Raw genomic sequence first — 54347 nt, forward strand, 5'->3', positions numbered from 1 at the left:
GCAGCATCCGCTCGACGGGTTTGCGAATCCAGCTGTAGCGGACGCGGCCATTCACGCTCAGCGTGACCTCGGTGCCGCCCGGCATGGCCTTGAAGGTCCAGCCCTGCGTCAGCTTTTCCAGCGGCCCCACGTTCCGCACGCTCTCCCAGCCGCCGCGCAGCGGTGCCTGGAGTTGCCCGTACTTGGCGACGAAGCTCAGGCCGAGCAGCCGCCGCGAGAACTTGAAGCGCACCAGCACGTTGTTCGCCAGCCGCCCCTCCCCGCCCTCGTACTCGGCCCGGACCAGATTGGGGTCCCACCCCACCCGCCGCTTCGGCTCCAGCGCCAGCCGGTACAGCACGTCCGGGCGCGACCGCACCACGATGCTCTGCTTGATGTGGATGTCTTCGGACATGTCGGGGGCTACTGTAGCGCGGGAAGGGCGTGTGGCTCGTGGCTTGTAGCGTGTGGACAAGCCCCAGCTTTTGCCCTGGCCCAGGCTCAAGCCTCTACAGGCCACATGCCCCAAGCTCTCAGTCCAGATATTCCCGCGCGTGCAGGTGCGCCGCCCGCAGGTTGAACCGCTCGGCGTACTTCACCCCGGCGAGGCGGCCCAGAGCGGCGCGGCCCTCGCGGAACTGTTCGGCGCTCCAGGCCCACTTGTAGAAGTCGCGGTAGTACCCGGCCACGTCCTGCGCGGCCTCGAAGGTGTCTTCGGTATCCACGAACACCTCGGGGTAGGGGCTGGCGGGGGCGTAGTACTGGTAAAAGCGCACCGGCTCACGCCACGCCTCCAGGCGGGCCACGTCCTCGCCGCTGTCCACCGCCTCGTCGCCCAGGTTGGGGGCGGGGGGCATCGCGGCGCCGCCGCCCGACTCGTTGATGATCTTGGGGATGCGGGCCAGCGTGATCGCGTCAAAGGCGATCTTGGCGGTCATGCGGTGGTCGGGGTGGGGGTGATCGTCACTCCAGGTGATCACCGCGTTGGGGCGGAAGTGGGCATAGAGGCGGGCGAGTTGCAGCGCCTCGTTCCGCCCGCCGGTCATGCGGCTGTCGCCCATGTCGAAGAAGTGATAGGTCGCGCCGATGCGGTTCGCCACCCACGCCCCGTGTTCGCGCCGCACCCGCCGGACCTCCTCGTGCGGGGCGTCCCCGAACTGCGACGCCAGTTCACCCAGCGTCGTCCAGACCAGCATCACCTCGTCGCCGCGCGCCGCGTGTTTTGCCAGTGTCCCGATGCACCCGATCTCGTCGTCGGGGTGTGCAAATACCGCCATGATTCGCATGGAGAGAGGATAGGGCTTGTGGCCTGTCGCTCGTGGCTTGTGGAGAAAAAGAAAAGCGGCTGAAGTGGAGGCCGAAGCTTCTCTACAAGCCACAGGCCACGCGCCACACGCCCCTCACCGAACAAACCGGAGGCTCAGCGGATACCGGTACGCCCGCCCCTGGCTCACCCGGATCACGGCCAGCAGCATCACCACCAGCGGAAAGGCCCACAGCACCAGGCTGGCCGGAATGAAGAAGGCGAAGAAGGCGGCCAGCGAGCCGAAGAAAGCGAAGGCACCCAGGTTGGGGGACCCCGCCGCCGCGCCGAAGGCCCCGCCGATCAACCCCAGGCTGAAGAGGGCGAGGAACAGCAGGCCCACCAGAACCGAGTACAGCCACACGCTGAGCTGGAAATTCAGCGCCTCCTTGCCCTGGTCGTCGAGCACCGGGGCGCGGTCGCGGTACGCCAGCCAGGCGGCCAGCGGCCCCAGCACGTTCCCCAGGCCAGGCAGCACCAGCCCCAGCAGCGGCGAGAGGTGAATCACCAGCGCGGGCGTCCGCTCCGGCTCGGGGATGAAGCGCGGATCGGCCATCTGGGCCGGGGGGTGGCCGGAGAAGTGGGGTTCCGGGCGGCTCATATTGACAGTACGGCTCGGCCTTGCCTACAGTTCCGGGGTTATGACGCGCTCCGGCAAGCCGCCCTTTCCACGGAAAAAACAGGACGCCGCCCGCGACCTGTTGCCGATCAAGGCGGGCATCCAGCCGGAGGTGCCGGTCGCCGGGGAACAGGTAGACCTCTACAGCGACGGCGCCTGCGACACCCAGGCCGGGCACGGCGGCTGGGCCACCATCCTGCGCTACCGGGGCAAGGAACTCGTCCTGAGCGGCAACGAGCGGGACACCACCAACAACCGGATGGAACTGCGCGGCCTGCTCGAAGGGCTGAAGGTGCTCAAGCGGCCCTGTCAGGTTCGGGTGGTGACCGACAGCCAGTACCTCCGCAAAGCCTTCACCGACGGCTGGATTCTGAAGTGGCAGCGCAACGGCTGGAAGACGGCGGGCGGCGACCCGGTCAAGAATCAGGACCTCTGGGAGGAGCTGATCGCGCAGGCCAGAACCCACGCCCTGACCTTTGTCTGGGTGCGCGGCCACAATGGTCACGGCGAGAACGAGCGGGTGGACAAGCTCGCGGTGGAGGAGCGCAAGAAACTCAGGAACGGGTAAGGGTGCAGAGGTAACGCGGACGGCCTCCCTTCGGCGGGGCGGTCGTGACCTCGAACCCGGCGCGGCGGTAGAAGCCCACCGCATTGTCGTCCGTCTCTGCGACCAGGGGCGCGGCGTTCAGGTGGGCGGCCAGGGCACGCAGCAGCGCCCGCGCGTGCCCCCGGCCCTCCTCGCCCGCCGCAGTGCCGAGGTGCAGCACCTCCACCGCCTCCCCGTGTTGCCGGAGGCCCGCCGCGCTCACGGGTTGCCCGTCCATCACCCAGGCGAAGACGTGCCGCTCCGGGTCGCTGCGGTACTCCTCCAACGTGCGGCGGATGCGCTCCGGGTGGGGGAACATCGCGCGGGCCAGCAGCGTTTCCAGCTCGGGGGTGAGCGTCTCGGCCTCGGTCAGCATGGCCGCAGGGTACGGCCCGCGCCCGCTGCCCCCGCCATCCGGCGTATGTTCCGCGCCTCCGGGGCCGCTTACGCTGACGGCAATGAACGCTGCCCCTGCTGCCGCTCCCGACGCCCCACCGAACGGCTGGCGGACCTTCCTCTGGCTGTGGGGATCGCAGGCGCTGAGCGTGCTGGGGGGCGGCCTCAGCGGGTTCGCCATGAACATCTACCTCACGCAGACGCGCTTTCCGCTCGAATCGCAGCGGGCGGAACTGGCGGCGGCGCTCTCGCTGACGGCGCTGGGGTGGACCTTCGCGGCGATCTTCGGGGCGCCGCTGGCGGGGGCGCTGGCCGACCGCTGGGACCGCCGCCGCATCATGCTGACCTGCGACCTGCTGGGGGCGCTGCTGCTGGCGGGCGGCGTGGCGCTGGTGACGCTGACCACCCCCCCGGTCTGGGCACTGGTGGCCTACACGGCGGCGCTGGGCCTGGTCGGCACCTTTCACGGGTCGGCCTTCGACACGAGCTACGGGCTGCTGGTGCCCCGAGCGCAACTGCCGCGCGCCAACGGGATGATGCAGACCATCTGGAGCCTCTCGGGCCTGCTGAGTCCCGCGCTGGCCGCGCTGCTGATCGGCCTCCCGGCGCTCGCGCGTTCCGGCGGGGGTCCGGCCTGGCTGGCGGGCATCCGGGACGGCGTACCGCTGGCCTTTGCCATCGACGGGGCAACGTTCCTGCTGGCGGCGCTGGTGATCTGGCGGCTGCGGATTCCCTCGCCGCCGCGCCGGGAAGCTGGCCCGCGGCCCAGTCTGGGGCAGGACATGCGCTTCGGGTGGAAGTTCATCTTCTCGCGCCCGCCGCTGCTGCATCTGTTGCTGACCTTTGCCGCCGTCAATCTCCTCACGAGTGGCGTGGGTGTGCTGCATCCCCTGCTGGTGCGGTTCGCGCTGGTGCCGAACGAGGGGGCCGGTGGCCTCTCGCAGGAAGCGGCGCTGGCGACCCTCTGGACGGCGATGAGCGCGGGGGGTCTGGCGGGCGGCCTGCTGGTCAGCGCGTGGGGCGGCCTGAAGCGGCGACGGGTGCTGGGCGTGCTGGTGCCGATGGTGCTGGCGGGGACGGCACAGGCGGCCAGCGGCGCGCTGGGGCATCTGGGCCTGCTGGTGCCCGTCTGTATCGCTGTCGCCTGTTTCGGGGTGATGACGCCGATCATGAACGCGCACTCGCAGGCGATCTGGCAGTCGCAGGTGCCGCCCGACATGCAGGGGCGGGTCTTCAGCGTGCGCCGCCTGATCGCGCAGTTCACCGCGCCGGTCAGTACCGCGCTGGCGGGCCTGCTCGCCGCCCGGTATGCGCCGGGCAGCATCCTGCTGTGGGCGGGGCTGCTGATGGGGCTGGTCGCGGGGGCGCAACTGCTGAACCCGGTCATCCGCCGCGTGGAAACGCCGCTGACCCCCGCCCCAGTCGCGCAGGCCGGGATGGGGGACTGAGCAGCTTTCCGGTCCGGGACGGAGAGTTCCCGTGATCAAGCTCGGGATGAGGAGGACGTTTCGGTGCTCTTCGCCAAGGGCGGAACCCGGAGGCCCGGCCTTGCTGATTTGCGTCCGCACGATCACACCACCCGTTTTAGACTGCCCTGTCTATGGCCTCCACCCACCTTCCCGGCGCTCCGGCCAGCGGCTGGCGCACCTTTCTGGCTCTCTGGGGTTCGCAGTCGGTCAGCCAGGTCGGCAGTTTCGTGTCGTGGTTTGCGCTGAACGTGTATGTCGCGCAGACGCTCTATCCCCACCCCGATCAGAAGGCCCCGCTGGCGCTGGCGCTGGGGGCCTTCGCCATCGCCGCGACGCTGCTGGCGGTGGTGCTGGCGCCCATTGCCGGTTCGGTGGCCGACCGCACCCACCGCAAGCGCGTCATGCTGGTCTGCGACGTGCTGAGCGGCGTGCTGACGCTCGGCATGGCGGCGCTGATGTTCGCGGCGGTCGTGCCCTTCTGGCTGCTGCTGGCCTTCGTGATCGCGACGCAGTCGCTGAGCCTCTTCCACGAGGCCGCGCTGGAGAGCAGCTACGCGATGATCGTGCCCGAAGAGCAGCTCACCCGCGCCAACGGCATGATGCAGACCACCCGGCAGTTCAGCGGCCTGATCGCGCCGACGATTGCCACCCTGCTCATCGGCGTGCCCACCCTGCTGCACGGCAGCGGCTGGCTGGCCTCGCTGCGGGACGGCGTGCCCTTCGCGCTGCTGGTGGACGGCGTGAGTTTCCTGCTGGCCGCGCTGGTTCTCGGATTGCTCGCCATTCCCAGCCCGCCCCCCGCCGAGGACCACGGGGGCGCCGCCGCGAACCTCAAGGCCGACACCCGCCTGGGCTGGACGTACCTGCTGCGCCGCCCGCCCCTGCTGTACCTCCTGATCGGGTCCGCCGTCGTGAACTTCGCCACCGCCGCGATTCCGGTCTACCAGACGCTGATCACCACCTTCACGTTGCAGGCAGACCGCGCGGCACGCGGCCTGAGCTTCCCGGCCACCCTCGCCATCATCGACACGATGACCGGCCTGGGCATGTTCCTGGGCGGCCTCACCATCAGCACTTGGGGCGGACTGAAGCGGCGGCGGGTGCTGGGTATCCTGATCCCCACCCTGGTGTCGGGCGCGGGCCTGGTGCTGATGGGCCTCTCCGGTGACGTGTACCTGACCGCCGCCGCCTTCACCCTGACCGTCTTCGTGATGCCGATCTCGCAGGCGCACAGCGCGGGCATCTGGCAGGCGCAGGTGCCGCGCGAACTTCAGGGCCGCGTCTTCGCCGTGCGCCGGATGGTCGCCCGCTTTACCGTGCCCCTCGGCATGGCCTTTGTCAGCGGCGTCTCCACCACCCTGCCCCCTGGTCCCGTCATCGCCGTCCTGGGCGTGCTGGTGATGATCGTCGGCACCCTGCAACTGCTGAACCCCACCGTGCAGCGCGTGGACGACAAGGCCTACGTGGACGGGCTGGCAGCGGCGCGGGGTGGGGATTGAGTGGAGGAGTTGTGAGGTCCGTATGGCTTACGCGATGTTAAATACGGCGAGAATCCATGACTGGTCGAGCTTCCACAACGTATGTGCCGAGGTCTTTGGCTTTCCCGACTTCTATGGTCGGAACATGGATGCCTGGATTGATTGCCTCACCTATCTGGATGAGGACGACGGGATGTCCCGGTTTGTACTCGGAGAGGGAGAACACCTTTTTATTCTCGTGCCGGATTTTAAGGAGTTTTCGGCGCGAGTACCGGAAATCGCCTATGCTTTCTTGGATTGCTCATCCTTTGTGAACAAGCGTTATCTTGAGGCAAAGCGGATGCCGCGCCTCGCTCTCGTCTTGCAGTGAAGGAGAGCATTTCACAGGAACGGGACAACAAGAAGTGGTCAGTGGGGCGTCCCTCCACTGACCACTTCCCACTCACCCCTTACTGCTTTTGCAGCCACCCCGCCAGCCACGGCAGCTTCTTCTGCACCTGCTCGCGCATTCCGCCCCAGTAGCGGCGCGACCAGCCTTCCAGGGTACGCTGCTTGCCGCGCGCGACCGCCAGCGCGCCTTCCGGCACGTCCTCGTGGACGGCGCTGCCCGCGGCGATAAAGGCGGCGTCCCCGATTACGCGCGGGGCGATCAGGGTGGAGTTGCTGCCGATGAAGACGCCCGCGCCGACGGTACTCTGGTGTTTGTTCACGCCGTCGAAGTTGGCGACAATCGTGCCCGCCCCGACGTTCGTTTCCGCGCCGATGGTCACGTCGCCCAGGTAGGCGAGGTGCCCGGCCTTCACGCCCGCGTCCAGCCGGGCATTCTTCGTCTCCACGAAGTTGCCGATGTGGACGCCCTGCCCCAGCACCGTGCCGGGGCGCAGGCGGGCGAACGGCCCCACGTCGCTGTCCGTGCCGACCTGCGCGCCTTCCAGGACGCTGTGGGGCTTCACGACCACGCCTTCCTCCAGCACGCTGTCGGTCACCACGCTGTAGGCGCCGACCGTCACGCCGTCCGCCACGCGCGTCTGACCGCGCAGGATCACGCCCGGCTCGATGGTCACGTCGCGGCCCAGCGTCACCGTGTCCTCGATGTAGGTGGTATCGGGGGCCTGCAAGGTGGCCCCGGCCTTCATATGCGCCATGTTGATGCGTTGGCGCACGATCCCCTCGGCCTGGGCGAGCTGGGTGCGGTCGTTCGCGCCCATCACCTCGTCGGGATCGGCCAGCTTGAAGGCGCGGACCTTCGCCCCTTCACCCCGGTACAGTTCCAGCAGGTCGGTCAGGTAATACTCGCCCGCCGCGTTGTCGTTGGTGATCCGCCGCGCGAGTTCGGGCGCGCGTCCGTCCATCACGTAGACGCCGGAGTTGAATTCCCGGACGGCCTTTTCCTCCGGCGTCGCGGCCTTTTCCTCCACGATGCGCTCCACGTTCCCCTCCGCGTCGCGGAGGATGCGGCCATAGCCGGTCGCGTCGGGCAGCTCGCCCGTCAGGATCGTGAAGGCGCTCCCCTGCGCGTGGTGGTCGGCGATCAGGGCGCGCAGCGTCTCGGGCCGCAGCAGCGGCGTGTCGCCGTACAGCACCAGCACGTCGGCGTCCCCCTGACCTTTCAGGGCATCCGCACCGACCAGGAAGGCATTCCCGGTCCCCGACTGCTGCTCCTGCCGCGCGAAGCGGACGCCTGCGCCTTGCAGCGCCGTTTCCACCTGCTCGGCCCCGTGTCCGGTCACCACCACGATGTTCCGCGCGCCCAGCTCCCGGGCCGCCTTGACCGCCCAGGCGACCATCGGCCGCCCCGCCACTGGATGCAGCACCTTCGGCAGTGCCGATTTCATGCGGGTGCCCTGCCCCGCCGCGAGAATGACCACGTCCAGCGGACGTTCTGTGTGTGTCATGCAAATCACCTGTCCGGGGCCAGTGTAAGGGAAGCCGGACAGGTGGGGACGGCGGGCCGGTGATCCCGCATTGAACAGCCGGTGTCCCGGTTTAGAGCCTTTGTCGTCAAGATGAGTTTGTTTTTGACCCTCTTCCACCAGGGGAGAGGGCCTTGCGAAGCAAGGGGTGAGGGGTCTTACAGACGAGCGGGGCGGCGCACACGCTTCCCCGTGTCTGCCGCCCCGCCTTGATCTGGTGCCCGGTCTACCGGCCCGCCGTCTCTCCCGGCCGCCCGTCCCGCACCTCTGAGCGCGTGTCGGGCTGATTGCGGATTCGGACGAGCATCCAGATGCTGATCAGAATCAGCGGGATGCTGATCAGGTGGGTTTCGGTCCACAGGCCGATGCCGGGCTCGTGGAGGCCCTGGCTGAGATAGGTCTTGAGCGGCAGGGGATTGAGGCGGAAGGTTTCTTCCCACCCGGCGCGCAGGATGGAGTACCACAGCCAGAACTGCCAGAAGGCCCAGCCCGCCTTGCGCGAGCGCAGCCAGAAGTAGGAGGCGACCGCGAGGATGATGCCGATGATCACGCCGTAGAGCTGCGTGAAGTGGACGGGCGCCGTCATCACGAGCTGCCCGCCGATCTCCTGGCAGTACTTGGAGAGGTCCATATCCGGGTTGGGATTGGGAATGCACATGCCTTCGTGAAAGGCGCGGGCGGAGGCGGGCCAGTGGTAGCCGATGGGCCAGCCCGTCACCCGGCCCACCGTATCGGTGCCGTTCATGATGTTGCCGATCCGCCCGCCGATGATCCCAAAGGCCACGCCGGGCACGCACAGATCGGCGTATTGGTAGAAATTGAGCTTGTAGCGCCGGGTGTAGTAGATCAGCACCAGAATCCCGCCGATCAGCCCGCCGTGAATGGAGATGCCGCCCGCCCGCAGGTTGATGATGTCCAGCAGCACGCGCGGAAAGGGGATGCCCGCGAACTGGTGCCAGGAGGTCACCACGAACAGCAGCCGCGCCCCGACCAGCCCCCAGATGATCATCCAGAGGATCATGTCGTTGAAGAGGCCCACGTTCAGGCCACGCTCGCGGGCCAGCCGGGTGCCCACCCACACGCCTGCCACGATGCCCAGCGTGATCAGCACGCCGTACCAGGCAATCGTGAAATTGCCGATCTGAAGGAAAACGGGGTCCATAAGTCCTGCGTAGTCTAGCCGGGTTGCGGCCCAAGGACCCCTCACCCCCTGGCTACGCCAGGCCCCTCTGCTTCGCAGCTTTGCAAGTCTCCCCAGGGAGAGGGGTCAAAAAAAAGCCCTCTCCTGGGGAGAGGGTTGGGTGAGGAGTCTTTCCCTCAGGCGCCGATGGCCGGGGCCTCTTCTGCCGGAACCACCCGGAACACGCGCGAGAGCAGCACGCCCAGTTCGTACAGCGCGTACAGCGGCACGGCCACCAGCATCATGTTGCCGGGGTCGGGCGTGGGCGTGATGACGGCGGCGGCCACGGCCACGCCCACCAGCGCGAAGCGCCAGCCCTTCCTGAGCATCACGTGGTTCACGATCCCGATGCGCGTGAGGATCACCGCCAGGATCGGCAGCTCGAAGGCCAGACCAAAGGCCACCAGGAAGGTGGTCACCGTCCCGATATAGTCCCGGAGATTCAGCAGCGGCGTGACCGCCCCGGCCAGAAAGTCCAGCAGAAAGCCGACCATCGCGGGCAGGACCAGTTCATATCCGAAGACGGCCCCCGCCAGGAAAGACAACCCGGCGCCGATGATGAAGGGCAGCCCCCACTTGCGCTCGTGGGGGTACAGCCCCGGCGCGATAAAGGCCCAGACCTGCCACAGGATAAAGGGCAGCGCCAGCGCGAGGCCCGCCCAGAACGACAGGTTGAGGGCCAGGAAGAACTGGTCCGTCAGGCCCTGGGTCACGACCGTCACGTGGCCCAGCCGGTACTGCTCCGAGGCGTGCAGCGGGACTTTCACCAGCTCGATCAGTTGCAGGCGGTACTGGAAGGCGATGACCAGCCCAACCGCCAGGAAGACCAGGCTGATGATGATGCGCTTGCGGAGTTCTTCCAGGTGGTCGAGCAGCGGCGCGCTCTTGAGGTCCTGTCCCTGCGTCATGCTGGCGCCGCCTTTACGCGCGGTGGTCGCGCTCGGTGACGGTTTCCACCACGCGCCCGTCCGCCGTCCGGGTGACTTCGGTGGTCACGGGCGTGCCCGTCACCGGGTCGAGGGGGCGGGCCTGCACGTCCGTCACGGGCGGGACGACCGGCTCACGCATTTCCTTCTTGTATTCCTTGATGCCCTGCCCCAGCCCCTTGCCGAGTTCGGGCAGCTTGCGTGCCCCGAAGACCAGGGCGATGACGACGATGATCAGGATGATTTCGAGCGGTCCGAGCGACATAGGGTTCCTCCTTGGGGGGTCCGTCCGGTGGGGGCACCGTGGCGGGTCTGCGGTCTTCAGCGTAGCGCCGAAGGATGAAGAGGACAGGTGCCTCCTCACACCCCGGGTGGCTACCTTGCTTCTATGCGGGCGCCGTCCCTTCGGATCAGCCGTTCCCCCCACCGTTTCTTAATCAGATCCCCCAGCCGCCGTCCACCAGCACCTCCTGTCCGGTGATGTACCCGGCCTCGTTCGTCGCCAGAAAGGCGACCGCCGCGCCCACCTCGTTCGGCTGCCCGAAGCGGCGGGCGGGAATGCGGTTCTGGAGCTTCTCGGCCTCGGCGGGGTCGGCGTGCAGGGCGCGCAGGCGGTCGGTGGCCGTGTAGCCGGGCGCGACGGTGTTGCAGGTCACGCCGTCGGCGGCGACCTCCAGCGCCAGGGTGCGGAGGTAGTTCGTGACCCCGGCCCGCAGCGCGTTGCTGACCGGCAGCGTCAGCGCGGGCCGCTCCACCGTCAGGCTGGTGATCGCGATGATGCGGCCCCACCCGCGCTCCCGCATCCCGGGCAGGACGGCGTCGGCCAGCCGCACCGTCGAGAGAAAGGTCACGTCGAAGCCCCGCCGCCAGGCCTCCTCCGTCACTTGGCTGGGCAGGCTGGGGGGTGGGCCGCCCGCATTGCTCACCAGGATGTCCACCGGACCCGCCGCCCCCGCCGCCTCCACCGCCGCGCGGACCCCCTCCGGCGTGCCCACATCGGCCACCACGCAGCGTGCCCCCAGGGCATCGGCCGCCGTCCGCAGGGCCGCCTCCCCCCGCGCCGCAATCGTCACGTGGGCGCCCAGCCGCACCAGCGCGTGCGCCGCCGCCAGACCGATGCCCTTGCTGCCGCCCGTGACGAGCGCGTGTTTGCCGTCCAGTCTGAAGAGGGTCATGGCGTAGGGTAACAGGCAGAGGGCCGCGGGCAGGAACGGGCAGGCGCAACTCTCCCGCCAGGGATGACCGTGACTGGAAGCGCCGACAGCCTGCGCCCGGGCCGTTACCATGCCCGTATGAACGTGCCGCGTGTCGCCGTCACCCTGATCGCGGGCCTGAGTGCTGGCCTGATCGCCTACAGCGCGTTTTATGTGCGTGGGGACACCGGAGGGGTGATGCAGTACCTGCGCGAGCGGGGCGACGTGCGTGACCTGGCGGCCAGCGGGGCGGGTGCGGCGCAGGTGGAGGCGGCGCGCCGCAACCTTGCGGCCCTGGGGGCGCAGATTGCCGACCCCGACTTCGCGCTGCGGATGTTGCCCGCCGCGCTGCTGGTCGGGCTGCTGGTGGCGGGGCTGGTGTGGTGGGCGTTCGGGTCGCGGGCCGGGCGCGCGGGGCGGGGGGACGTGCAGGAACGGATGGTGTTGCGCCTGGCCTACCGCAAGGGCGGACGCTTCACGCTGGGGGACCTGCAAACCGCCTCGCCGCTCTCGGAGGAGCAGGCCCGGACGGTGACGCGCCGGATGCTGGACGCGGGCCGCCTCGCCCGGGAGGGTGACACCTTCCGGCTGGTGCGGTGAGTGGCCGTGGCCTGGTCGCCGCAGGATCTCGCCCGGCTGCTCACGGACGCGCAGAACGGGCCGCATTACAGCCTCCGTGCCGCCCTGGCCCTGGCCGATGGGCAGCCGCCGCCGCGTATCGCGGGCCTGGTGGCGAGGCTGACGGGCAGCAAGCGTGCCCTCTGGACGGGCATCGCGCACGTGACGGGGACGGCTGGGCCGCCGGACGACGCGGGGCTGACGCGGCTGGCGGAGTGGGAGGGGCAGGCGGTGCGGGTGTTGACCCGGGAGCAACTGGCGCTGCGGCTGAACGGGCGGGCCGTGGGGGAGCTGCTGCTGGAGCATGTCCGGGAGATTCTGTGGACGGCGGGGCAGATCGCGGCGCAGGCGGACCGGGTCAGGATGGCTTGAGGGGGGTGGGCAGGGCATCTTGTAGCGAGTTGCCCCCAGCCCCCCTACCCCCGCCGGGGGCAGGGGGGAGCGGCGCTGCGCTGGGCAAGAGAGGTTCCTTGAGGCGGCGGGGCTGTGTTGGCCGTTGACGTGTCCGGCCTCGACGCCATGTCCGTTGACCTGGAAGGCCTCGGGCCTGCGGCCCGAACGGCTCGGCTGCCTGGAATGTGGAGCGGGAAGGCAGGTGTGGGCCGTCTGCTCCAGAGTTTGAAAAGAAAAAAGAAGGAAGGTTCTGCTTTTGCGGGAGGGCTGAAGGTGTTGGTTCAGGACTTCATCTCGCTCAGCCAGGGCCAGCGTTGGCGGTAATCGGCTACCTTGGCGGCGTAGAGGGTGGGGGTGTGGTTGCGGGGGTTGGGGCGGAGGCGGCCTGCGGCGAGGTCGGCCAGGCCGGAGGGGGCGTACAGCTCGCCTCGCTCGTCCACGCCGACGCAGGTGCATTCCACCAGAAATTGCTCGATGCCCTCGCGGGTGCTGTGCAGGGGGGGGCGGGTCAGGCCGTGTTTCTGTGGGAACCACAGGTGGACGCGCGCCTGGTTGCGGACCTCAATGCGGGCCTCAAGGTCGGCAAAGAGGGTGTCGGCGCGGCGGATCACGGCGTCTTCGGCCTCGTAGCTGGTGTCGGCGTCCCAGTAGAACAGGTCGTAGTCACGGATGTGCGCTTCCGGCGATTGTCCGCTCCGCACGTTCCACACGGTCCCGAACAGTGCCCCGGCGACCAGATACGCCTGCGGGGCCTCCAGTTCCGCGAGGCGGTCGAGAATCGCGGCGTTCACGGGGTTCAGGCGGATGATGTGCAGGAACTCGGCCTCGGTCATGTGGCCCCACCCTATCCCGTGCCCGCTGCTGGCCGAAGTCGTTTTCCATCACGGCGTCCGTCCCGTTTCTGGGAGCGGTCCCGGCCCCTATGCTGGACCCATGACCCCGGCCACCCTCGACCATCTGGTGATCGCCGCCCGCACGCTCGCAGAGGGCCGCAGGTGGCTGGAAGGCCGCCTGGGCGTCACGATGCAGCCCGGGGGGGAACATACCCGCTTCGGCACCCATAACGCGCTGCTCTCGCTCGGCCCCGGCGCGTATCTGGAAGTGATCGCGGTGAATCCGCAGGCTCCCGCTCCCGACCGCCCGCGCTGGTTCGGCCTCGATACACCCGAGTTGCGCGAGCGGCTGGAGGATGGGCCACGGCTGATCCACTGGGTCGCGCGGGTGCCTGGGCTGGCTGGCCTCGACCTCGCGCCCTTTGGTGAGGCCCTGGACCTGTCGCGCGGCGAGAACCGCTGGACGCTGACCGTTCCGGTGGACGGCGCCCTGCCGGGGGGCGGCGTCTGGCCCAGCCTGATCACCTGGCACACGCCGCCCCCGCCCGCACGCCTGCCCGACGCCGGAGTGCGCCTCGACAGCCTGACGCTGGGCACCCCCGACCCGGACGCCCTGCGCGCCCTGCTGAACACCCTGCATTTCGAGGGCGAGGTGGAGGTCCGCGAGGCCCCGCAGGCGGAACTGTCGGCGCTGCTGGAGACGCCAGACGGGCTGGTGACTCTGTGATGCAGAAGGCGGACGGCCCCAGGCAGAGGGCGTGGGGATGACCCGGCCACCACCTGATGAAACCTTTTACGCCAGCCCTGACGGACTGCCGGAGCGGGCGAGTGTGGGTGCGGTGGTGCTGCGCCGTGATGTAGAGGGCTGGCGAGTTGCCGTGGTCGTGGAGCCGGGCGAGGAGCGCCAGCTTCCGAAGGGGGGGCTGGAACCCGGCGAGACGCACGAGGCCGCGCTGCACCGCGAACTGCGCGAGGAGGCAGGGTTGAAGGCCGTGCGGTTGGTGGCCGACCTCGGTGTGCTGGAACGGCAGAACTACGCGCGCACCCGCTGGCAGGTCACGCGCTACTTTCTCGGCTTGACAGATGAGGTGGGGGAGACGCCGCTGGAACCGGGCTTCCGGCTGGAGTGGTGGCCTCTGGACGCCGTGCCGCCGCTGTTCTGGCCCGAGCAGTCGCGGCTGGTGGGGCGGGTCCGTCAGAATCTCGAACGGGGGGCATACGGGCTGACCTGACCCGCACGCGGCGGGCGCTTTCGGTGCAGCAGCGCCGCCGCGACGAGGCCCGCCACGAAGCCGAACAGGTGCGATTCCCAGGAGATGATGGGGTTGGTCGGCAGCACGCCCCACAGTGCCCCGCCATACAGGAAGAGGGCCAGGACTGCCACGGCGATGGCGGCAGGCGTCCTTTCCCACCACCCCACGCCGAGCAGGTAGGCCAGGTACCCGAACACCAGTTCGCTGGCCCCCAGATGCACGCTGTTCCCGCGCCCCAGCAGCCACACCAGCAGGCCGCCCACCACCACGATCACCAGCGTCGCCACCAGAAAGCGCCCCACGCCGCGCAGGGCGCTCATAAAGGCCAGCACCGCCAGCGGCACCGTGTTGGCGATCAGGTGCCCGAACCCCACGTGCAGAAAGGGGGCGGTCAGCACGTGGGACAGGCTGCCCGGGTCACGCGGCACGATGCCGTACTGATCCAGCGCCCCGCCGAACGCGAACTGATCGGTCAACTCCTGCACCCACTCCCCGCCCACCAGCAGCAGCGCCAGCAATGCCGCCAGCCCCACGGGCGAACGCCTGCGCGGGGGCCGGGGCGGAAGGGGAGGAGGCGACCTCATCCCCCCAGTGTGCCCCAAAAGTGAGAAGGCGACCGGGGAAATGTTCCGGTCGCCCCCGGCTCTCTGCCCCCCTTACCCGCTGACCCGCCCCCGCAGCGCCCCCTTCGCCTGAAGGTACTCCGCGATCTGCACGGCATTCAGCGCGGCCCCCTTGAGCAGTTGGTCGCCCGCCACAAACAGCTCCAGGCCGCCGTCGAACACCAGCGAGGCGCGGATGCGGCCCACCTCCACGTCGTACTTGCGGGTGGCGGTGAGGGGCATCGGGTAGAGCCTGGCGGCGGGGTCGTCGCGGACCTCGACGCCGGGGGCCTGGCGCAGCAGTTCGCGCGCCTCGTCGGGCGTGGCGGGGCGTTCCAGTTCCAGCGTGATCGCCTCGCTGTGGGTCCGCAGGGTGGGAATGCGGACGGCGGTGCATTCGATCTTCAGCGAGTCGTCGCCCAGAATCTTGCGCGTCTCCCAGACAACCTTCATTTCCTCTTTGGTGTAGCCGTTGTCCTGGAAGGCGTCGATGTGCGGGATCACGTTGAAGGGAATCGGGTAGGCGAAGACCTGCGCCTGCGGTTGCCCGCCCGCCAGCTCCACGCGCGTGCCCTCCAGCAGTTCCTCGATGCCCTTCTGGCCCGCGCCGCTGGTCGCCTGGTAGGTGCTGACGATCATGCGCTTCACGCCGTAGGCGCGGTGCAGGGGCGCGACCGCCACGACCGCAATCGCCGTCGTGCAGTTGGGGTTGGCGATGATGCCCTTGTGCTTCAGCGCGGCCTCGCCGTTCACCTCGGGCACGACCAGCGGCACGTCCGGCTCGTAGCGGAAGGCGCTGGAGTTGTCGATCACGACCGCACCGCCCGCGACCCAGGCCGGGGCGAGGGCCTTGCTGATGGACCCGCCCGCCGAGGCCAGGATCACGTCGGCGTCAATCGCGCCTTCCGGGGTGGCCCGTACCGTCAGTTCCTGCCCGGCAAAGGGCAGTTTCAGGCCCGCCGAACGTGGGCTGGCGTAGAGTTGCAGCTCGTCGAATTTCAGCGTGCTGCTCTCCAGCACCCGCAAGAGTTCGTGTCCGACCGCACCGGTGGCTCCCACAATCGCTACGCGCATCTTCTGTGCCTCCTCAAGAAAAATCCGCCACGCGGGACTTCGCGGGCGGCTGCTGACGCAAAGCCGCCCTACGGAGTGATGGTCGTGTGGCGGCGCATGGGGGCAAGGTATCCCCCCGGCGCCGGGGGGTCAAGGGGGCGGGCTAGGGAAGCGTTTACCGCCTCTTCCGCAAAAAGGACAGCCACCCCGCCCGCTCGGGCTGTTGCGCCGGGGCGAAGTCCGCCATATGGATCTCGGCCTCGGGGTGCGGGGCGACTTCCCAGCCCTGCTCGGTGGCGACCAGGCCGCCGAAGCGACCGGCGGCGTACCAGGCGTGGGCGAGTTCCTGTTCGGCACTGAGGGCGCGGGGGTCGGCGAGGGCTTCCAGCATCGCCTGGAGGCTGTCGTCGGCACAGGTCCAGCAGCCCTGCGAGAAGGTGGCTTCCTGACCATAAATCCGAATCCTGACCGGCATGGACACTCCCGGGCCGGACGGGCTGACCACCGTCCGGGCTTGTCAGTTGTCTTGACCGGTTCAGCATAGCGCGCGCTGGCTGGGGCGTGTGGAGGGCGGCTGGGCCTTTCCCGAAGTTAGCGGGGCCAGGCTGGCTCTGACGCCTGCGGCGCCTTCGGATCGGCCCGCCCGAGGAGGAGGACGCACAGGGCCACCACCAGGGCCGCCGCCAGAAAGGCCAGACGGACCGCCTGCACCGTCCCGCTGCTGCCTGGCCAGGCCAGCAGGCCCGCCGTCCCTGCCGTCCCCAGGGCGATTCCCAGGTTCTGTACCAGGCGCTGCACCGCGCCGATGGTGCCCTGCATATTGGGTCCGACCGCGGCGGTGATCCCGGAGACGGCGGCGGGTAACATCAGCCCCGCACCGACGCCATAGACGAACAGCCAGCCCGCCACCAGGAAGGGTGACCAGGCGGCCCCGACCGCGCTGAGGCACAGCAGCCCGAACAGCATCACGGCCAGGCCGAGCAGGGCGAGGCGCCGGGGGCCAGAGCGCGGCAACCAGGCGCCCGACACACGCGCGAAGATCGCCAGGCCCAGCGGCGCGGACAGGGCGAAGAAGCCCACCTGCCACGGGGGAAGGTGCCGCACGCCTTCCCACAAGAAGGGCGGGGCCACAAAAGCGACTGCGGTCGCGGTCCCGAGGCCCGCCGTGGCGAGCAGGAGCGCGGTGAGGCGCGGGTTGCGCCAGGCCGCGAGCGGCAGCAGCGGCGCCGGAATACGTCCCTCCCGCCGGACAAAGGCCGCGGCCAGCAGCGCCCCCAGGACCAGCCAGGCGGGGGCCAGCCAGATTCTGTGGCCGGACGCCAGGCTTGTCAAAGCCAGCAGCAGGCCCAGCACGCTCCCGCCCAGCAAGGCGTTGCCTCCCCAGTCGAGCGCGGGTGACGCCGGGTTCGGGTGGTCAGGGGCCAGCCGCCGGGTGCCCCACCATCCCAGGGCGCACAGGGGCAGATTGAGCCAGAAGACCCACGGCCAGCCCAGGGTGGAGAGCAGCAGGCCGCCCACACTCGGCCCCAGCACCGGCCCCAGGCCCTGGATCATGCCCAGCGTCCCCAGGGCGGCCGGACGGTGTGCCGCCCCGATCCGCGTGGTGATCAGCGCGGTGGAGGTCGCTTGCAGCAGGGCCGCCCCCACCCCCTGAAGGCCGCGTGCCCCGATCAGCAGGGAGATGGTTGGTGCCAGCGCGCACAGGGCGGAGGCCAGGCCGAACACCGCCAGCCCCCAGGCATACACCCGCAGGCGGCCCACCCGGTCGGCCAGCCGTCCGAACGGCGCGAGGGTCACGGCCAGGGTGAGCAGGTAGAGCGTGGCTGTCCAGGCTGCGGTCTGCACGCTGGTGTGCAGCGAGGCCACCAGCGACGGCAGGGCGACGGTCACGATGCCGCTGTCGAGGGTCGAGAGAAAGAGGCCCAGGCTGGCGGTCAGAATGAGCCTCCGCTCGGTGGGCGTGAGCCGAAGCTCCGTGGGGGGCAGGGCGGGAGAACGCATGCCCCCGACTATCGGCCCCCAGGGGTGGCGGACGTTGCGGTGCTGACCGAAGTGAGAGGCCGCCTTGTCCGCCTATAGTCGGGCTATGGAGCCAGCAGTCCCGCCAGGAGTTGAAGCGCGCGGCATCGCGCGGATCGCTGCCCTGATCGGCGACCCCACGCGCGCGGCCATCCTCCTCGCGCTGGCGGACGGGCAGGGGCGGCCTGCCGGTGAACTGGCCTGGCAGGCCGGGGTGCAACCCCAGACGGCGAGCGAGCATCTGGGCAAACTCCGCGAGGCGGGGCTGGTCACGGTGGAGCGCGTGGGGCGCCACCGCTACTATTTGCTGAGTGGGACGGAGGCGGCGAGCCTGCTGGAGGACCTGGCGGCTTTTGCCCCGCCCCCACCCAGGGCACGCTGTCCGGTGAGCGCCGAAGGGGTGGAGTTCGGTGAGGCGCGGACCTGTTACGACCATCTGGCGGGGCAACTCGGGGTCAAGCTCACGGCGGCCCTGGTCGAGCGGGGTTGGCTCGTGCCGCTCGGGCGCGAGTTCGAGGTGACGGCGCGGGGTGAGCGAGGCCTGGCCGAGTTGGGGGTGGACGCCCTGGCATGCGGGACCGGGCGCCGTCTGTTTGCCCGCCGCTGTCTGGACCGGACAGAACGGCGCCCGCATGTCGGAGGGGCCCTGGGCGCGGCTCTGCTGGAGCAGTTGCTGGCGCTCGGCTGGCTGGTCCGGGTTCCCGAACGCCGGGTGGTGCGCCTGACCGTCGCGGGGCGTCAGGAACTCTCGCGCCGGTTCGGTGTGGAACTGGCAGGCGTGGGGGTGCGGACAGCGGCGGGAACAGCAGGATAAGCGGTCCGACCGGGAAGCCCAGCCGCCCTCCCCTCACTTCTTCTCGCCCAGCCGCCGCTCGTTCCCGGCCTGGAGCCGCCGGATGTTGTCGCGGTGCTGCCAGATCAGGAGGGCGGCGAGAAAGGCCACGGTCAGGATCAGCCAGCCGGGGCGCGGCAGGGCCAGCGCCAGGACCACGGCGGTCAGCGCGCCCAGGATGCTGCCCGCCGAGACGAGGCGCGTGAGCCAGATGCACGCCGCGCCGACCACGAAGGCGCCCCCGCCGACCAGCGGGTCGAGGGCCAGCATGGTGCCGAAGCTGGTCGCCACGCCCTTGCCCCCCCGGAAGCCCAGAAAGGGGCTGAAGTTGTGCCCGATGACGGCGGCCACGCCGCACAGCGCCGCCCAGGCCGGGTCAAGCCCCAGCGCATGGGCCAGCCACACGGCGATGGCCCCCTTGAGGATGTCGAACACGGCCACGGCCAGCGCCGGTCCCGTGCCGAGCGAGCGCAGCACGTTGGTCGCGCCGCTGTTGCCGCTGCCGACCTTGCGGATGTCCACGCCCCTCAGGCGGGCCACCCAGGCGGCAGCGGGAATCGAGCCGATCAGGTACGCGACCAGCACGGCGGGAAGGGCAAGCAGGCTCACGGGTCCGATTCTACGCATTGAGCCTTCCCATTGAGACTTCCTTCAGGGACCGGGGGAATGAACCCGGCGTCAGGTCCCGTCATCCGGACGTGAGGGGGCGTCCGCTAGCCTGTCCGGGCCGTGCCTGCCGCTCCCCTGCCCCCCGATGAACCCGCCCGCCTCGCCGCCCTGGCGCGGTACGGGGTCCTGGACACGCCGCCCGAGGAGGCGTTTGACCGCCTCGCGCGCCTGGCCGCGCATGTGCTGGAGGTGCCGGTGGCGGGTGTGGCCTTGGTGGACGGGTCGCGGCAGTGGGAGAAGGCGAGCTTCGGGAGGCCACGCGGCGAGGTGCCCCGCGCCGAGGCCCCGGGCGCCTGGGCGGTTCTGGGAACGGAGGTGCTGGTGGTGCCCGACGCCCGGCAGGACCCGCGCCTGGCTGGCCACCCGGGGGTCCGGTCGGGACAGGTCGTGCTATACGCGGCCGCGCCGCTGCTCACGCCGGACGGGCACGCCATCGGCGCCCTGTCCGTGACCGACGACCGGATGCGGCCCTTCGGCCCCGGGCAGGCCGAGACGCTGCGGTTGCTGGCGGCGGTGGTGATGGACGAGCTGGAACTGCGGCGGCGGACGCGGGAACTCGTCCGGGCGCGCGATCACGCCCGCACCCTGCGCGAGCTGGCCGAGCTGCTGAACGAGCCGCTGGGACCGCAGGAGCTGGCGCGGCGTGCCCTGACGCTGCTGCACGCGCGGATGCCCCTGGACTGGTCGGCCCTGCTGCACCTCACGCCGGGCGGTCCGGCGGTGCTGAGCGACCACGCGGGGGAGCGCGGCGCGGCGTTCGGCCTGATCCTGCGGGAGCGTCTCGCGCTGGAGGACGGCCCCCTCTGGGCGGCGCTGGTGGGGCAGGACCGCGTGTTTCTCGACGACTACACGGCGGCGGCGGAACGCTGCCCGTACCTGCTGGCGGCGGGGTTGCGGAGCGCCACCTGGCTGCACCTGGGCGGCACGCGGGAGGGGCAGGCGGTCCTGCTCCTCGCCCGCCTGGGCCGCGCGGCCGCCTGGACCCCCGAGGAGCGCGCCCTTCTGGAAGCTGCGGCCCGCAGCGTGGGCACCGCGCTGGAGCGTGTGGGGTACGTCTGGAGCCTGGAACGCGCGGCCCAGACCGACCCGCTGACCGGCCTGGGCAACCGCCGCGCGCTGGACGAGGCGCTCGATGAGGCCGAACGGCGGCGGGCCGGGACGGGGCTGGGGTACGCGCTGGGCGTCGTGGACCTCGACGGCATGAAGCACGTGAACGACGAGCGGGGGCACGCGAGCGGGGACGACCTGCTGCGCGAGTTCGCCGGGCAGCTCGCCGCTCCCGGCGTGGCCGCCTACCGCCTGGGCGGGGACGAGTACGCCCTGCTGCACCTGCGGCCCGCTTCCCCGGAGGCCGCCGTGCGGGTCCTGGTCGACCTGGTGGCGGCAGCCGAGCGGCACGTGCGGGCCAGGGGTTATCCCGCCGGGGCCTCGCTGGGGGTGGCGACGGTCCCCGGCGACGCGCCGGACGCCACCACCGCCCTGCGCGCGGCCGACGCGCGGATGTACGCCCGCAAACGCGAACGCCGGGCGGCCCGGATGCACCCGTGACGCCCGCCCGCTACCCTGAAGCCTATGAAGGCCATGCTGCTCGACCACGTCGCCATCGCCACGCCCGACCTCGACCTGGGGGCCGCGCCCTACACCGCGCTGGGTCTGACGCCCGAGGGGCCGGATGAGGAGGTCGCCGGGCAGGGCGTGCGCGTCCGCGCCTTCGTGGCAGGCGACACCCTGATCGAACTGCTCGCGCCCACCCACCCGGACAGCCCCATCGCGGCCTTTCTGGAGCGGCGCGGCCCCGGTCTGCACCACACCGCCTACCGCGTGGCCGACCTGGACGCCGAGATGGCGCGGCTGCGCGGGCAGGGCGCGCGCTTCCTGTCGGACACCCCCGCGCCGGGCCGGGCGGGGACCCGGGTGGCCTTCCTGCATCCCAAGTGGGGCGCGGGCACGCTGATCGAACTGGTGGAGCATCCCGCCGGGGCGCACGGGCAGGGCGGCCATTGACGCGCCGGAGCGCGCTCTGGGGCCGGGGTCAGCCGTTCTGGTGGCTCCCCGCCCTGGCCGTCATGGCGGCGATCTGGTGGCTGAGTTCCGAGTCGGACACGCCCGGCCCGCCCCTGGTGCATCCGCTGGACTGGGCGGCGCACTTCACGGCGTACCTGGCGCTGGGCTACAGCCTGGGGCGCGCGACCGGGCAGCGCGGGCTGGCGCTGGTGCTGGCCGTGTGGTTCGGCGCGTCCGACGAGGTGCACCAGGCCTTCGTGCCGGGGCGGGAGGCGGGACTGACCGACTGGCTGTTCGATCTGGCGGGCGCCTGGCTGGGGGCCTTTCTCGCCACGCGCGGCCAGCCGAACCGGGAGCATGTGGCAGTTCTGTCAGACCGGCCCCGCTAGGCTGACCCCATGACCCGCGCGGCCTCCTCCGACCCGTTCCAGCCTGCGGGCAGCGCCGCGCTGGTGGGCCGCGCACTGGAACAACTTGGCCGCGTGATTCTCGGCAAGCCCGGGCCGCTGCGGCTGGCGGTCGCCTGCCTGCTGGCGCGCGGGCACCTGCTGATCGAGGACCAGCCGGGCGTCGGCAAGACCACGCTGGCGCACGCGCTGGCCCGCACGCTGGGCCTCTCGTTCCGGCGGGTGCAGTTCACCTCCGACCTGCTGCCCGCCGACCTGCTGGGCGTGAGCATCTGGGACGCGGCGGCCGGGGCCTTCCGCTACCATCCCGGCCCGATCTTCGCGGAGGTGCTGCTGGCCGACGAGATCAACCGCGCGCCCCCCCGCACGCAATCCGCGCTGCTGGAGGCGATGGAGGAACGCCAGGTCAGCGAGGGCGGCGTCACCCGGCCCCTGCCCGACCCCTTCTTCGTGATCGCCACCCAGAATCCCGCCGCGTTCGTGGGCACGTCGCCCCTGCCCGAAGCGCAGCTCGACCGCTTTCTGCTGACCGTCACGCTGGGCTACCCCGATCCCCGGGCCGAGCGGACCCTGCTGGAAACGGGCGGCCGGGGAGAGGTGGTGCGCGACCTCCCCGCCGTGCTGGACGCGGCGGCCCTGCGCGCGGCCCAGCGCGACGTGGACGCCGTTCACGCCGCGCCCGCGCTGCTGGACTACCTGCAACGGCTGGCCCGGGCGACCCGCGAGCATCCCGCGCTCGCCGTGGGCCTGAGTCCCCGCGCGCTGCTGGCGCTGCTGGCCGCCTCGCGCGCCTGGGCCTTCCTGGCGGGCCGCCGAATGGCGCTGCCGGAGGACGTGCAGGCCGTGTTTCCCGCGCTGACCGCGCACCGCCTGCCCCCCCGCGACCCCGCCCTTCGCGTGGCGGACATCACGGCGCGGATTCTGGCGGAAACGCCGATTCCCTAGCGTCATGGACCAACCGCCAGAAGAGGACAGCTTCCCGCGCCCGGCCTCCACGGCTCACAAGCCACGTTCTACCCCCTTCGTGCTGCGCCCCACCCGTCTGGGCCTCGCCTTTCTGGGCCTGATCCTGGTCACGCTGGTGGGCTGCATCAACTACGCGCTGGGCCTGGGGTACGCGGTGACGTTCCTGCTGGGGGGCGTCTGGGTCGCGGCGGCCGCCCACGCCACCCGCGCCGGAAGGGCGGTGACGGCCACGCTGGACGCCCCCGCCGAGGCGGTCGCCGGGACGGACGCGGCCTTGGTTGCCCGGCTCACCAGCGCGGGAGCGGCCCTCACGGTACGGGTGCGGGTCCGGGCGGGCCGGAAGCGGCTGGAGGTGGCGGCGCGCGTTCCGGCGGGGGAGACGGTGAGCGTCCCCTTTCCGGTCCCGGTCCCGCTGCGCGGCACGCTGGTCCTGTCCCGCCCGCAGGTGACGGCGCTGGACCCGCTGGGGTTCTGGGAGGCGCGGCACGCCCTGCCCCTCCCGGGGCCTCTGACCGTCTTTCCCGCGGCCGAGGTGGACGCCCCCCCACCTCCTCCCCACCCGTCGCCGGGAGCGGGGGAGGGGAGCGCCCGCACGCGCGGCGACGAGGACTTTGTCGGCCTGCGGCCCTCCCTGCCCGGCGATTCGCCCCGGCAGGTGTCGTGGCGGCACGCGGCCCGCCTGGGCACCCTCCTGACGCGCGAGACGGACGCGCCCGCCGGGACGCTGTGGTCCCTGAACTGGGCCGACACCGCCCGCCTCACCGACCCGGAGGCCCGGCTGTCCCGGCTGGCGGCCTGGGTGCAGGTGGCCCGGCGCACGGGGGTGGCCTTTCGCCTGACGCTGCCGGGCGTGACGCTGCCTGCCGGGACGGGCGAGGCCCACGCGCGGGCCGCTCTGGCGCTGCTCGCCCGGCAGGCGCCGCTGCCCGTTCCGCCCCCACCCGCCAGGAAGGCCGTCCGGCCCAGTCCAGCCGTCCCGTTGCCGGGGGCGCCGCTGCGCTTCACGCTGTTCGCGCTGGCGGTGGCGCTGGCCCCTGCGGCGCTGCGGCAGCCGGTCTGGGTCACGCTGCTCGCGGCGGGGGTGCTGGGCTACCGCGCGGCGCGCACGGTGCGCCCCCTGCCCGCCCCACCCACCCTGCTGCTGGGCCTGGCGGCGGGGGTTGCCGCCGCGCTGCTGTCCGCCCGGTACGGGACGCTGCTGGGCCGCGAGGCGGGAACCGCGTTGCTCGTGCTGCTGGTGGCCCTCAAGGCCGCCGAGACGCGCACCCCGCGTGACGCCCGCCTGCTCGCGCTGCTGGGCCTGTTCGTCACCCTCACGCACTTCCTGTTCGGACAGGGGCCGCTGGTCGCGGCGCACGCCCTCTTCAGCGTCCTGCTGCTGCTGGCCGCGCTCGCCGTCTGGACGGCGCCCGGCGTGCTGGAGGAGCGGCCCCTGCGCGCCTCCGCCACGCTGGCTCTTCAGGCCGCCCCGCTCGCCGCGCTGCTGTTCCTGCTGTTCCCGCGCCCGGACGGTCCCCTGTGGCAACTGCCCGTGCAGGACGTGGCCCGCACCGGCCTCGCCGATCAGGTCAGCGCCGGGGACTTCGCCCACCTCGCCCAGAGCCGGGCGGTGGCTTTCCGGGCCGACTTCGCGGGCGCGCTTCCGGCCCCGGCGGACCGGTACTGGCGCGGCCCGGTCTACGAGGCGTATGACGGCGTGCGCTGGACGCAGGTGCGGGTGCGCGGCCCGGCCCCCAGCGTCGAGGTGTCCGGCCCGGCCGCCACGTACACCCTCACGCTGGAACCCAGCGACAGGCCCTGGCTGCTCGCGCTGGACACGCCCACCGCCCTGCCCCCCGGGGCCTTCCTGACCTCGGCCTTTCAGGCGGTGACCCTCCACCCCGCCCCAAGTCGCACCCGCCTGGCCTTCCAGAGCCGCCCGGCCCGGCTGGGCCTGCGGGAGAACGGCGTGCGTCTGGCCTTTGACCGGGAACTCCCACCGGGGGACAGTCCGCGTGCCCACGCGCTCGGCGCCTCCTGGCGGGGACTGGCACCGCAGGCACGGGTGGAGGCGGCGCTGGAGTTTCTGCGGACCGGGGGCTTCACCTACACCCTCTCGCCGCCCACGCTGCCGGAACGGGACCGGGTGGACGTGTTCCTGTTCGGCACGCGCCGGGGCTTTTGCGAGCATTACGCCTCGGCCTTTGCCTTCCTGATGCGCGCGGCGGGGCTGCCTGCCCGGATCGTCGGCGGCTACCTAGGCGGTGAGGTGAACCCCACAGGCGGCTCCCTCACCGTGCGCCAGCAGGACGCGCACACCTGGACGGAAGTGTGGTTGCCCGGCCGGGGCTGGGTGCGGGTGGACCCCACCGCCAGCATCGCGCCCGCCCGCGTGAACGCCGGGCTGATGACCGCCCTCCTTCACCCCACCGCTGCGGCGGCCCCCGCGCCCACCCTCTTTCACCGGGCCGTCCTGCGCCTGGACGCTCTCCAGAGCCGCTGGAACACCTGGGTCGCGGGGTATGACGGCCCTCAGCAACGCGACCTGCTCCACCGGGTGGGGGCGGGGCGAATGGGCGCCTTTCTCTCGCTGGCTGCCAGCGGCGTGCTGCTGGGGCTGGCCCTGTTGCCCGCGCTCCTCGCGGCGCGGCAGCGTGCCCAGCCCACCGACCCCGCCGCCCGCGCCCTGCACGCCCTCACCCGCCGCCTGCGGTTGCCCCGTGCGCCCGGCGAGACGGCCACTGCCTACACCCAGCGCGCGGCCCGGCACTTTCCCGAGCAGGCGAGCATCCTCGACGACGCGCTGCGGGCCTACCAGCTCGCGCGCTACGCTCCGGGTGAACGGGCAGGGGCGCTGCGGGACCTGCGGGCCGCCGTGCGGCGGGTGAGGCGGGGCCGGAAGAGGTGAGGCGAAGGCGCCGTTCCCCTGCGGCTACTCCCCGCGCTCCACTTCCCGCTCGCCCAGCAGGGCGGCGCGTTCGCCGGGCGTGAGGGCGGCCATCACCCGGCGCAGCACCACGTCCACCGCCTGATCGGCGCTCTCGTCGAGGGTCAGGCCGTCGAGGAGCGGCACGTCCTCGCGCGCGGCCAGTTCCTCCAGATAGTCCTGCATGATGCGGATCTCGCGGAAGTAGCGCATGTAGCGGTGGAGGGGGCGGCTGGCGGCGGTTTCCGCGTCGCGGGCCTCGAAGTGGCGGCGGTGCTCGGCCTCGTCGGGCAGCGTGACCAGCAGCGGCACCACCAGCGCGCCCGCGTAGTCGGCGGCCCGCAGGTAACCCGGCACCAGATGGACGCCTTCCAGCACCAGACTGGTCCCTTCCTCGATGGAGCGGCGCACGACCGCCCCCACCCCCACATTCACCTGCTGGACCTGATCGCGGAAGCCCGCCAGCAGTTCGGCCCGCGTGGGGTTCTCGGGGTGGGGTTCGCCGGGCGGCAGCAGCGCCTCCCAGGCGTTGAAGGTGCTGGCATGCAGGCCCGGCACCAGTTCGGGCGACACCATCGCGCGCATCACCTGCCGGATGGCGTCGGTGCCGATCACCCGGGTGATCCCCAGCCGGTAGGCGACCTCGGCGGCCAGGTAACTCTTGCCGGTGCCGCTCACGCCGCCCAGCAGCACGACCAGCGGCCGGGGCGGGCGGCGGATCACGCGCAGCAGGCGGTAGCGCGCGCTCACGTCGGGGCCGACCTCGCCCAGCAGCAGGGTTTCCACCTTCTCGCGGACCGCCTGCCGGGTCACCAGCCGGTCCTCGCTGCCGCGCAGGTCGCGCTGGGTCACGCGGGCCACCTTGCGCGCCACGTCCGGCGCGACGCCCGCCGCCAGCAGCGACTGCACCAGCAGGCCCTTGCTGAAGGGCACGGGGGCGCCGCCGTCCGCGCTGACCACCCCCAGCTTGCCCCGGTTGCGTTGCAGAAAACGGTAGGTGAGGCGCAGGTGTTCCCCGTAGCGCTCGGCCAGCGTCTGCTCGGTCAGCGCGTCGAGGTCGCGCACGCTGATCTCCCGCCGTCCCGCCTGCCGCATCTGCACGTCCACGGCGCTGGCCGTCCCGTAGGCGTCGCGTGGTGAGAGGCCGGTGTCTTCCAGCGTGCGGGCCAGCACCCCCCGGCTGAAGGGCAAGGTCCCCTTCTTTGCCGTCACCAGGATGTCGAAAAAGGCGGGCGTCTGCCGGGCTGCCGCTTCCGCCACCTCACCCCCCGCCACGTCCCGCGCCACTTCGACCATCAGGGCCTGAAGCTCGGCCGGACTGACCGGGGAGCGCCGCGTGTTCCTGAGCTGCTGCTCCACCCGCCGCGCCGCCGCCGACGCCACCGCGCCACTCGCCCCGGCGTTCACCAGTGACTCCACCACCAGCCCCCGGCTGAAGGGCCAGTGGTGGCGCGGCGTGCCGACGGTAAGTTCAGGCTGTGTCATGAGGACCCGGGCGCACTCAGGACGTGCGGGGCGGCCCCTCGCGGCGCAGCGCCCCCTCCAGCAGCAGGTTCAGTGCCAGGCGCGTTTCTTCCTGAAGGGTGCGGTCGGTCCCGTAGGCGCTCCAGCGCAGCGCCACCATCAGGTAGGTGTCCGCGATCAGGTTGCTGATGCGTTGCAGGCTCAGGTCGCCGCGAATCTGGCCCGCCTGGTGCAGCGGCTTCAGGATCAGCTCGATCACCTTGCTGAGGGGCAGCGCCTGGTACGCGGTGCGTGCGCGCTCGGGGTTGGGGTTCAGCACCTCGTAGGCCAGCGGCGGGAACAGGTCGCGCTCACGGCCATTTTCCTCGGCCAGCTCGTCCCAGATCTCATACAGCACGGTCAGGGGCGGGACGCCTTCTTTCAGGCGGGCCTCGGCCTTGTCGCGCAGGCGGTCCATCACCTCGCTGCCGTAGTCGAGCAGCACCGCTTCCTTGTAGGGGTAATAGTTGAAAAAGGTGCCGCGCGAGACGTTGCTGGCCCGCGCGATATCGGTCGCGGTGGTCGCCTGGAAGCCGCCCCGCTTGAACAGGTCGAGCGCCACGCTGTAGATCCGCGCGCGGCGGCGTTCCTTCTGGCGCTCCCGGAGCGACGACGAGTCCATGGTCCTTCACATATAGCGCGTGGAGTCTAAAATTGCACCCCGTCAAACCTAGGGCGCGGGGGCAGAGGGCGGGTCAGCGGGCGAAAGCCCAATTAGCCCCAGCCCACGTTCGGCTTGGTCGGTGCTCCTGGCGGCGTGAAGCGTCGCTGCACCCTTGGAAAGGTGGCTCGGGTGGAGCGGTTGAGGTGGAAGGTGTTCCCCCCACCCCCCCGCCGGGGGCAGGGGGAGCTTTCCGCTGCGCTCGGCAAAGGGAGACTCGTTGCGCGGCGGAGATGTTTGGGGCGTGGACGGTTCCTGCGTGGAACGTATTGATCTCCGCCGGGCGGCTGCGGGCCTGCGGCCCGAAAGCTCCTCTGCTCGGCCTGCGCAGTTGCAAGGTGGAACCTGGCCGTCGCCTCCAGAGTTTTGAAAAGACAAAAGATAGGGGGCTGCGGCTTAGGACTGACGCGACTGGGAAGAAGAAAGCGTGCAGGACGCTGTTTTTGCTCCTCCCCCTTGAGGGGGGAGGTTGGGAGGGGGTGAACAGGCAAAGCATCCCAACACCACGTTTTCTCAATTCCCCCGCCCTTCCCCGCCAGAGGTTCGCGTAAGCTCTGAGTTTTGGGCGAGATGAGGGTATGGGGGCGTCACGAAGGGCGCTGTCCCGCTGTTCAAACAGGTTCTCAACGCCGGGTTAGGCCAAAGGACATCCTTTTGCGCCGGGCTTCCCCGAAGCTGGCTCCATGAAGCCCATCACCCCCCGCGTCCATGGCGTGATCGACTACGCCGCCTGCGCCGCAATGCTGGCCGCCCCGGCCCTGCTGCACCTGAAGGGCGGCGCCCGGACGACCTCGGCTGTCTTTGCAGCCTCATATCTGGGCGTGAGTGCCCTGACCGACTACCCGCTGGGCCTGCGCCACCTGATCCCCTTTCCAGTGCACGGGAAAATCGAACTCGCCAGTGTCCCCGCGCTCCTGCTGGTGGCCGCACTCCAGAAAGGCGCACGCAAGCGGGTCTACTTCCTGGCGCTGGCGGGGACGGTGCTGACTGTCTACAGCCTGACCGACTGGCAGGCCGACCCCGAGGCCTGAACCTGTCCTCTCCGGCCGCTTCCAGCAGCAGGGACAAGAGCAGCGGTCGAGGCGGGCCTGGCCCATCAGCCGGATTCCGGCTCACCCGCCGTTTTGACGTGCGCCGTGAGGCGGCGGAGCGTCTGTTGCAGCCCTTGCAGCTCGCCTGCGCTCAGGCCGTACGAGCAGGTGATCTGCGCCGAGACTTCCGCGATCTTCGCCTGGAGGGCCAGCCCGGCGGGCGTGAGCGACACGCGCAGCTCGCGGGCATCGTCCAGGAGGCGTTCGCGCCGAATGTACCCGCTCACCTCCAGCCGCTTGAGCAGGGGCGAAAGCGTCCCGGCGTCGAGCACCAGCCGCTCGCCCAAGAGCTTCACGCTCTGGGGGCCGTGCTGCCACAGCGCCAGGATGACGAGGTACTGCGGATAGGTGAGGTGCAGGGGGGCCAGCAGCGCCCGGTACGCGGCGATGACGGTCCGCGAGGCGACGTACAGATCCAGGCAGAGCTGATCTTCCAGTTCGGGGAAAGGACCGGGGGAGGGGGGGGCAGTCTCCGTCATGGTGGTGCGCTCGCCCCCAGTATGCACGTTGCCCCACATGCCGCCTGCCGGGAACCTTGGCATTTCATGAAGAGAACGGCGGGCGGGACCGTGACAATTACTTTGTGCACAAAGTAATAATGTGACGGTCTGCTGTATGGCCTGAGCAGGCGACCTGCTGGACGATCCCAGGGACAGCCCGCAGGCACGAGGAGGAAGAACACATGAGCGACCAGAACAACACTCCTGAACAGCACACCCACGGCACTGCCGGAACCGCCGCCCTAGGCGTGGGCAGCGCCACCGATACCCGCTTTGCCGAAGGTGAGCAGGTCCAGACCCTGACCACCCGCCAGGGCCACCCGGTCACCAACAACCAGAACCTGCGGACCGTGGGGAACCGCGGCCCGACCACCCTGGAGAACTACCACTTCATCGAGAAGATCAGCCACTTTGACCGCGAGCGCATCCCCGAGCGGGTGGTGCATGCGCGCGGGGCGGGGGCACACGGCGTCTTCGAGGCCTACGGCACGGTGGGAGACGAGCCGGTCAGCAAGTACACCCGCGCCAAGCTCTTTCAGGAGAAGGGCAAGCAAACGCCGGTCTTCGTGCGCTTCTCGACAGTGGGCCACGGCGGGCACTCGCCCGAGACGCTGCGTGACCCCCGCGGCTTCGCGGTGAAGTTCTACACCGAGGACGGCAACTGGGACCTGGTCGGCAACAACCTCAAGGTGTTCTTCATTCGCGACGCGATCAAGTTCCCCGACCTGATCCACTCGCAGAAGCCCGATCCGGTCACCAACCGCCAGAGCGGCGAGCGCATCTTCGACTTCATCTGCAACTCGCCCGAGGCGATGCACATGGTCACGCTGCTGTTCTCGCCCTGGGGCATCCCGGCCAACTACCGGCAGATGCAGGGGTCGGGCGTGAACACCTACAAGTGGGTGAACGACCGGGGCGAGGCCGTGCTGGTCAAGTACCACTGGGAGCCCGTGCAGGGCATCCGCAACCTCACGCAGCCCGAGGCGGAAGCGATCCAGGCCAAGAACTTCAACCACGCCACCCAGGACCTCTACGAGGCCATCGAGCGCGGCGACTATCCGCAGTGGGAGCTGTTCGTGCAGATCATGCCCGACGGCGAGAACCCCGAACTGGACTTCGATCCGCTGGACGACACCAAGATCTGGCCGCGCGAGCAGTTCCCCTGGCTGCCCGTCGGCAGGATGACCCTCAACCGCAACCCCGAGAACTACTTCGCGGAGGTGGAGCAGGCGGCCTTCGGGACGGGCGTGCTGGTGGACGGGCTGGACTTCAGTGACGACAAGATGCTCCAGGGCCGCACCTTCGCCTACTCCGACACCCAGCGCTACCGCGTCGGCCCCAACTACCTGCAACTGCCGATCAACGCGCCGAAAAAGCACGTGGCGACCAACCAGCGGGACGGCCAGATGACCTACGAGGTCGACACCGCGCCCGGCCAGAACCCCCACGTCAACTACGAGCCGTCCAGCCTGAACGGCCTGCGCGAAGCGCCGCGCACTTACCCCGACTATACCCCCTGGGTGGAGGGCAAGCTGGTGCGCGAGAGCATCGACCGCACCAACAACTTCGGGCAGGCGGGCGAGCAGTACCGCGCCTTCGAGGACTGGGAGCGCGACGACCTGATCAACAATCTGGTGGCGAACCTCAAGGACGCCGCCCAGGTCATCCAGGACAAGATGATCGACCTCTTTACCCAGTGCGACGCCGACTATGGCCGCCGGGTCAGGGAGGGGCTGGCCCAGGCCCGCCAGAGCGCCGGGGCCGGGAAGGAAGAGGCCGTGAAGCAGGCCGAGGAGCGCAGCCGCGAGGCGCAGCCCTACTGATCCACCGGGCGGGACTCCAACAGAGCAGCGTGGGGCGGTGTTCTTCCGCCCCACGCTCACGTTGTCCTGTCCCTGGGCCTCACGGCTCGAAGCTGTCCTGAAAGGCGTAGCGGTCGCCGCGCACCCAGTAGTTCACGTAGGACACCCGCCGGGTGCCGCTGTAGGTGGTGCGGCGCAGCAGGAAGGACGCGGTGCCCAGGGGCACACGCAGCAGGTCGGCTTCCTCCTGGCGCAGATTGACCGCTTCCAGATTCTGCTCCACGCGCGACAGCGGCACGCCCAGACCGACCATCACCTCGTGGATGCTCTCCAGGCCGAGGTTGTGTTCGAGCAGGGTCGGCACCAGCGCCGCGTTGATGTAGCGTTTCTCGATCACCAGTGCCTCGTCGCCCGCCGTCCGCAGGCGGTGGATGAAGATCACCGGGTCGCCCGGCTGAAGCTGCAAGACGTGCGCGATCTCGGGGGTCGCCTCGATCTGCATGGCGCGCAGCACCGCCGTGCGGTGATCGGGGTGCCGCGCCCATTCCCGGAAGGGCCGCACCCGGAACACGCCCTGCCGGAAGCGCTTGCCGGTGGGAAAGGTGCCCGCGCCCTGCACGCGGTAGACGTAGCCCTCGCGTTCCAGTTCGTCGATGGCCCGCCGGGCGGTCATGCGCGAGACCTCGAATTCGCGCGCCAGTTGCGGTTCGCTGGGGAGGGGCAGCCCCTCCGGGTAGTGTCCGCCCAGCAGACGGTCTTTCAGCGTGGTTTTGATGAGCGGGTACTTCGCCATGCGTCCCTCCAGACCCGCCGCAGGCGCGGGGGCCTTTGGACGCTCATCTTAGAGTTTGTGTCTGGGGTACACAAGTGAAAGGGGCAAACCGTCGAACGGTCTGACCGTCTGACCACTGAGGAGGCCGGATCGGGTTGAGGGGCCGCGCGGTTCGGCGGCTCGACCTTTTGACCGTTAGACCGTCATCCCCCAATGTGCGACATCTCCACCTTGCGCTCCCGCGTGACCTCGCCGCGCTCCTCGCTGTAACGGTCACGGCGGCCTTGCCAGACGCCCGAGATCAGCTCACGCAAGGCCGCGTCGTCGGCTCCGGCCCGCAGCGGGGCGCGCAGGTCGGTGCCCTGGTCCGCGAAGAGACAGGTGTACAGCACGCCGACCGCCGAGAGCCGGGCGCGGGAGCAGTCGCCGCAGAAGGGGGCGGTCACGCTGCTGATCAGGCCGAGCTCGTGGCCTGCCCCGTCCTGGTGACGGGCGGCGACCTCGCCCCGGTAGTGGGGGTTCACGGGCTGGAACTCCGCACCCGTGCCGTCCGCGCTGAGCCGGGTCAGCACCTCGCGCGAGGGCACCACCGAATCCAGATTCCAGCCGTTGTGGTTGCCCACGTCCATGAACTCAATGAAGCGCACGACCGCCTGCTCGCGCAGCGCCAGCCACAGCTCGCGCAGGCCCGCGTCGTTCACGCCGCGCTGCACCACCGTATTCACCTTCACGCCCAGCCCGGCCTTCAGCGCCGCCTCGATCCCGTCCAGCACCCGCTGCGGATGAACGTTCAGCCCGTTCATCTGCCCGAACACCTCCGGATCGAGGCTGTCCAGGCTGACCGTCACGCGCTTCAGCCCCGCCGCCTTCAGGTCCGCCGCCAGGCGCGGCAGCAGCAGGCCATTGGTGGTGAGGGCGATGTCATCCACACCTTCAATGCGGCTGAGGCGCGCGATCAGGTCGGGGAGGTCGCGCCGCAACAGCGGTTCGCCCCCCGTGAGCCGCAATTTCCGCACGCCCAGGTCCACGAACGCAAGGCTCAGCCGCTCGATCTCCTCGAAGGTCAGCAGCTCGGCGCGGGGCAGGAAGGCGTAGTCGGGGCCGAAGACTGAAGCAGGCATGCAGTACGTGCAGCGCAGGTTGCAGCGGTCGGTCACGCTGATCCGCAGGTCACGCAGGGGACGGCCCAGCCGGTCGAGAAGCACGCCCCCACCATACCCGTGCCGGGCCGTGCCGTTGGCGAACTGGGGCACTCTAGGCCCGGTGAAGGCTGCGCCGAGGCCCTGTTCCAGCGTCAGGAACGCTGAAGTTGTACCCGGTCCATTGATTTTACGTTAAAGGACTTCTACTCTATGAAAAACACCCCACAGCACAACCGCCCGGCAGCCGTCATCGCCCTATCGCGCACCTGTAGCAGGAGGCCCGTATGACCGTATCCCGTATGCAGTCCGGCTCCCCGCCCGTTCGCAACGCGGCCTATCAACGGCTGGTGGCCGAACGGAACCGCTTTACCGTGATCATGACGGTCACGTTCCTGGTGTTGTACTTCCTGCTGCCCATCCTGGCCGGATACAACAAGCCGCTGATGGCGACGAAGGTGTTCGGCAACGTCACCTTCGGCTACGTGTTCGCCTTCGCGGAATTCGCGATGGGCTGGATCATGGCCGCGATCTATGTGGCCCGCGCCCGGCAGTTTGACCGCCTGGCGCAGGAGGCGCAGCAATGACTTTCCTGCTCGCCGCCCTCATCGTGGCCGTCACGCTCGTCATCACCTTCTGGGCCGGGAGGCGCAACACCAGCGCCAGCGACTTCTACGTGGCGGGCGGGCGGATCAGCGCCCCCCAGAACGGGATCGCCATCGCCGGGGACTACATGAGCGCGGCCTCCTTCCTGGGGATCACCGGCCTGATCGCGCTGAACGGCTACGACGGGTTCATGTACTCGGTGGGCTGGTTCATCGCCTACCTGACGGTGCTCTTTATCGTGGCCGAGCCACTGCGGAACCTGGGCAAGTACACGCTGGCGGACATGCTGGTCTACCGCTTGAAAGACCAGCGGGTGCGGACCTACGCGGCGATCAGCACCATCGTGATCAGCGCCTTTTACATGATCGCGCAGGTGGTGGGCGCGGGCGCGCTGATCAGCCTGCTGTCGGGCGGGCTCCTCAAGGCCAGCGTGGCGATTCCGCTCGTCGGCGTGCTGATGATCATCTACGTGGTGGTCGGCGGGATGCTGGCGACCACCTGGGTGCAGATTGTGAAGGCCGTGCTGCTGATGCTCGCCACCATCGTGATGACGCTGCTGATCCTGGGGCACTTCGGCTGGAGCTTCTCCAATCTGCTGGGGGCCGCCGAGGCCAAGAACGGCGCGGACTTCCTGGGTGCGGGCCTGAAGTACAAGAACCCCATCGACCTGATCTCGCTCAGCCTCGCGCTGGTGCTGGGGACGGCGGGTCTGCCGCACATCCTGGTGCGCTTCTACACCGTGCCCACCGCGCAGGACGCCCGCAAGAGCGTGGTGTGGGCGATGGTCCTGATCGGCGCCTTCTACGTGATGACGGCCTTCATGGGCAACGCGGCGAACGTGCTGGTCGGCAAGGCTGCCATCGAGACGGCCAACAAGGCGGGCAACATGGCCGCGCCGCTGCTGGCCGAGGCCCTCTTCGGCGGGAAGGGCACCTTCGGCGGTGAACTCGGTCTGGCCTTCGTGACCGCCGTGGCCTTTGCCACCATCCTGGCCGTCGTCGCGGGCCTGACCATCGCGGCCAGCACCTCCTTCACGCACGACATCTACAACGGCGTGATCCGCAAGGGGCAGGCCACCGGGCGCGAGGAGTTCCGGGTCGCGCGGATCACCACCGTCGCGGTCGGCGTGGTCGCCATCCTGCTGGGCCTGCTGGCGCAGACGCAGAACGTGGCCTTCCTGGTGGCGCTGGCGTTTGCGCTCGCCGCCAGCGCCAACCTCCCGGTGATCCTGTTCACGCTGTTCTGGCGCAGGTTCAACGCGACCGGCGCCATCTGGGGCATCGTGGGGGGCATTCTGACCTGCCTGGTGCTGATCGCCCTCAGCCCCAACATCATGGGCATCGACCCGGCCGACAAGACGACCGGCCGCCACCCCATCCAGGCCGCCCCGGTCTTCCCGCTGGAAAACCCCGGCATCATCTCCATCCCCGCCGGGTTCCTGTTCGCCGCCCTGGGCACGCTGGTGGGCGCCGCCCGCCGCCGCGAGGACGCCGACGAGGCCTTCGAGGAGATGAAGTTCCGCGCCTACACCGGGGCGGGCACGGACGGGACCGTCGCGGCGCACGACTGAGACAGCTTCCAGCGGCCAGCCGCCAGCTTCCAGCCCCCGGCCCCGCGCCCGGGGGTTTTGCTTACCGCCCTTGAACCCGGTGCAGTACCCCTCTCGTAACCACACGTGCAGGCCTCACGTCCCGGCGCTACAGTAGGCACACTCACAACCGGTGACCTTTCAGACGCGCCCTTCCCGCGTTCTCCCACCCGGAGGTTTTCCATGTCCGACCAGCCCGCGACCCGTCCGGCCCCATCCGACCATATCGACAACGTTCTGCACGAGAACCGCGTGATCGCGCCCAGCGAGGAGTTCGCGGCCAGTGCGCGCGTCTCGCCCGAGCAGTACCAGGAAATGTACCGCCGCAGCCTCGACGACCCCGAGGGCTTCTGGGGCGACGTGGCAGGCGAACTCGTCTGGATGAAGCCCTGGGAGCGGGTGCTGGACTGGCAGGAACCCCACGCCCAGTGGTTCGTGGGCGGCGAGACGAACATCGCCTACAACGCGCTGGACCGCAATGTGGAACGGGGCCTGGGCGACAAGACCGCGATCCTCTGGGAAGGCGAGGACGGCGAGGTCCGCACCTACACCTACTCGGAGCTGCTGCGCGAGGTGAACAAGGCGGCGAACGTGCTCACGGAGCTGGGGGTGCAAAAGGGCGACCGGGTGACCCTCTACCTGCCGCTGATTCCCGAAGCCGCCATCGCCATGCTCGCCTGCGCCCGGATTGGGGCCGTTCACAGCGTCGTCTTCGCGGGCTTTTCGGTCAGCGCCCTGGCCGACCGCATCAACAACGCTCAGAGCAAGCTGCTGATCACCGCCGACGCGGGCTACCGGCGCGGGCAGCCCGTCAACCTCAAGGCCAACGCCGACGAGGCCGCCCAGAACACGCCGACCCTGGAAAAGATCCTGGTGGTCAACCGCGCGGGCACCAATCCGCCGATGCAGCCGGGCCGCGACCTGTGGTGGCAAGACCTGATGGACGCCGCCAGCGCCGAACACGAGGCGGTGCCGGTGGACAGCGAACACCCCCTGTTCCTGCTCTACACCTCGGGCAGCACCGGCCAGCCCAAGGGCGTGCTGCACACGACGGGCGGCTACATGGTGAACATGTACCTCACGACCCAGACGGTCTTCGACCTGCGCGACGATGACGTCTACTGGTGTACTGCCGACATCGGCTGGGTGACCGGGCACAGCTACAGCGTGTACGGTCCGTTGCTGAACGGCGCGACCGTCCTGATGTACGAGGGCGCCCCCAACCACCCCGACTGGGGCCGCTTCTGGGAGATCGTCCAGAAGCATGGGGTCACCATCCTCTACACCGCGCCGACTGCCATCCGTTCCTTTATGCGCCAGGGCGACGAGATTCCCGCGCAGTACGACCTGAGCAGCCTGCGCCTCCTCGGATCGGTGGGCGAGCCGATCAATCCCGAAGCGTGGATGTGGTACCAGCGCGTGATCGGTGGCGGACGCTGCCCGGTGGTGGATACCTGGTGGCAGACCGAGACGGGCGCGATCATGCTGACCACCCTGCCCGGCGCGCACCCCAGCAAGCCCGGCAGCGCGGGCCTCCCGATGTTCGGCGTGGAACCCGCCATCATGACCCATGAGGGTGAGGAACTCGGCCCCGACGAGGGCGGCCTGCTGGTGATCAAGCGGCCCTGGCCCTCGATGCTCCGCACCGTCTATGGCGACGACGAACGCTACCGCAAGAGCTACTGGGGCGAGATTCCCCACGTCTACTTTGCCGGGGACGGCGCCCGCCGCGACGCCGACGGCTACGTGACGGTGGTGGGCCGGGTGGACGACGTGCTGAACGTTTCCGGTCACCGCCTGGGCACGATGGAGATCGAGTCAGCCCTGGTCGCCCATCCCGCTGTCGCGGAAGCCGCCGTGGTGGGCCGCCCCGACGAGGTGAAGGGCGAGAGCGTGGTCGCCTTCGTCCTCCCGCAGAGCGGGCAGGAGGTGGACCCCGGGGAACTGCGCGCGCACGTCGCCAAGGAAATCGGCGCCCTGGCCCGTCCCGACGCCATCATTATCGCGGACGCGCTGCCCAAGACCCGCAGCGGCAAGATCATGCGCCGCTTCCTGCGCCAGATCGCTGCCGGGAAGGAGATTCAGGGGGACACCAGCACCCTGGAAGACCCCGGCGTGCTGGAGCGGCTGGCGGCGACGGAAGCGGTGTGAGGGGTTAGGGAAAAGGGGAGAGGGGGCGTCTGCTGGGGCGCTCCCTCTCTTTTTGCGGTGGGTGTTCAGGGTGTGAGGAGTTGCGCTTCCTCCTGCACCTGCACGCCTGCCAGTCGCCGCGTGGCCTCCACCAGCACCTCAGGTGGCTGCACCAGCGCGAAGCGGACGAAGCCCTCGCCCCGCTCACCGAAAGCGCGGCCTGGATTGACCGCCACGCCGGTCGTCTCGGCGGCGCGGACGGCATAGGCCACGCTGTCCGTCAGGCCAGGCACCCGCGCCCAGACGTACATGCTCGCCTTGGGGAGTGCGGCCTCCCACCCCAGGGCGCGCAGGGCGGGCACCAGGGCGTCCCGCCGCTGCTGAAAGACTTGCGCCCCCGTCCGCCCCACCTCGTCTGGCAGGCCCAGGGCGATGGTCGCCGCGCGCTGAATGCCCAGGTACGGGTGAAAATCCACCGCGCCTTTCACCTGTGCCAGAGCGGCAATGGCGTACCGGTCCCCCACCGCGAAGCCCACCCGGAAGCCGCCCAGGTGATGGGTCTTGGAAAGGGAATGCAGTTCCACGACGCCTTCCAGCCCAGCTTCCAGTGCGCTCGGCGCCCGGTAGTCCCCGAAGGTCAGCTCGGCATAGGGATGGTCGTGGATCAGCAGCGTGCCCCGCGCGCGGCACCAGGCGGCGGCTTCGGCAAAGAAGGCGGCGTCTGCCACCGCCGAGGTCGGGTTGTTGGGGTAATTGAGCAGCAGGGCGCGCGGCTGAACGTCGCCCGGGACCGCCTTCAGGTCGGGCAGGAAGCCGCGCTCGGGCAGCAGCGGCAGCGTGACCACCCGCAGCCCGGCGACCGCCGCCGCACCCAGGTAGGGCGGATAGCAGGGGTCAGGGAGTAGCAACGTGTCGCCCGGATCGGTAACGGCCAGCAGCAGGTGCGCCAGCCCTTCCTGCGCGCCGATGAGGGTCAGAACTTCCGCGTCGGCGTCCACCGTCAGCCCGAAGCGCCTGTGCAGGTAGGCGGCGGCAGCCTCCCGCAGCGGGCGCGTGTCGCTGAAGAGGGGGTAACGGTAGGTGCTGGGGTCACGGGTCGCGGTCCGCAGTGCCTCCAGCGCCCCTTCCGGGGGCGACTGGTCACTCGACCCGATGCTGAGGTCGATGATGCTGTGGCCTGCTGCTCTACCTCGCTCCTTCGCGGCGTCCATCAGCGCGAAGACGCTCCCCGGCACCGCCCCTGCCCGTTTTGAAGCCCACATGCCCGCAGGCTAACACTCGGAATCGGATGTCTTCCCATGCAGTCGGACGGACACTGAGGCCTGAAATTCACTCCGAAGGCGCAGCGGCAAAAAGGAAAAACCCCGTCCCAGAGGGAGCGGGGCTTGCTTCTGGCTCGGCAGGTTGGGGTCGAACCAACGACCGTCCGATTAACAGGTGGCTGGGAAGGGTCACGGTTCCTCACGGTCCTTCTGGATTTCTCTCTGCCACACGAGAAAAAACTAGAGGGTCGTCTCTAGATTTCCCGATCTTCCCCCAACTCTACCGGGCTATTTGGTGGCAGATTCGGTGGCAACTGGTGGCATGATGTGCCAGCGGCTCTTGCCCTCGCGTCCGTCACTCGAAGCCCTACGGCCCGTAGAACATATCCATCATGTCCTGGTAGCTGCGGCTGCCGATGCTTACGCTCTCAAGGAAGTTCCCGGCAGCAAGCTCGTAGAAGCCGAACGTGACGTAGCATTTTGGCCGCTTGTATTCGACGTAGGTCGCGCTCACTTGGTAATCATCTGGGAACTCATCGGCGTTCGGCCCGTACTTCCGCAGCACCGTGCGGTACGTGCTGCGGTTGTTCAGTCCCTTCTCAGTTTGAAACTTGTCGGCCCCGAGTCCTATGAAGGTGAGTTTGCCATCCTTTTTGTAGAGCGCATTGATGCCAATGTCGGCTCTGATTTCCATGTAGGGGGCGTAATCAGATTCTTCTCGCGTTGCCTTGATACCGTTCGCTATGAGCGCGTCGAACAATGACTTGGCGCTGGAGCCGATGGCGAAGACCTTGTTGCCTACCTGCACTCCGCAACGGTTGTCCGCCAGGGTGGTGACTTTCGCTGCCCCTAGGGCAGTCGAGGACAGGGTCAAGAGCGCGAGTGGCGCAATGAAGAACCTGGAAACAGAAGTGACTGGTCGCATGACATCCTTTCGGGAGAGCGGGCCTGTACCTCCGCTCTCCGGTGCTGTTTTACGAGGCGGCTGAACTCGTCGGCCACTCCCGCTACGAATCCCATTTGTCGGTCATCTCGGCCCACAGGGCGACGAACTGCATCAGGAACGTGTCGTACCCGCGCAGGTCGCAGGTATCGCCATTCCTGACCCTGGCGAATACCTCCTCGAATGCGCGGCGGCGCACTTTGGGTTGCAGCTTCTCCGGCAGGAAGCGGAAGGCGGAGGCCGCCAGGTGCTCGGGGTTCGCCTCGAAGGAGAGCCAGCGCCGCTCCTCCCGCTCCGCGATGAGGCCCGCCGCGTTCGACCCGTCGAACACGTTCACCACCTCGTCTCCCGGCTCGGTCAGGAAGCGGATGAAGAACTCCGATAAGGCGGCAGGGAGGCGGGAGGGGTCGCCCTGAAGTCGCAGGGCACGGCGGCCTTCGAGGTAAGGTCCACCGGGGTCTTCGACCGCCGTGCGGATGAGGTTCGGCGGGATAAGGCCCTCGCCGTCCATGTCCAACCAGTCGGTTTCCCGCCAGTCCAAGTCGAAGAGGGCCGCCTGCGTGGGGTGCTCGACCAGCACGTTCGCCACGTTGGCCTTCGGCCACTCGGTCTTGCCCAGCCACCACACCGTGTCCACGCCGTCCCTGACCCGCAGCTTGCGCTTGTTGACCCACTCTGGCTGCCAGAGGGGCCGCCTGGGGTTGTGCCAGTAGAAGTCCTGGGCGAGGTAGAACCCGAGGTCGTCGCAGAGGTGGAGAAGGGCACGGAAACTATGCAGGCTCCGGGCAGGAACGCCCCGGCGGTAAGCACTACTCAGGTGGAGCACGAGGCTCCCGTCGCGCCGTAGCTTCCGCTGCGCCAGGCGGGCGAACTTGGAGAGTTCCGCGACGAACTCCTCCTCGGGCTTGTGGCCGTAGTCCTTCGGACGGGGGAGCGGCGGACTGGCGAGAATCAGGTTGACGCTGTCGTCCTCCAGCCGCCCGAGGAGGTCGAGAGCGTCCCCCAGGTACGCCTCGCCCCTGGCCGTGAGATAGGCGGGCTGCAAGCCGGGGAGCTTGGCACCGGGAATAGAGGTCATTCCCGCCGATGCTACACGCTCCGTGCTGGGTGCGCTACTCAGAGTCTGTCTACTGAGCGTCTGTAGCCTCAGAAGTAGCACTTGGAAATGCTGGGGGCCATGCAGCAGGGCCACGCCGAACTCCAGGCCCGCGTGGTGCTCGCCCAGAACATGCGCCTTCTCCGTGCCGAACGGAGCCTTTCCCAGGAAGCGTTGGCCGACCTCGCGGGGCTGCACCGCACGTACATCGGGGCCATTGAGCGGGGTGAGCGCAACCTGTCCATTGACAACGTGGAGCGCATCGCCATCGCCCTCGGTGTCCACATCACGAGACTGTTTCAAGAAACGCAGACGCCGGAGCAGAAGCCTTAGCAATTATTTACGGGTTGCCGCTCTTAATAAATAGCAGGAGTATTTTTATAAAGCCTGTGCCCCATAATTCCAATAGTCACTTTTAGTTTCACTATCTCCATCCTTTTCTTTTTGTACAACTAAACTTCCAAAATCATTTCGTTAGATTGTCTGCAATGCCGCAAGATAAAACAAAAGCTGTGTTTGAAATTTAATGTATTTTGGTAGCTGTTAAGCGATTAAGGAGAGGGATGAGTTGGTCATCCAGTATAAAAGGAGAGACTTCTGCCCCAGCCATCATCTGTATCTAGATGCGGTTGGAAAAGAGGTATCGGAATAGCTTGAAACTGTGGCCGCAACGACACCTTGAGAGAACTTGCTGGCTGATCGTCATCGGTCTGTTTTATGACTGTAGGGACGTGCCACGGAAAATCCATGTGTTCAACAGCAGTCTTCCTCTACGTGGATGAGCAGCCAGGCCAAGCTCCACCCTTTATAAACAATGATGAATACGATGTTCTCCCGCATTTTGGGGAGGCGGAATAGCCGCTTGGAGAAGCCCCTCGTCGGCCTGAACGACAAGGGGCTTCTGGCGCGTGAGTTGCGATTTCCTATGCCTCCTGACGGCTCTCAGGCCGCCCGGCTGAACTCCATCGTCATGGGTAGGTTGAGTTCGGCGCTCCGTTTCTGTACGGCTTCCAGCAGGTACGCCTGTACCTTGTCGCCCCGACGTTTATCGAGGAGGTCGTACCGGAAGCCGTCGTGTTCGGCGGACACGATGCGGAAGTCCTTCGTGTGCCGCTCCGCGACCTCGTAGCAGACGGCGATGATGTGCGTCTCGATGTCCTGGGCACGGCGCACCAGCAGTTCGCGTGGGTGACGTTCCCCCAGAGGTATCAGTTCACCCCCTACAGTCAGCAGGCCGCCCGCCTCCTTGATGCAGCGCATCTGAGCCTCTCTGGCGTCCAGCAGCGCCTTGACGACCGGGTCATGCAGGAAGGCCCGGTGCTGGTCGGCGGGGAGATAGCTCTTGATACGGTCGCGGCCTCCGCCGTACAGCACCGCGTAGATGGCGCTCTTGAGGCCCGCCTTCGCCTCCGGGGTGGAGTCGGTGCCCACGGCGTCCGCGAGGTAGGTCCAGATGCTCTGCCCGCGCTCCAGCACCTTGATGAGAGGTTGCACCTGCCAATCGAACGCCGCAATGACGAGGTGGCAAGACTTGAGGTCGGCCTCGACGCTGCCGGGCATCAGCAGGTCGCGGTAGTGCTTGGGGAGCGACTGGAGGCTGTAGCCCTGTGCGAACACCCGGTTGGTGCCCGGCTTCTGCTCGTAGATGGGTTTGAGCGTGTCGCGCAGGCGGTGCAGGTTGGTCAGGACGGCCCGCTGGCGGTGCGGGTCCGTCTCGGTCAGTTCCGCGAGCGCGATTGCGATGTCGAGGTTCTTGCGGAACTTGGCGTAGGCGTTGGTGCTGACCTCATCAAGGAAGTACCGGAGAATCGGCGCGTTGAGTCGGTCGGCCTGGAACTCACCGCGCTGGGCGGCTTCGGCCTGCCGGAAGGCGAGGAGGCGGTTGTCCGGCGTGACCTTGCTGCCGGTGTCGAAGAAGACACGGTCCTTGCGCCCCCTGGCCCGGAGTTCCTGCTCGAAGACGGCCACGACCTCCGGGTGGAACTCGGCCTGGATGGCGCGGGCCAGCCCCTTCACATACTCGTGCTCGCGGACCTTGAGGCCGATGCCGGTCGCCTGCTGGAAGCGGTCGAGGAACTTGACCTTGCTGTACTTCTTCCAGCCCGTCCCCGCGAGAATCACGTCGAACATTTCGGTCGAGGTGACGACATGGCCCTTTTCTTCCTCTCCTGTGCCTGGGCGACCGAACAGGAGGTGCTGGGCGAGGTGGGTAAACGCGGGTGTGCCGAAGACTTCAGAGTGGTAGATGGCGATGACCTCGCGGAGGTCGGGGGTCACGATATGTGGTCGCATGAGCTTCATGGAATCCTCCGGCCACACCGACACCATCCAGCCCACCCCGTGAAGGGTCCGGGCCTTGATGGCGGGGTGCAGTTGGTACGCCTGGTGGCGCTTCGTGACTCAGGCTAAGGTGACCACCTCGAACCCACAACTAAGGCCGAACACCCCCAGTCCGTCCCGCGCCGCCTTTCATCTTCACGGGTAGAGGGCATTGGGGAGGGCATTGCATGAGAACCATGAGTTGGAGCATGTAGATATATCTTCGCGGCCCACCCGAGAGGGGAGGGGCCTATGAGTCACCCCAGAGATGAGGGATAGTGGGGTAGGAACACCGATGAACACGGTAGGAATGTCAACCAGATGAAACGGGGAATGCCCGAAAATCTCCGCAGGATTACTGGCGTCGTCCTGTCCCGAGGCTCGCTCCCTTGGTCGTGATGACCTTGACGAGGAGTTGAAGGGCCTCGTCAAGGTCGTACTGTTCCCGCACGGCCTGAGCTTCCCGCAGACTGCCGTACTGACGCGCCGCATCCTGTGGATTGAGCCGGTCGGCAAAGTCCATGAAGCGTTCCAGGGTCAGGTGGAAGCCTCGTGGCCCCAGCGGCGTGTCCCCCACTGCCAGGAGAGTGCCCTGCTCGATGGCGACGGGCCGCAGTACCCCACGTTCCAGCATGACCCGCGCCGCCCGTTCCTTGACCTCGTAGAGGTAAAGCTGCTGCTGTCGGAGCGCCTTGACCCTTTTGGGCGTCCGCTCGGTACGCAGACGGGCAGCCAGGGTCTTGGTGTGGCCGTTCACGGCTTGCAGGGCCAGCACCGGGTGTTGCTGGCTGGCCGCTTCGCCGGGGAGGCGGGCAAGCTGGCTGGTACGTCCGAGGGCCGTCCAGTTCGTCTCCACAATCTGACGCCCGACTGTACGGGCGAGATGGTCCAGGCGATGTTCGGGAAACAAATCACCCACGTCCAGGGGCAAAAGGTGCGCGTGCCGGGCGTTCCACAGGCCAAAGCGCACCCTCGGCGCTTCCCCAAGCACGAGAGAGGTGTGGCGGGCAGCCAGGGCCGCCGCTCCCAGCACCAAGCGCCACTCCCACTCGACCTTGTAGCCTGACTGGAGGCGCACGAACACGATTTGGTCGTCAAGGTTCAGGTCGCCCAGCGGCGGGCGGGCCGTCCAGCGGGTTGTGCCCGATACCTCCGGCGGCACGGGCAGGGCAAGAAGATGTACGAGGTCGCGCTGCTGGGTAGGAGACACCTTCAGGCGGGTCGGCCAGTTGGGGCGGGCGGCGGTCAGCATCAGGCGCAGCACGATGGTGCAGTCCTCGTCGGTGATGGTCTGCCGCGCGAAGAAGCGGGTGCGGGCGGCCCAGACGTGGTGGGCCAATTCCCGCAGCCGCGCCTCCCACTGGGGCGAGGCCGTAGAGAGGCTCAGTTCGTGAAGCAGAGCGGGGGCGGGTGCTGCCTCACTGCCCGAGCCGTTGCCCACTCCCTCCCGGACCTCGACCTGCCAGCGCAGCAGTTCCAGAAAGGCGTCCTCGATGATGTCGTCGGTGGTGATGCTTGTCGCGCGACTGTCCACGGGCGAATCAGGCTGTGGCACTCGAAGCGGCGGCGTGAGCATTTCCTGTTCAAGGCTGGCTGCCAGGGCAGGCGCACCCCGGAGGAGGGTCCGCAACGCCCTGCTGGTGATGGCCCTGTGCTTCACCTGCTCGCCCTACGCCTTCAGGCGGGCAAGGCGGCTACAGCACGGTGACTCGGCCTGCATCGGTTAGTCCGCCGCCGCCTTCCGTATCCGCTTCTTCGCGGGCTTCGCCGCCGGGGTCAGCAGGGTCGGGGCGAGCTTCTGGTACTCGTCCAGCAGGAACGCCACCCGCTCGGCCTCGGACTTGAAGGCGGCCTTGCGGTAGCACGCCTCCACGGCCCGGTCGAGGGCGTCGTGGGCCTTGCGGAGGTCCAGTGGCATCAGGTTGGGGTCGTACAGGTCAGCGAGCGTACTGTTGGGATGTTTGGCCCGCGCGTCGAGCACGGCTTGGGCCGCAGCCTCGATGGCTTGCACCTGCTTCGCGGCCAGCGTTCTACGGTCGGGCCAGGGGAAGGTGTTGTAGGTCAGCTCCTTGTTGTACCTGTAGCGGCTCTCCAAGCGGCCACTCGTGAGACGCATCCAGTCCATGTGGGCGCGGCTGGTCATGACCCCGAAGGTGAAGAGGTCGGCCTCCGGCACCATGAAAAGCGCGTTGTTGATGACAGTCTCTCCATCCATGTAGCCGAAAGGGATGTATTCGCGGCGCTCGCTGGTGTGGGCGGGTACGACGAGGTAGGTGGTGTCCACGTGCGGTCGCTGGACAAACAGCGCAGGTATGCTGGCGAATTTGCGGATGATGGGCGACTTGCTCTCCTCCCGCACCTGTTTGACCTTCTGTACCCGCTCCAGCACCCTGGGCAGCTTCCGCAACTCACTCGGCTCGGCGTCCACGAGCCACAGGCACCAGCGCGTCTGTCCCTTCAGGAAGTCCTGGGCATCCAGCAGTTTCTTGATAAACTTCTTCGCCCCCGGTTCATCCGCCAGGAACTCGTTCAGTTCGGCTTCCGTGTGCAAGATGAGATGTCCGCCATCCGCAGGCTTGTTGCCGTACACAAGCTGGTTGACCCCGGCGACCATCGGCTTGCGCTGCTTCCTGACGATGACTGCTGGCCCATCCAGCAGGTAGGCGTTGATGTACCTCGCCTCCTGTTCCGTGGGAGCCGACTTGACATTGGCATACGTGAACAATCGCCGTTTAATTGGTGCTGCTTTAACCGGTTGGAACTGGATGATGACGCAATGCACGCCCGCCCTGCCTGGGGCGTCATTCGACCAGGCGAAGGTCTGGTGCGCGGCGGTGATGGCGTTCCCGTAATTCTCCAGAATCTCCGTCCACAGCGGCGGTACTTGCTCGCCTTGCACGATGCTGTTCGTGCTTACCAAGGTGGTCGCCACCCGGATGTGAGGCCAGGTGCGGTCAATCTTCCGCATCAAGCGGGCGGATTTCATATACCAGGCCGTCACATAGTCGAGAACGCCTGCTTCATTGTTGCCGTCGAACAGCGCGAGCACCTGCCGCTTCTGTTCAGGTGACATGAGGTAGCTGCCCACGAAGGGCGGATTACCTGTGATGTAAAGCTGTGTCAGCCCATCGGCGTCGGCTGCAAGGTTCAGGTGGGCTTCCCAGTCCGCTTCCAGCGCATCCCCATGCAGGATGTGGGCGGCGTCGGCCAGCGGCAGGTTGACGAAGGGCTGCCCCAGCAGCAGGGACGCCTCAACGTTCATCTGGTGGTCGGTCAGCCACATCGCCACGCGGGCAATCTGCGCGGGGAACTCCTCGTACTCGATGCCGTAGAACTGTCCGACGTTGACCTTCAGGACTTCCCCGATGTTCAGCAGCGTGTGTCCTCGGTGCAGTTCGGCCAGGGCGTCCAGTTCCAAGCGGCGCAGTTCGCGGTACGCCAGAATCAGGAAGTTGCCGCAGCCGCAGGCAGGGTCAAGGAACCGCAGGGTGGGCAACAGGTTGAGGAACCGTTGCAGCTTGTCCTTGTTGCCCCGCGCCGCCTCGCGCATAGCCTTCAGTTCGTCAAGGAACAGCGGCCCCAACGCCTTAAGGATGTTCGCCTCGGAGGTGTAGTGAGCACCCAGGGCACGGCGCTCGGCCGGGTCCATGACGCCCTGGAACATGGCACCGAAGATGGCCGGGCTGATTTTGCCCCAGTCGAGGCTGCTGGCCCCCAGCAGGTGCTCACGCATCCCGGCGTCAAAGTCCGCGAGGTCAATGCGCTCGCGGAACAGTTCGCCGTTGACATAGGGGAAGGCAGCGTATCTCGGGTCCAGGGTGGTCTGCCGCCTGTCCAGCGGGGTGTCGAGGACTTGGAACAGCTTGGCGAGCACTGGCCCCAGGTCGGTGCCGTCCTTGCGGGTCGCTTCAATCAGGTCGTAGAAGATGCCCTTCTGGTCGAACAGGCCGGTGTCGTCCGCGAACAGCAGGAACAGCAGGCGCACCAGCAGGAGTTCAAGCTGGTGGCCCTTGTAGCCGCTCTTTTCAAGCTGGTCGTGCAGCCGCGCCATCTGCTCGGCAGCCTTGACGTTGACCGGGTCCTGCTCGCGGAAGTGCCGCTGCTGGAACCCGGCGATGAAGCCGAAGCGTTCGACGTGCTGGGGGAACTCGGTAATCGGGAACTCGATGTGCGTCTCTGCTTCGAGGTCATACAGGCGGATGCGGGCGAAGTCACTGACGACCACGTAGGCGGGCCGCTCGTGTTCCTCCAGCCCGGCGAAGTAGTCCTGCGCCTGCGTGAAGGCGGCGTCGAGGTCCTTGCCCCTGGTCTTGTGCTCAGCCAGCAGCCTGCCGGGCCACAGCAGGTCAATTCGCCCGCGACCGCTAACGCCGCTGACCTTGCCGACCTTCTTCTCGAAGACGGCTACACGCTTGCGGTCCACGCCGAATACGTTGAAGAATTCGTTCCAGAAGGTCTGCGCCCCGGCGTTCTCCTGCGTCTCATCCTGCCAGTCACGGGCGAACGTGGCCGCCCGCGCCCGAATGTCGTTCCAACTCAGTGCCATGCGCCGTTTACCCCTGGCTGTGTCATCGGTTCGTATCGTAGCGGTCCACGCTGGCGCGGTCCGTCAGATTTGAGCGAGCCAGTCGGACGAAGGTGGTCGTCGGGGCCAACGTTCTTTCTTTGTGCGATGTCGAACAGTAGGAGATTTCAGGCGGCCAGTTGAACTTCAATCCACCGTTCCAGTGGGAGGCACACGAAGACCCCGCAGATTTTGGAGCGCGAGATGGTGCCTTCCCCGTCAGGACCGGCCTGCCGGACCTTCCTGTCCTACCTGCTGGTGCCTACGCCCTTGGTCTTCTTATGCGTTTGTATCTCCGCCATAGCCTCCCCAGGAGTCACGGCTAGTGGTGCTCCGGGTGGCGACCCAGGCAGCCAGGGCCGCCAGCACGGCCAACAGCGTGAACGACCAGCCGTACCCGCCTGTCAAGGTGAAGAGTGCCCCCATTCCCAGGGGTGTAAACGCCTGGGCAAGGTTCACAGGTCGGGCCATGAGGCCGTTCGCCGTCCCGAAGGTCTCGGGGGGATACCACCTCGTCAGCAGTTCGGCTCGGGCGAGGGTTAACGCGCCGCTCGACAAGCCGAAGAGGACGATGGCTGTCACCGTGAGGGCCGGTGAGGCCGTGAAGCGGAGCAGCAGTGCCCCGAGACCCAGCAGCATGAACAGCAGCAGGGTCAACGGCAGGGCACCCAGCCTCCCCAGGAGCGGCACGAACATTACCCTGCCGGGCAGGGCCGTGAGACCAAGCAGGCCGGTCAGCGCCGCCGCCAGCCCAGGTGCATAGGCGGCGGCCAGGAGCAGTGGAGCCAGTTGTAGACCCACCCCGACCGTCACGACCCGCGCGAGCGTGAAGGCCACCATCAGCCGCACGAAGGCTTGGTCGGGGGTGAAGGCCACCCGACCCTTATCGAGGGTCGAAGCCCCGGCGGCGGGGAGCATCCACCAGGCCAGGAGGCCAACGGAGACCAACAAGGCTGCGAGGACCAGCAACGCGCCCTGCAAGCCGCCCGCCGCCAGCAGCGCCGTGGTGAGCGGCACGAATATGGTGCTTGCCAGCCCCGCGACCAGCGTGATGGTCAGGGTCGCTCGGGTCCGTGTCGCGCCGCCAACCTGCTGCCCGAGGACGGTGAAGGCCGCCTCGTAGAAGGTCAGGGCCATCGCCACCCCCGCGAGCAGCCAGCCGATGACGAACAGCGGGTAGCCGTGCGTCAACGCCAGCAGGACGAACGCTGCCCCGCCCAGCAGCGCACCGCCGCCGACCAAGACCCGGCCCCCACGGGCATCGAGAGCGCGGCCCACCGCCGGGGCAGTCAGGGCCGTCACCAGCAGGGCCAGGGTGAAGGCGAGGCCGGTCTGCGTGCGGGTCCACCCCCGCTCGTGCTCGGCGGCCACGGCCAGGAGGGGCTGCGCGTAGTACAGGGCACCGTAGCTGACTGTCGTGAGGACGGCCAGCGTCCACATCAGGAAACGCTGGCCGCGAGAGAGGTCAGACATCAGCCCAGGGTGATGAGGTCGGTCGTCGCCGGGCCGCAGCAGCCACTCGCAGGCGCACAGCCCTCGCTGGCCTCCGCCGTGGTCGTGGGTTGACCGCAGGTGTCGGCGGCCTTGCACTGCACCCCCGGTGTCCGCAGGTGAACGATGACCCGCTCCGCCTGGGGTTCGACATGCGTGACGCGGTACTGCATAGCGGGGAGGGCGCTATTGCCGTACTCGAAGCGCACCTCCGCCTCACCGCGCACCGGGACGCTCCTTGCCACCCGGTCGTAGATGGCGAGGAACTTGCGGGTGCTCATGAACCCCGCCTGCACCTCCTGGGCGTTACCGTCCTTAAGCTGGATGACCGTCTCGCGCCAGGCGTCGGCCCGACCGCCGCAGTCCATCGCCTCGATGGTCACGGCCTTGACTTCGGTGACGTGGTAGCCAGGGCCGACCAGCAGGTTGCCGTGGAGCCAGAACTCCAGGGGACGCTGCGGCTGGGCACGGAGGGCGTCGAGCAAGGCAGCAGTCGAGGTGTGGTCAGCGAGTCCGGGGATGGTCTGGGTCATGACGTTCTCCTTTAAGGGCAGGCGCATGAGGGTGGCGGACTGGGGGCAGGCGTCCTGAAACTCGCGCGAGGCGAGCAGGGCGGGGGGCGCACTGGCGCGGGAGGCCGTCGTGAAGCCGAAGCGCGGGAAGTAGGTCCTGGCGGTGGTGGTGAGCAGGTAGACCTCCTCCAGTTCTAGGCGGCGGGCCTGGTCGAGCACCTCACTGACGAGTCTCGCGGCCACGCCCTGCCCACGGGCGGACGGCACGACGGCCAAGGAACGCAGCAGACCGACCTGTCCATGTCGTTCCAGCCCGGCTACCCCGAGGAGGTTGTTGTCCTGCTCGGCCACCCGCACCCCCTCCAGGTGTTCGGCAACACCAGCCACTGGGAGGCCAAGGGACGCCAGCAGTCCCTCAATCCCCCGCACATCGGCAGGGTTGGCGTTCCGGGTCAGCATCCGCAGCCCACCTCCCCGTCGAGTTCAGCCTGAAGTGCGGCGCTCAAGCTGGTGAGGAGCCGGAGGGCCGCTGCCCGGTCGGCTTCCGGCAGGCGGGCCAGCACGCGGGCGGACTGGGCGTTGAGTTGGGCGTCAAGGTCCTGCCCGGCCTGGTGCCCCGCGTCGGTCAGGCGCAGCAGCAGGGCGCGGCGGTCACCGGGGTGCGGCGTCTTGACGAGGAGACCCTGCTCCACCAGGCCGTCGGTGCTGCGGCTGAGCCACGCCTTGTCGAGGTTGAGGGTGCGCGTCAGGGCGGTGAGGGTCTGGTCGCCTTCTCTCTGAAGGGTAGTCAGGATGACGCACTGGGTCGCGGACTGGACATCACAGCAGGCGAAGTTGCGTTGCTGCAACTCCCCGAACAGCCGCGTCACCGTCCGCAGAAGGGCACCCGTCTGTGTAGCCTCTGCTGATTTGTTGTCATTGGCAACGGTCATATCCTGACTGTACTCTTGACCCTGTTGCTTGTCAATGACAATAGTTGAGTATAACAACAGCCGATACCGTTCATGAACCGCTGGGGGGTGGAGAAGGTGTCGGGACAGACCTCGGCTACGATGACTAAGTCATCGGGGGAGGGCAGGCTGGACTCGCCGCTGCCTATCACCTTTAAGGCCACGGCCTACGCTTTGTGCTACGACAGTCTCCGGCTCTTCTCTCCTCCAAGCACCCTGCCCTGCCCGGCTTCTCCTTCCCCGGTGACCCCGAGGCTTACCCCACTAAGGATGAGGTGGTCGTGTATCTCGACGCCTACGCCCGCCCACCACTTCGCCTTTCCGCACCCGCACTGAGGTCACCCAGGTGCTTCCAAGTTCAGACGGCATCCGTGTCCTAATGGCGAGCGGTATAAGCTCCATGCACTTAGTCTCAACGCCCCAGAACGTCAGCGATTGAACTCATATTCAGGAAAGAGATTTACAATAATTTTGAGCGTTTATGCTAACATCAAGTTTTATTAAGGTAAAGCCTTTTCGGCCTCAACCAGCATAACAATTGCGCTTGCGGTCATATTTAATGCAAATCGCGCAAAGTAATCTGATACGTTGACGACCGCACTACCTTGCCCGTGTCCACCCATTTTGTTGCGGGGAGTGGCAACACTCTCTAAGAGGGGCCGCAGGCCATCAAAGTGGCCCTGCATATATCCGGGTATCAAGCCGTTTTGTAGCACGACGTTTATTAATTTACTGGCAGTATCGGTGGAATTATAAGTCCACCCGCGTTTATCACAAATCGCTTTTAAGGTACTCTCAAGTGCCTTCAGGGCCTCCACGAGTGCCTGCTTATTGTCACCTCCCTTATACTTATCGAAAGCCTTGAGGAACTCCTGATTAGCGCCACTGTAAATTTTGTCCCTTAGTAGGGCCAGTGCGGGTTTGATTGCTTCATTATGAATAATTTGGGTATCAATGCGAATCATTTCACCGTTAACATACTCGTATCCTACCCCATGTTCCTTGAATCTGTCGTTAATCTCCTCAATGGCATCATTGGCTTCAAGGGAGACTCTATTGCCCGACCTGTAGTTCCAGTCCTCTCTAATTACCTTATCCACAACACGCAAAATAAATTCCGTTGCGTCCAAGAACTTCTCGTAACCCTGTTCTCTTAGGATGAAATTTAGGACTGCTTCCTTATTAGTTTCATAATCTTTACCTAAGGTAAATAAACCGTACTCTTTGGCTAGTGACCTATTTATCTGTGCGTAAAGTAGTTCAACTTCGGGCCTGGATATATGGCGCAACTGCTCGCTATCACTCCCCAGAGCTTCCTGAAAGACATGAACGACCTGAACCCTTAATTCTTGAGGTATGCGTTCGTACTCGTAAACATCGGGCACCTCACCACGGAGGCGCTTTTGGCGTTTTGAAAAGAGGTCCACAATGGGCATGGCATAAGTTTACACGAACTGGTTACGTATAAAGCGTAATCTTTCCAGGCATGGCGCACTCAACTCGACTGGCGAGCCGTTCCAACGCCTGGGATTTGGCACGACGTTGCCGGAATTGCACTACGTGGGGCTGAGCGGGCAGCGTCCGTCATCCTGCCAGGAGCAGACCTCAAGCCGAGGTGGCTGTGACCGCCCGAAGAGGGCCAGCAGCACGAAAGCCACGACGGTAGCGCCGAGCAATTGGTGACGACGTAGGGCACGAGCCGTCTGAGTGGGCAGCGGCCCGCCAGCAGTAGGCGAAAGTGGCCGCCGGGTTGATGTATGCCCCGCTGACGGGAGCGAGCGCGGCGATGACCGCCGCGACGGTCAGCCCGAACCCGGCGGCTACGCCGAGGTGCCCGAGGGCACCCGTCTGGGCCTGCACCACCGCCGCACCCGGCCCGAAGAACACCAGCGCGAAGGTGCCCAGCCCCTCGGCAGCGAGGGCACGCGGGAGGGCCACCGTCACGTCAGGCGACCGAAACGGCAGGACTGTCCTCATAGCTGGCGGGTACGGGCCGCCCCTCCCGGAGCGCCTGGACGAAGGCGTCGAACTGTCCCGCCTGTTGGTCACGCACCATCCGCCAGCGGTTGAGGCTGCCGCCGCTGGGGTCGGTAAAGGGGTAGTGCAGGCGGGTCGTCCGGCCCGGGTAAACCGGGCACGCCTCGGCGGCGCTGTCGCAGACGGTGATGACGTAGTCGAAGTTCTGAGGGTCGGGCACGTCGTAGAGCGTCTTGCTGGTATGGCCGTCGAGGCTCAGGCCCATCTCCGCCATGACGGTCTTCGCGTCGTCCTTGACCCGGGTGGCCTCGGTCCCGGCGGAATGCACGTCGAGGTCGAGTCCTGCCCGCCGCGCGGCAGCGCGGGTCAGGGCCTCGGCCATCTGGGAGCGAGCGGAGTTGTGGGTGCAGAGGATGAGGACGCGGACCATGCCTTCAGCATATCGATTTCGTTTGATGCATCAAGGCGAGAGGCTCCCTGAAAATCTCGCTCAGCAGTGCTCCACCCAACAGGAAGAGTTGGTCTTGTCGCAGGGTGTAGTAGGTGTTCTTGCCGCGTTGCTCGGCGGTCACGAGGTCGGCCTCGCGGAGAATACCCAGGTGGTAGGAGACCTTGGACTGTGGGAGGTCGAGCAGGGCTTCCAGGTCGCAGACGCAGCGTTCGCCTTCAGCGAGGTGCCGAACCAGGTCGTAGCGAATCTCGTGGGAGAGCGCTTTGAGTTGGTCGAGTACGCTGGGGCGGGCTATGGTCGTCACCCACCCATTGTAGGGACCGGCCTTCACGTATCTGACATGGAAAAAGGGACGCGCGGCTCACCTGCACGTCCCCGCGGGCTGCGATATCGCAGTCTTCAAGCTGCCAATTGGTCTTCAATCCACTGTATAAGGCTGGAGCGCGGGATGCGGATGCTGCCGCCCAGGCGCAGGCTCGGTAGCTCCTTGGCGTTCACCATCTCGTAGACGCGGTTGGTGCCCAACTGAAGGGCAGCGGCAGCTTGCTTGACGGTCAGGAGGAGGGCGTCCTGGGGGACGGTGGTGGGCAGGTCAGAACTCGGCGTGGTCATCATGGTCACCTTTGACACCCATGCTATGCAGCGGTGCCGCGTTCACCTACTAAGGCCGAACACCCAGGACCACCTTCCTGATTCACCACGGTTATCCTGTTATGTCAATTTCTCTTGCAGTATGGGTCGTGGTAGTGTCGGGCATGGTTGAATGGACGTTGAAGGAATACCTGCGGGCACACGACCTCAGCGTGTACAGCCTCGTCAAGGCGACGGACGGGGCGCTCTCAAACACCGGGTTGTACAACCTGTCGCGCGGCACGAAGCAGGTGAAGCTGGAGACGCTCGACCTCATCCTCACGGCGCTGCGCGACCTGACGGGGAAGGACGTGGCGATAGGGGACGTGCTGCGGTACACGCCGCCCGTGAAGGCCAGCGGTTTCGCAGGGGAGGGCTGACATGCCGCGTGGACAGGGTCGGCGCTCGAACGATACGGGCAGCGTCTTCTTCCGCGAGAAGCGCAAGCAGTGGGTGGCCCGCGTGCCTCTGCCCCGCCACCACCCCAGCGGTAAGCGTGCGCTGGAGCGGGCCTTCAAGACCCAGAAGGAGGCTGAGAAGTACCTCCGCACCGCGATGGTGGAGCGGGACAAGGGCGTCCTCACCAGCGCGGGGGCGAAGAAGCTGTCGCAATACTTCGAGGAGTGGCTGGACACCAAGGAGCAGGTGGACAAGCGGCAGCCCTCCACCATGCGCGACTACCGCGACACCTTCAAGAACCACATCAAGCCCTACCTGGGGGATGTGCGTCTAGAACGGCTGGCGACCGACGACCTACGCCACCT

At 68.0% G+C, this 54347-nt stretch carries 56 protein-coding genes (2 of these 56 cut by a window edge); 22 read left to right on the forward strand and 34 right to left on the reverse strand.

Annotated elements, in window-relative coordinates; translation table 11 throughout:
• The 3 genes from E5F05_RS08550 to E5F05_RS08560 form a co-directional block, all read right to left on the reverse strand.
• A protein-coding gene (locus E5F05_RS08550) for an SRPBCC family protein (RefSeq protein ID WP_129118209.1) crosses the window boundary here: on the reverse strand, positions 1-394 show its 5' portion. 146 nt of this gene lie to the left of the window's left edge; the window shows 394 of its 540 coding nt (coding positions 1-394); it begins with the start codon at positions 392-394; its stop codon lies beyond the left edge, outside the window.
• Positions 395-512: 118 nt separating this feature from the next.
• Positions 513-1265, reverse strand: a complete 753-nt coding sequence (locus E5F05_RS08555) for a PIG-L deacetylase family protein (protein WP_129118210.1) — start codon at positions 1263-1265, stop codon at positions 513-515.
• A 114-nt stretch (positions 1266-1379) separates the two neighbouring features.
• Positions 1380-1883 carry a DUF4870 domain-containing protein gene (locus E5F05_RS08560; protein WP_241687092.1) on the reverse strand — a complete coding sequence of 168 codons (504 nt, stop codon included), beginning with the start codon at positions 1881-1883 and terminating at the stop codon, positions 1380-1382.
• A 40-nt stretch (positions 1884-1923) separates the two neighbouring features.
• Here E5F05_RS08560 and rnhA point away from each other — a divergent pair, with 40 nt between their 5' ends.
• Entirely contained in the window at positions 1924-2469 is a 546-nt protein-coding gene (gene rnhA / locus E5F05_RS08565) for a ribonuclease HI (RefSeq protein WP_129118211.1), read from the forward strand.
• Here rnhA and E5F05_RS08570 read toward each other — a convergent pair.
• Complete coding sequence (locus tag E5F05_RS08570; RefSeq protein ID WP_164973400.1) at positions 2456-2863, reverse strand: GNAT family N-acetyltransferase; 408 nt, start codon at positions 2861-2863, stop codon at positions 2456-2458. The two genes, rnhA and E5F05_RS08570, sit on opposite strands and share 14 nt — an antisense overlap.
• 82 nt (positions 2864-2945) lie before the next feature.
• Here E5F05_RS08570 and E5F05_RS08575 point away from each other — a divergent pair, with 82 nt between their 5' ends.
• The 3 genes from E5F05_RS08575 to E5F05_RS08585 all read left to right on the forward strand — a co-directional run bounded on the left by E5F05_RS08575 (position 2946) and on the right by E5F05_RS08585 (position 6200).
• Entirely contained in the window at positions 2946-4331 is a 1386-nt protein-coding gene (locus tag E5F05_RS08575) for an MFS transporter (RefSeq protein ID WP_129118213.1), read from the forward strand.
• Between the two features lie 152 nt (positions 4332-4483).
• On the forward strand, positions 4484-5851 hold the full coding sequence (locus tag E5F05_RS08580) for an MFS transporter (RefSeq protein ID WP_129118214.1): 1368 nt from the start codon (positions 4484-4486) through the stop codon (positions 5849-5851).
• Positions 5852-5873: 22 nt separating this feature from the next.
• Positions 5874-6200: a barstar family protein gene (locus tag E5F05_RS08585; protein WP_129118215.1), complete on the forward strand. Its 327-nt coding sequence runs from the start codon at positions 5874-5876 to the stop codon at positions 6198-6200.
• A 79-nt stretch (positions 6201-6279) separates the two neighbouring features.
• Here the strand turns inward: E5F05_RS08585 and glmU are convergent, their stop codons facing one another.
• The 5 genes from glmU to E5F05_RS08610 all read right to left on the reverse strand — a co-directional run bounded on the left by glmU (position 6280) and on the right by E5F05_RS08610 (position 11024).
• A complete protein-coding gene (gene glmU / locus E5F05_RS08590) occupies positions 6280-7725 on the reverse strand; it encodes a bifunctional UDP-N-acetylglucosamine diphosphorylase/glucosamine-1-phosphate N-acetyltransferase GlmU (RefSeq protein ID WP_129118216.1) in 1446 nt (481 codons plus the stop codon).
• Positions 7726-7969: 244 nt separating this feature from the next.
• Positions 7970-8905 (reverse strand): prolipoprotein diacylglyceryl transferase, encoded by a 936-nt coding sequence (locus tag E5F05_RS08595; RefSeq protein WP_129118217.1) that lies wholly within the window; start codon positions 8903-8905, stop codon positions 7970-7972.
• Positions 8906-9060: 155 nt separating this feature from the next.
• Entirely contained in the window at positions 9061-9831 is a 771-nt protein-coding gene (gene tatC / locus E5F05_RS08600) for a twin-arginine translocase subunit TatC (RefSeq protein WP_129118218.1), read from the reverse strand.
• A 13-nt stretch (positions 9832-9844) separates the two neighbouring features.
• Positions 9845-10114 carry a twin-arginine translocase TatA/TatE family subunit gene (locus E5F05_RS08605; RefSeq protein WP_129118219.1) on the reverse strand — a complete coding sequence of 90 codons (270 nt, stop codon included), beginning with the start codon at positions 10112-10114 and terminating at the stop codon, positions 9845-9847.
• A 172-nt stretch (positions 10115-10286) separates the two neighbouring features.
• Complete coding sequence (locus tag E5F05_RS08610) at positions 10287-11024, reverse strand: SDR family oxidoreductase (RefSeq protein WP_129118220.1); 738 nt, start codon at positions 11022-11024, stop codon at positions 10287-10289.
• Positions 11025-11141: 117 nt separating this feature from the next.
• On the opposite strand from E5F05_RS08610, the gene E5F05_RS08615 reads away from it, so the two are divergent.
• Both E5F05_RS08615 and E5F05_RS08620 read left to right on the forward strand, forming a co-directional pair.
• A complete protein-coding gene (locus E5F05_RS08615) occupies positions 11142-11642 on the forward strand; it encodes a hypothetical protein (protein ID WP_129118221.1) in 501 nt (166 codons plus the stop codon).
• Positions 11643-12032, forward strand: a complete 390-nt coding sequence (locus E5F05_RS08620) for a hypothetical protein (protein WP_241687093.1) — start codon at positions 11643-11645, stop codon at positions 12030-12032.
• Positions 12033-12334: 302 nt separating this feature from the next.
• On the opposite strand, the gene E5F05_RS08625 is transcribed toward E5F05_RS08620, so the two are convergent.
• Complete coding sequence (locus E5F05_RS08625; protein WP_129118222.1) at positions 12335-12886, reverse strand: nucleotidyltransferase family protein; 552 nt, start codon at positions 12884-12886, stop codon at positions 12335-12337.
• A gap of 100 nt (positions 12887-12986) precedes the next feature.
• Here E5F05_RS08625 and E5F05_RS08630 point away from each other — a divergent pair, with 100 nt between their 5' ends.
• Entirely contained in the window at positions 12987-13613 is a 627-nt protein-coding gene (locus tag E5F05_RS08630) for a VOC family protein (RefSeq protein ID WP_129118223.1), read from the forward strand.
• Between the two features lie 37 nt (positions 13614-13650).
• On the forward strand, positions 13651-14118 hold the full coding sequence (locus E5F05_RS08635) for an NUDIX domain-containing protein (RefSeq protein WP_129118224.1): 468 nt from the start codon (positions 13651-13653) through the stop codon (positions 14116-14118).
• Here the strand turns inward: E5F05_RS08635 and E5F05_RS08640 are convergent.
• From E5F05_RS08640 to E5F05_RS08655, 4 genes are all read right to left on the reverse strand, one after another.
• Positions 14082-14723, reverse strand: a complete 642-nt coding sequence (locus tag E5F05_RS08640; protein WP_129118225.1) for a rhomboid family intramembrane serine protease — start codon at positions 14721-14723, stop codon at positions 14082-14084. The genes E5F05_RS08635 and E5F05_RS08640 overlap by 37 nt on opposite strands.
• A 72-nt stretch (positions 14724-14795) precedes the next feature.
• Complete coding sequence (locus tag E5F05_RS08645; protein WP_129118226.1) at positions 14796-15815, reverse strand: aspartate-semialdehyde dehydrogenase; 1020 nt, start codon at positions 15813-15815, stop codon at positions 14796-14798.
• Between the two features lie 154 nt (positions 15816-15969).
• A complete protein-coding gene (locus E5F05_RS08650) occupies positions 15970-16269 on the reverse strand; it encodes a hypothetical protein (RefSeq protein ID WP_129118227.1) in 300 nt (99 codons plus the stop codon).
• Positions 16270-16385: 116 nt separating this feature from the next.
• A complete protein-coding gene (locus E5F05_RS08655) occupies positions 16386-17795 on the reverse strand; it encodes an MFS transporter (protein WP_129118228.1) in 1410 nt (469 codons plus the stop codon).
• A gap of 85 nt (positions 17796-17880) precedes the next feature.
• Between E5F05_RS08655 and E5F05_RS08660 the strand changes: the two genes are divergently transcribed.
• Positions 17881-18627: an ArsR/SmtB family transcription factor gene (locus E5F05_RS08660; protein WP_129118229.1), complete on the forward strand. Its 747-nt coding sequence runs from the start codon at positions 17881-17883 to the stop codon at positions 18625-18627.
• A 33-nt stretch (positions 18628-18660) separates the two neighbouring features.
• On the opposite strand, the gene plsY is transcribed toward E5F05_RS08660, so the two are convergent.
• Positions 18661-19254 (reverse strand): glycerol-3-phosphate 1-O-acyltransferase PlsY, encoded by a 594-nt coding sequence (plsY, locus tag E5F05_RS08665; protein WP_241687094.1) that lies wholly within the window; start codon positions 19252-19254, stop codon positions 18661-18663.
• 120 nt (positions 19255-19374) lie between these two features.
• Here plsY and E5F05_RS08670 point away from each other — a divergent pair, with 120 nt between their 5' ends.
• The 5 genes from E5F05_RS08670 to E5F05_RS08690 all read left to right on the forward strand — a co-directional run bounded on the left by E5F05_RS08670 (position 19375) and on the right by E5F05_RS08690 (position 25578).
• A complete protein-coding gene (locus E5F05_RS08670) occupies positions 19375-20862 on the forward strand; it encodes a sensor domain-containing diguanylate cyclase (protein WP_129118231.1) in 1488 nt (495 codons plus the stop codon).
• Between the two features lie 24 nt (positions 20863-20886).
• Positions 20887-21318, forward strand: a complete 432-nt coding sequence (locus E5F05_RS08675; protein ID WP_164973401.1) for a VOC family protein — start codon at positions 20887-20889, stop codon at positions 21316-21318.
• 62 nt (positions 21319-21380) lie between these two features.
• Complete coding sequence (locus E5F05_RS08680) at positions 21381-21707, forward strand: VanZ family protein (RefSeq protein WP_129118317.1); 327 nt, start codon at positions 21381-21383, stop codon at positions 21705-21707.
• Positions 21708-21716: 9 nt separating this feature from the next.
• Positions 21717-22670, forward strand: a complete 954-nt coding sequence (locus E5F05_RS08685; RefSeq protein WP_129118232.1) for an AAA family ATPase — start codon at positions 21717-21719, stop codon at positions 22668-22670.
• A 4-nt stretch (positions 22671-22674) separates the two neighbouring features.
• A complete protein-coding gene (locus tag E5F05_RS08690) occupies positions 22675-25578 on the forward strand; it encodes a transglutaminaseTgpA domain-containing protein (RefSeq protein ID WP_129118233.1) in 2904 nt (967 codons plus the stop codon).
• Positions 25579-25602: 24 nt separating this feature from the next.
• Here the strand turns inward: E5F05_RS08690 and E5F05_RS08695 are convergent, their stop codons facing one another.
• Positions 25603-27081 carry a 2-phosphoglycerate kinase gene (locus E5F05_RS08695; RefSeq protein WP_129118234.1) on the reverse strand — a complete coding sequence of 493 codons (1479 nt, stop codon included), beginning with the start codon at positions 27079-27081 and terminating at the stop codon, positions 25603-25605.
• A gap of 16 nt (positions 27082-27097) precedes the next feature.
• Positions 27098-27721, reverse strand: coding sequence for a TetR/AcrR family transcriptional regulator (locus E5F05_RS08700; RefSeq protein ID WP_129118235.1), 624 nt, complete (start codon positions 27719-27721; stop codon positions 27098-27100).
• Between the two features lie 722 nt (positions 27722-28443).
• On the opposite strand from E5F05_RS08700, the gene E5F05_RS08705 reads away from it, so the two are divergent.
• Positions 28444-28791: a hypothetical protein gene (locus tag E5F05_RS08705; protein ID WP_129118236.1), complete on the forward strand. Its 348-nt coding sequence runs from the start codon at positions 28444-28446 to the stop codon at positions 28789-28791.
• 65 nt (positions 28792-28856) lie between these two features.
• On the opposite strand, the gene E5F05_RS08710 is transcribed toward E5F05_RS08705, so the two are convergent.
• On the reverse strand, positions 28857-29393 hold the full coding sequence (locus E5F05_RS08710) for a MarR family winged helix-turn-helix transcriptional regulator (RefSeq protein WP_241687095.1): 537 nt from the start codon (positions 29391-29393) through the stop codon (positions 28857-28859).
• A 140-nt stretch (positions 29394-29533) separates the two neighbouring features.
• On the opposite strand from E5F05_RS08710, the gene E5F05_RS08715 reads away from it, so the two are divergent.
• Positions 29534-31174 (forward strand): catalase, encoded by a 1641-nt coding sequence (locus E5F05_RS08715; protein ID WP_129118237.1) that lies wholly within the window; start codon positions 29534-29536, stop codon positions 31172-31174.
• Positions 31175-31253: 79 nt separating this feature from the next.
• Here E5F05_RS08715 and E5F05_RS08720 read toward each other — a convergent pair whose 3' ends face one another.
• Both E5F05_RS08720 and moaA read right to left on the reverse strand, forming a co-directional pair.
• Positions 31254-31946: a GntR family transcriptional regulator gene (locus tag E5F05_RS08720; RefSeq protein WP_129118238.1), complete on the reverse strand. Its 693-nt coding sequence runs from the start codon at positions 31944-31946 to the stop codon at positions 31254-31256.
• 182 nt (positions 31947-32128) lie between these two features.
• Entirely contained in the window at positions 32129-33130 is a 1002-nt protein-coding gene (gene moaA, locus E5F05_RS08725) for a GTP 3',8-cyclase MoaA (RefSeq protein WP_129118319.1), read from the reverse strand.
• A 221-nt stretch (positions 33131-33351) separates the two neighbouring features.
• Between moaA and E5F05_RS08730 the strand changes: the two genes are divergently transcribed.
• The 3 genes from E5F05_RS08730 to acs all read left to right on the forward strand — a co-directional run bounded on the left by E5F05_RS08730 (position 33352) and on the right by acs (position 37409).
• Positions 33352-33651: a DUF485 domain-containing protein gene (locus E5F05_RS08730; protein ID WP_129118239.1), complete on the forward strand. Its 300-nt coding sequence runs from the start codon at positions 33352-33354 to the stop codon at positions 33649-33651.
• Positions 33648-35240 carry a solute symporter family protein gene (locus tag E5F05_RS08735; RefSeq protein WP_129118240.1) on the forward strand — a complete coding sequence of 531 codons (1593 nt, stop codon included), beginning with the start codon at positions 33648-33650 and terminating at the stop codon, positions 35238-35240. Before E5F05_RS08730 ends, E5F05_RS08735 begins: the two co-directional genes overlap by 4 nt.
• A 201-nt stretch (positions 35241-35441) precedes the next feature.
• Positions 35442-37409, forward strand: coding sequence for an acetate--CoA ligase (gene acs / locus E5F05_RS08740; protein ID WP_129118241.1), 1968 nt, complete (start codon positions 35442-35444; stop codon positions 37407-37409).
• A 65-nt stretch (positions 37410-37474) separates the two neighbouring features.
• Here the strand turns inward: acs and E5F05_RS08745 are convergent, their stop codons facing one another.
• The 3 genes from E5F05_RS08745 to E5F05_RS08755 all read right to left on the reverse strand — a co-directional run bounded on the left by E5F05_RS08745 (position 37475) and on the right by E5F05_RS08755 (position 40671).
• Complete coding sequence (locus E5F05_RS08745) at positions 37475-38650, reverse strand: aminotransferase class I/II-fold pyridoxal phosphate-dependent enzyme (RefSeq protein ID WP_129118242.1); 1176 nt, start codon at positions 38648-38650, stop codon at positions 37475-37477.
• A 367-nt stretch (positions 38651-39017) separates the two neighbouring features.
• Positions 39018-39575 (reverse strand): hypothetical protein, encoded by a 558-nt coding sequence (locus E5F05_RS08750; protein WP_129118243.1) that lies wholly within the window; start codon positions 39573-39575, stop codon positions 39018-39020.
• A gap of 82 nt (positions 39576-39657) precedes the next feature.
• The gene (locus tag E5F05_RS08755; RefSeq protein ID WP_129118244.1) at positions 39658-40671 is read right to left on the reverse strand and encodes a DNA-methyltransferase; all 1014 of its coding nucleotides are present in this window, start codon (positions 40669-40671) and stop codon (positions 39658-39660) included.
• Positions 40672-40758: 87 nt separating this feature from the next.
• Between E5F05_RS08755 and E5F05_RS08760 the strand changes: the two genes are divergently transcribed.
• Positions 40759-41022 carry a helix-turn-helix transcriptional regulator gene (locus E5F05_RS08760; protein WP_241687096.1) on the forward strand — a complete coding sequence of 88 codons (264 nt, stop codon included), beginning with the start codon at positions 40759-40761 and terminating at the stop codon, positions 41020-41022.
• A 609-nt stretch (positions 41023-41631) separates the two neighbouring features.
• Here E5F05_RS08760 and E5F05_RS08765 read toward each other — a convergent pair.
• From E5F05_RS08765 to E5F05_RS08815, 11 genes are all read right to left on the reverse strand, one after another.
• Positions 41632-42990, reverse strand: coding sequence for a hypothetical protein (locus E5F05_RS08765; RefSeq protein ID WP_129118246.1), 1359 nt, complete (start codon positions 42988-42990; stop codon positions 41632-41634).
• A gap of 373 nt (positions 42991-43363) precedes the next feature.
• Positions 43364-44542, reverse strand: coding sequence for a hypothetical protein (locus E5F05_RS08770; RefSeq protein WP_129118247.1), 1179 nt, complete (start codon positions 44540-44542; stop codon positions 43364-43366).
• Positions 44543-44731: 189 nt separating this feature from the next.
• Complete coding sequence (locus E5F05_RS08775) at positions 44732-47554, reverse strand: DNA methyltransferase (protein WP_129118248.1); 2823 nt, start codon at positions 47552-47554, stop codon at positions 44732-44734.
• A 297-nt stretch (positions 47555-47851) separates the two neighbouring features.
• Complete coding sequence (locus E5F05_RS08780; RefSeq protein WP_129118249.1) at positions 47852-49045, reverse strand: MFS transporter; 1194 nt, start codon at positions 49043-49045, stop codon at positions 47852-47854.
• Positions 49045-50034: an arsenic resistance N-acetyltransferase ArsN2 gene (gene arsN2 / locus E5F05_RS08785; protein ID WP_129118250.1), complete on the reverse strand. Its 990-nt coding sequence runs from the start codon at positions 50032-50034 to the stop codon at positions 49045-49047. Before arsN2 ends, E5F05_RS08780 begins: the two co-directional genes overlap by 1 nt.
• Positions 50028-50507 carry a MarR family winged helix-turn-helix transcriptional regulator gene (locus tag E5F05_RS08790; protein ID WP_129118251.1) on the reverse strand — a complete coding sequence of 160 codons (480 nt, stop codon included), beginning with the start codon at positions 50505-50507 and terminating at the stop codon, positions 50028-50030. Before E5F05_RS08790 ends, arsN2 begins: the two co-directional genes overlap by 7 nt.
• Before the next feature lie 518 nt (positions 50508-51025).
• Complete coding sequence (locus E5F05_RS08795) at positions 51026-51961, reverse strand: STM4504/CBY_0614 family protein (RefSeq protein ID WP_129118252.1); 936 nt, start codon at positions 51959-51961, stop codon at positions 51026-51028.
• A 169-nt stretch (positions 51962-52130) separates the two neighbouring features.
• Positions 52131-52502 (reverse strand): aquaporin, encoded by a 372-nt coding sequence (locus E5F05_RS08800; protein ID WP_129118253.1) that lies wholly within the window; start codon positions 52500-52502, stop codon positions 52131-52133.
• On the reverse strand, positions 52471-52932 hold the full coding sequence (locus E5F05_RS08805) for an arsenate reductase ArsC (protein ID WP_129118254.1): 462 nt from the start codon (positions 52930-52932) through the stop codon (positions 52471-52473). Before E5F05_RS08805 ends, E5F05_RS08800 begins: the two co-directional genes overlap by 32 nt.
• A gap of 4 nt (positions 52933-52936) precedes the next feature.
• Positions 52937-53248 (reverse strand): ArsR/SmtB family transcription factor, encoded by a 312-nt coding sequence (locus E5F05_RS08810; RefSeq protein WP_129118320.1) that lies wholly within the window; start codon positions 53246-53248, stop codon positions 52937-52939.
• 104 nt (positions 53249-53352) lie between these two features.
• Positions 53353-53568 carry a helix-turn-helix domain-containing protein gene (locus tag E5F05_RS08815; protein WP_241687101.1) on the reverse strand — a complete coding sequence of 72 codons (216 nt, stop codon included), beginning with the start codon at positions 53566-53568 and terminating at the stop codon, positions 53353-53355.
• A 140-nt stretch (positions 53569-53708) separates the two neighbouring features.
• Between E5F05_RS08815 and E5F05_RS08820 the strand changes: the two genes are divergently transcribed.
• Positions 53709-53963: a helix-turn-helix transcriptional regulator gene (locus E5F05_RS08820; RefSeq protein ID WP_164973403.1), complete on the forward strand. Its 255-nt coding sequence runs from the start codon at positions 53709-53711 to the stop codon at positions 53961-53963.
• A gap of 1 nt (position 53964) precedes the next feature.
• On the forward strand, positions 53965-54347 hold the beginning of the coding sequence (locus E5F05_RS08825; protein ID WP_129118256.1) for a tyrosine-type recombinase/integrase. It continues 802 nt past the right edge of the window; 383 of the gene's 1185 nt are visible here — the first part of the coding sequence; its start codon is at positions 53965-53967; its stop codon lies beyond the right edge, outside the window.

Origin of the sequence: Deinococcus metallilatus, assembly GCF_004758605.1 — a bacterium.
Lineage (GTDB): Bacteria > Deinococcota > Deinococci > Deinococcales > Deinococcaceae > Deinococcus > Deinococcus metallilatus.

What these genes read in the sequence shown, in the direction of transcription:
- E5F05_RS08555 (WP_129118210.1), bottom strand. Translation starts at nt 1,265, where the DNA reads ATGCGAATCATGGCGGTATTTGCACACCCCGACGACGAGATCGGGTGC.
- E5F05_RS08560 (WP_241687092.1), bottom strand. Translation starts at nt 1,883, where the DNA reads ATGAGCCGCCCGGAACCCCACTTCTCCGGCCACCCCCCGGCCCAGATG.
- rnhA (WP_129118211.1), top strand. Translation starts at nt 1,924, where the DNA reads ATGACGCGCTCCGGCAAGCCGCCCTTTCCACGGAAAAAACAGGACGCC.
- E5F05_RS08570 (WP_164973400.1), bottom strand. Translation starts at nt 2,863, where the DNA reads ATGCTGACCGAGGCCGAGACGCTCACCCCCGAGCTGGAAACGCTGCTG.
- E5F05_RS08575 (WP_129118213.1), top strand. Translation starts at nt 2,946, where the DNA reads ATGAACGCTGCCCCTGCTGCCGCTCCCGACGCCCCACCGAACGGCTGG.
- E5F05_RS08580 (WP_129118214.1), top strand. Translation starts at nt 4,484, where the DNA reads ATGGCCTCCACCCACCTTCCCGGCGCTCCGGCCAGCGGCTGGCGCACC.
- E5F05_RS08585 (WP_129118215.1), top strand. Translation starts at nt 5,874, where the DNA reads ATGGCTTACGCGATGTTAAATACGGCGAGAATCCATGACTGGTCGAGC.
- glmU (WP_129118216.1), bottom strand. Translation starts at nt 7,725, where the DNA reads ATGACACACACAGAACGTCCGCTGGACGTGGTCATTCTCGCGGCGGGG.
- E5F05_RS08595 (WP_129118217.1), bottom strand. Translation starts at nt 8,905, where the DNA reads ATGGACCCCGTTTTCCTTCAGATCGGCAATTTCACGATTGCCTGGTAC.
- tatC (WP_129118218.1), bottom strand. Translation starts at nt 9,831, where the DNA reads ATGACGCAGGGACAGGACCTCAAGAGCGCGCCGCTGCTCGACCACCTG.
- E5F05_RS08605 (WP_129118219.1), bottom strand. Translation starts at nt 10,114, where the DNA reads ATGTCGCTCGGACCGCTCGAAATCATCCTGATCATCGTCGTCATCGCC.
- E5F05_RS08610 (WP_129118220.1), bottom strand. Translation starts at nt 11,024, where the DNA reads ATGACCCTCTTCAGACTGGACGGCAAACACGCGCTCGTCACGGGCGGC.
- E5F05_RS08615 (WP_129118221.1), top strand. Translation starts at nt 11,142, where the DNA reads ATGAACGTGCCGCGTGTCGCCGTCACCCTGATCGCGGGCCTGAGTGCT.
- E5F05_RS08625 (WP_129118222.1), bottom strand. Translation starts at nt 12,886, where the DNA reads ATGACCGAGGCCGAGTTCCTGCACATCATCCGCCTGAACCCCGTGAAC.
- E5F05_RS08630 (WP_129118223.1), top strand. Translation starts at nt 12,987, where the DNA reads ATGACCCCGGCCACCCTCGACCATCTGGTGATCGCCGCCCGCACGCTC.
- E5F05_RS08635 (WP_129118224.1), top strand. Translation starts at nt 13,651, where the DNA reads ATGACCCGGCCACCACCTGATGAAACCTTTTACGCCAGCCCTGACGGA.
- E5F05_RS08640 (WP_129118225.1), bottom strand. Translation starts at nt 14,723, where the DNA reads ATGAGGTCGCCTCCTCCCCTTCCGCCCCGGCCCCCGCGCAGGCGTTCG.
- E5F05_RS08645 (WP_129118226.1), bottom strand. Translation starts at nt 15,815, where the DNA reads ATGCGCGTAGCGATTGTGGGAGCCACCGGTGCGGTCGGACACGAACTC.
- E5F05_RS08650 (WP_129118227.1), bottom strand. Translation starts at nt 16,269, where the DNA reads ATGCCGGTCAGGATTCGGATTTATGGTCAGGAAGCCACCTTCTCGCAG.
- E5F05_RS08655 (WP_129118228.1), bottom strand. Translation starts at nt 17,795, where the DNA reads ATGCGTTCTCCCGCCCTGCCCCCCACGGAGCTTCGGCTCACGCCCACC.
- E5F05_RS08660 (WP_129118229.1), top strand. Translation starts at nt 17,881, where the DNA reads ATGGAGCCAGCAGTCCCGCCAGGAGTTGAAGCGCGCGGCATCGCGCGG.
- E5F05_RS08675 (WP_164973401.1), top strand. Translation starts at nt 20,887, where the DNA reads ATGAAGGCCATGCTGCTCGACCACGTCGCCATCGCCACGCCCGACCTC.
- E5F05_RS08680 (WP_129118317.1), top strand. Translation starts at nt 21,381, where the DNA reads ATGGCGGCGATCTGGTGGCTGAGTTCCGAGTCGGACACGCCCGGCCCG.
- E5F05_RS08685 (WP_129118232.1), top strand. Translation starts at nt 21,717, where the DNA reads ATGACCCGCGCGGCCTCCTCCGACCCGTTCCAGCCTGCGGGCAGCGCC.
- E5F05_RS08690 (WP_129118233.1), top strand. Translation starts at nt 22,675, where the DNA reads ATGGACCAACCGCCAGAAGAGGACAGCTTCCCGCGCCCGGCCTCCACG.
- E5F05_RS08695 (WP_129118234.1), bottom strand. Translation starts at nt 27,081, where the DNA reads ATGACACAGCCTGAACTTACCGTCGGCACGCCGCGCCACCACTGGCCC.
- E5F05_RS08700 (WP_129118235.1), bottom strand. Translation starts at nt 27,721, where the DNA reads ATGGACTCGTCGTCGCTCCGGGAGCGCCAGAAGGAACGCCGCCGCGCG.
- E5F05_RS08705 (WP_129118236.1), top strand. Translation starts at nt 28,444, where the DNA reads ATGAAGCCCATCACCCCCCGCGTCCATGGCGTGATCGACTACGCCGCC.
- E5F05_RS08710 (WP_241687095.1), bottom strand. Translation starts at nt 29,393, where the DNA reads ATGCCAAGGTTCCCGGCAGGCGGCATGTGGGGCAACGTGCATACTGGG.
- E5F05_RS08715 (WP_129118237.1), top strand. Translation starts at nt 29,534, where the DNA reads ATGAGCGACCAGAACAACACTCCTGAACAGCACACCCACGGCACTGCC.
- E5F05_RS08720 (WP_129118238.1), bottom strand. Translation starts at nt 31,946, where the DNA reads ATGGCGAAGTACCCGCTCATCAAAACCACGCTGAAAGACCGTCTGCTG.
- E5F05_RS08730 (WP_129118239.1), top strand. Translation starts at nt 33,352, where the DNA reads ATGACCGTATCCCGTATGCAGTCCGGCTCCCCGCCCGTTCGCAACGCG.
- E5F05_RS08735 (WP_129118240.1), top strand. Translation starts at nt 33,648, where the DNA reads ATGACTTTCCTGCTCGCCGCCCTCATCGTGGCCGTCACGCTCGTCATC.
- acs (WP_129118241.1), top strand. Translation starts at nt 35,442, where the DNA reads ATGTCCGACCAGCCCGCGACCCGTCCGGCCCCATCCGACCATATCGAC.
- E5F05_RS08745 (WP_129118242.1), bottom strand. Translation starts at nt 38,650, where the DNA reads ATGTGGGCTTCAAAACGGGCAGGGGCGGTGCCGGGGAGCGTCTTCGCG.
- E5F05_RS08750 (WP_129118243.1), bottom strand. Translation starts at nt 39,575, where the DNA reads ATGCGACCAGTCACTTCTGTTTCCAGGTTCTTCATTGCGCCACTCGCG.
- E5F05_RS08755 (WP_129118244.1), bottom strand. Translation starts at nt 40,671, where the DNA reads ATGACCTCTATTCCCGGTGCCAAGCTCCCCGGCTTGCAGCCCGCCTAT.
- E5F05_RS08760 (WP_241687096.1), top strand. Translation starts at nt 40,759, where the DNA reads ATGCTGGGGGCCATGCAGCAGGGCCACGCCGAACTCCAGGCCCGCGTG.
- E5F05_RS08765 (WP_129118246.1), bottom strand. Translation starts at nt 42,990, where the DNA reads ATGAAGCTCATGCGACCACATATCGTGACCCCCGACCTCCGCGAGGTC.
- E5F05_RS08775 (WP_129118248.1), bottom strand. Translation starts at nt 47,554, where the DNA reads ATGGCACTGAGTTGGAACGACATTCGGGCGCGGGCGGCCACGTTCGCC.
- E5F05_RS08780 (WP_129118249.1), bottom strand. Translation starts at nt 49,045, where the DNA reads ATGTCTGACCTCTCTCGCGGCCAGCGTTTCCTGATGTGGACGCTGGCC.
- arsN2 (WP_129118250.1), bottom strand. Translation starts at nt 50,034, where the DNA reads ATGCTGACCCGGAACGCCAACCCTGCCGATGTGCGGGGGATTGAGGGA.
- E5F05_RS08790 (WP_129118251.1), bottom strand. Translation starts at nt 50,507, where the DNA reads ATGACCGTTGCCAATGACAACAAATCAGCAGAGGCTACACAGACGGGT.
- E5F05_RS08795 (WP_129118252.1), bottom strand. Translation starts at nt 51,961, where the DNA reads ATGCCCATTGTGGACCTCTTTTCAAAACGCCAAAAGCGCCTCCGTGGT.
- E5F05_RS08800 (WP_129118253.1), bottom strand. Translation starts at nt 52,502, where the DNA reads ATGAGGACAGTCCTGCCGTTTCGGTCGCCTGACGTGACGGTGGCCCTC.
- E5F05_RS08805 (WP_129118254.1), bottom strand. Translation starts at nt 52,932, where the DNA reads ATGGTCCGCGTCCTCATCCTCTGCACCCACAACTCCGCTCGCTCCCAG.
- E5F05_RS08815 (WP_241687101.1), bottom strand. Translation starts at nt 53,568, where the DNA reads ATGATGACCACGCCGAGTTCTGACCTGCCCACCACCGTCCCCCAGGAC.
- E5F05_RS08820 (WP_164973403.1), top strand. Translation starts at nt 53,709, where the DNA reads ATGGTTGAATGGACGTTGAAGGAATACCTGCGGGCACACGACCTCAGC.